The organism is Arthrobacter sp. Helios, from assembly GCF_023167125.1.
In the GTDB taxonomy this organism is placed as follows: Bacteria; Actinomycetota; Actinomycetes; order Actinomycetales; family Micrococcaceae; genus Arthrobacter_B; species Arthrobacter_B luteolus.
In genome coordinates, this window is the sequence record NZ_CP095402.1 from 2739349 (window position 1) to 2795373 (window position 56025).

The 56025-nt window shown below is 66.0% G+C and carries 51 protein-coding genes (1 of these 51 only partly in view); 18 read left to right on the forward strand and 33 right to left on the reverse strand.

Going from position 1 to position 56025, the window contains the following annotated elements; translation table 11 throughout:
* Window positions 1–6 carry the final stretch of a DUF2945 domain-containing protein gene (locus ArtHe_RS12405; RefSeq protein WP_248317219.1) on the forward strand. The gene continues 207 nt to the left of window position 1, outside the view, so 6 of the gene's 213 nt are visible here — the last part of the coding sequence; its start codon lies off the left edge, out of view; the stop codon is at window positions 4–6.
* A 108-nt stretch (window positions 7–114) separates the two neighbouring features.
* Here ArtHe_RS12405 and ArtHe_RS12410 read toward each other — a convergent pair whose 3' ends face one another.
* The 3 genes from ArtHe_RS12410 to ArtHe_RS12420 all read right to left on the reverse strand — a co-directional run bounded on the left by ArtHe_RS12410 (window position 115) and on the right by ArtHe_RS12420 (window position 3500).
* On the reverse strand, window positions 115–1554 hold the full coding sequence (locus ArtHe_RS12410; protein WP_255220883.1) for an amino acid permease: 1440 nt from the start codon (window positions 1552–1554) through the stop codon (window positions 115–117).
* A 229-nt stretch (window positions 1555–1783) separates the two neighbouring features.
* A complete protein-coding gene (locus ArtHe_RS12415; protein ID WP_248317220.1) occupies window positions 1784–2251 on the reverse strand; it encodes a DUF3237 domain-containing protein in 468 nt (155 codons plus the stop codon).
* A gap of 73 nt (window positions 2252–2324) precedes the next feature.
* Entirely contained in the window at window positions 2325–3500 is a 1176-nt protein-coding gene (locus ArtHe_RS12420; protein WP_248317221.1) for a M20 family metallopeptidase, read from the reverse strand.
* 232 nt (window positions 3501–3732) lie between these two features.
* Here ArtHe_RS12420 and ArtHe_RS12425 point away from each other — a divergent pair, with 232 nt between their 5' ends.
* From ArtHe_RS12425 to ArtHe_RS12440, 4 genes are all read left to right on the forward strand, one after another.
* Window positions 3733–5157, forward strand: coding sequence for a histidine kinase (locus ArtHe_RS12425; RefSeq protein WP_248317222.1), 1425 nt, complete (start codon window positions 3733–3735; stop codon window positions 5155–5157).
* 79 nt (window positions 5158–5236) lie between these two features.
* Window positions 5237–5956, forward strand: coding sequence for a response regulator transcription factor (locus ArtHe_RS12430; RefSeq protein ID WP_066296800.1), 720 nt, complete (start codon window positions 5237–5239; stop codon window positions 5954–5956).
* 110 nt (window positions 5957–6066) lie between these two features.
* On the forward strand, window positions 6067–6951 hold the full coding sequence (locus ArtHe_RS12435) for an ATP-binding cassette domain-containing protein (protein ID WP_248317223.1): 885 nt from the start codon (window positions 6067–6069) through the stop codon (window positions 6949–6951).
* Window positions 6948–8138: an ABC transporter permease gene (locus tag ArtHe_RS12440; RefSeq protein WP_248317224.1), complete on the forward strand. Its 1191-nt coding sequence runs from the start codon at window positions 6948–6950 to the stop codon at window positions 8136–8138. Before ArtHe_RS12435 ends, ArtHe_RS12440 begins: the two co-directional genes overlap by 4 nt.
* A gap of 67 nt (window positions 8139–8205) precedes the next feature.
* Here ArtHe_RS12440 and ArtHe_RS12445 read toward each other — a convergent pair whose 3' ends face one another.
* On the reverse strand, window positions 8206–9084 hold the full coding sequence (locus ArtHe_RS12445; protein WP_248317225.1) for an EamA family transporter: 879 nt from the start codon (window positions 9082–9084) through the stop codon (window positions 8206–8208).
* A gap of 408 nt (window positions 9085–9492) precedes the next feature.
* Here ArtHe_RS12445 and ArtHe_RS12450 point away from each other — a divergent pair, with 408 nt between their 5' ends.
* Complete coding sequence (locus tag ArtHe_RS12450; RefSeq protein WP_248317226.1) at window positions 9493–10461, forward strand: NAD(P)-dependent alcohol dehydrogenase; 969 nt, start codon at window positions 9493–9495, stop codon at window positions 10459–10461.
* A 76-nt stretch (window positions 10462–10537) separates the two neighbouring features.
* Here the strand turns inward: ArtHe_RS12450 and ArtHe_RS12455 are convergent, their stop codons facing one another.
* Together ArtHe_RS12455 and ArtHe_RS12460 are read right to left on the reverse strand one after the other, a co-directional pair.
* The gene (locus tag ArtHe_RS12455; RefSeq protein WP_248317227.1) at window positions 10538–11551 is read right to left on the reverse strand and encodes an intradiol ring-cleavage dioxygenase; all 1014 of its coding nucleotides are present in this window, start codon (window positions 11549–11551) and stop codon (window positions 10538–10540) included.
* 111 nt (window positions 11552–11662) lie between these two features.
* Window positions 11663–12244 (reverse strand): PadR family transcriptional regulator, encoded by a 582-nt coding sequence (locus tag ArtHe_RS12460; RefSeq protein WP_066296810.1) that lies wholly within the window; start codon window positions 12242–12244, stop codon window positions 11663–11665.
* 133 nt (window positions 12245–12377) lie between these two features.
* Between ArtHe_RS12460 and ArtHe_RS12465 the strand changes: the two genes are divergently transcribed.
* The 3 genes from ArtHe_RS12465 (at window position 12378) to aceE (ending at window position 17415) form a co-directional block, all read left to right on the forward strand.
* Window positions 12378–13493, forward strand: a complete 1116-nt coding sequence (locus tag ArtHe_RS12465) for an aromatic ring-hydroxylating dioxygenase subunit alpha (RefSeq protein WP_248317228.1) — start codon at window positions 12378–12380, stop codon at window positions 13491–13493.
* 4 nt (window positions 13494–13497) lie between these two features.
* Complete coding sequence (locus ArtHe_RS12470) at window positions 13498–14511, forward strand: PDR/VanB family oxidoreductase (protein ID WP_248317229.1); 1014 nt, start codon at window positions 13498–13500, stop codon at window positions 14509–14511.
* 162 nt (window positions 14512–14673) lie between these two features.
* Window positions 14674–17415, forward strand: a complete 2742-nt coding sequence (aceE, locus tag ArtHe_RS12475) for a pyruvate dehydrogenase (acetyl-transferring), homodimeric type (protein ID WP_248317230.1) — start codon at window positions 14674–14676, stop codon at window positions 17413–17415.
* A gap of 79 nt (window positions 17416–17494) precedes the next feature.
* On the opposite strand, the gene ArtHe_RS12480 is transcribed toward aceE, so the two are convergent.
* The gene (locus ArtHe_RS12480; RefSeq protein ID WP_066296818.1) at window positions 17495–18256 is read right to left on the reverse strand and encodes an IclR family transcriptional regulator; all 762 of its coding nucleotides are present in this window, start codon (window positions 18254–18256) and stop codon (window positions 17495–17497) included.
* Between the two features lie 358 nt (window positions 18257–18614).
* On the opposite strand from ArtHe_RS12480, the gene ArtHe_RS12485 reads away from it, so the two are divergent.
* The 4 genes from ArtHe_RS12485 to allB are packed head-to-tail and all read left to right on the forward strand — an operon-like array spanning window position 18615 to window position 22961.
* The gene (locus ArtHe_RS12485) at window positions 18615–19949 is read left to right on the forward strand and encodes an aldolase (RefSeq protein ID WP_248317231.1); all 1335 of its coding nucleotides are present in this window, start codon (window positions 18615–18617) and stop codon (window positions 19947–19949) included.
* Complete coding sequence (locus ArtHe_RS12490) at window positions 19946–20761, forward strand: bifunctional allantoicase/(S)-ureidoglycine aminohydrolase (RefSeq protein WP_066296824.1); 816 nt, start codon at window positions 19946–19948, stop codon at window positions 20759–20761. The genes ArtHe_RS12485 and ArtHe_RS12490 overlap by 4 nt, the downstream gene beginning before the upstream one ends.
* Window positions 20758–21627, forward strand: a complete 870-nt coding sequence (locus ArtHe_RS12495; protein ID WP_248317232.1) for a TIM barrel protein — start codon at window positions 20758–20760, stop codon at window positions 21625–21627. The genes ArtHe_RS12490 and ArtHe_RS12495 overlap by 4 nt, the downstream gene beginning before the upstream one ends.
* Window positions 21624–22961, forward strand: a complete 1338-nt coding sequence (gene allB, locus ArtHe_RS12500; RefSeq protein ID WP_248317233.1) for an allantoinase AllB — start codon at window positions 21624–21626, stop codon at window positions 22959–22961. The genes ArtHe_RS12495 and allB overlap by 4 nt, the downstream gene beginning before the upstream one ends.
* Before the next feature lie 31 nt (window positions 22962–22992).
* Here the strand turns inward: allB and ArtHe_RS12505 are convergent, their stop codons facing one another.
* The 6 genes from ArtHe_RS12505 to ArtHe_RS12530 form a co-directional block, all read right to left on the reverse strand.
* A complete protein-coding gene (locus ArtHe_RS12505) occupies window positions 22993–23757 on the reverse strand; it encodes an MgtC/SapB family protein (protein WP_248317234.1) in 765 nt (254 codons plus the stop codon).
* A gap of 17 nt (window positions 23758–23774) precedes the next feature.
* Complete coding sequence (locus ArtHe_RS12510) at window positions 23775–24638, reverse strand: HAD-IIA family hydrolase (protein WP_248317235.1); 864 nt, start codon at window positions 24636–24638, stop codon at window positions 23775–23777.
* Entirely contained in the window at window positions 24635–25549 is a 915-nt protein-coding gene (locus ArtHe_RS12515) for a carbohydrate ABC transporter permease (protein ID WP_248317236.1), read from the reverse strand. Before ArtHe_RS12515 ends, ArtHe_RS12510 begins: the two co-directional genes overlap by 4 nt.
* The gene (locus tag ArtHe_RS12520; RefSeq protein WP_248317237.1) at window positions 25546–26469 is read right to left on the reverse strand and encodes a sugar ABC transporter permease; all 924 of its coding nucleotides are present in this window, start codon (window positions 26467–26469) and stop codon (window positions 25546–25548) included. The genes ArtHe_RS12515 and ArtHe_RS12520 overlap by 4 nt, the downstream gene beginning before the upstream one ends.
* A 3-nt stretch (window positions 26470–26472) precedes the next feature.
* On the reverse strand, window positions 26473–27807 hold the full coding sequence (locus tag ArtHe_RS12525; protein WP_248317238.1) for an ABC transporter substrate-binding protein: 1335 nt from the start codon (window positions 27805–27807) through the stop codon (window positions 26473–26475).
* A 70-nt stretch (window positions 27808–27877) separates the two neighbouring features.
* Window positions 27878–28987, reverse strand: a complete 1110-nt coding sequence (locus ArtHe_RS12530) for an ABC transporter ATP-binding protein (protein WP_248317239.1) — start codon at window positions 28985–28987, stop codon at window positions 27878–27880.
* A 182-nt stretch (window positions 28988–29169) separates the two neighbouring features.
* Between ArtHe_RS12530 and ArtHe_RS12535 the strand changes: the two genes are divergently transcribed.
* The gene (locus tag ArtHe_RS12535; RefSeq protein WP_248317240.1) at window positions 29170–30165 is read left to right on the forward strand and encodes a LacI family DNA-binding transcriptional regulator; all 996 of its coding nucleotides are present in this window, start codon (window positions 29170–29172) and stop codon (window positions 30163–30165) included.
* A 1-nt stretch (window position 30166) separates the two neighbouring features.
* On the opposite strand, the gene ArtHe_RS12540 is transcribed toward ArtHe_RS12535, so the two are convergent.
* On the reverse strand, window positions 30167–31795 hold the full coding sequence (locus tag ArtHe_RS12540) for a TIGR03767 family metallophosphoesterase (RefSeq protein ID WP_248317241.1): 1629 nt from the start codon (window positions 31793–31795) through the stop codon (window positions 30167–30169).
* A gap of 231 nt (window positions 31796–32026) precedes the next feature.
* Between ArtHe_RS12540 and ArtHe_RS12545 the strand changes: the two genes are divergently transcribed.
* Entirely contained in the window at window positions 32027–33262 is a 1236-nt protein-coding gene (locus tag ArtHe_RS12545; protein WP_248317242.1) for a glycerophosphodiester phosphodiesterase family protein, read from the forward strand.
* A 44-nt stretch (window positions 33263–33306) separates the two neighbouring features.
* Here the strand turns inward: ArtHe_RS12545 and ArtHe_RS12550 are convergent, their stop codons facing one another.
* The gene (locus ArtHe_RS12550; protein WP_248317243.1) at window positions 33307–33831 is read right to left on the reverse strand and encodes a metallophosphoesterase; all 525 of its coding nucleotides are present in this window, start codon (window positions 33829–33831) and stop codon (window positions 33307–33309) included.
* A 170-nt stretch (window positions 33832–34001) separates the two neighbouring features.
* Here ArtHe_RS12550 and ArtHe_RS12555 point away from each other — a divergent pair, with 170 nt between their 5' ends.
* A complete protein-coding gene (locus tag ArtHe_RS12555) occupies window positions 34002–34514 on the forward strand; it encodes an N-acetyltransferase (protein WP_248317244.1) in 513 nt (170 codons plus the stop codon).
* Window positions 34515–34566: 52 nt separating this feature from the next.
* On the opposite strand, the gene ArtHe_RS12560 is transcribed toward ArtHe_RS12555, so the two are convergent.
* The 9 genes from ArtHe_RS12560 to ArtHe_RS12600 all read right to left on the reverse strand — a co-directional run bounded on the left by ArtHe_RS12560 (window position 34567) and on the right by ArtHe_RS12600 (window position 43586).
* Window positions 34567–35436, reverse strand: a complete 870-nt coding sequence (locus ArtHe_RS12560; protein WP_248317245.1) for a hypothetical protein — start codon at window positions 35434–35436, stop codon at window positions 34567–34569.
* Window positions 35433–35999 carry a sigma-70 family RNA polymerase sigma factor gene (locus tag ArtHe_RS12565; protein ID WP_248317246.1) on the reverse strand — a complete coding sequence of 189 codons (567 nt, stop codon included), beginning with the start codon at window positions 35997–35999 and terminating at the stop codon, window positions 35433–35435. The genes ArtHe_RS12560 and ArtHe_RS12565 overlap by 4 nt, the downstream gene beginning before the upstream one ends.
* 90 nt (window positions 36000–36089) lie before the next feature.
* Entirely contained in the window at window positions 36090–36563 is a 474-nt protein-coding gene (gene bcp, locus ArtHe_RS12570) for a thioredoxin-dependent thiol peroxidase (protein ID WP_248317247.1), read from the reverse strand.
* A 92-nt stretch (window positions 36564–36655) separates the two neighbouring features.
* Complete coding sequence (locus ArtHe_RS12575) at window positions 36656–38296, reverse strand: thiamine pyrophosphate-binding protein (protein ID WP_248317248.1); 1641 nt, start codon at window positions 38294–38296, stop codon at window positions 36656–36658.
* Between the two features lie 104 nt (window positions 38297–38400).
* Window positions 38401–39303 carry a LysR substrate-binding domain-containing protein gene (locus ArtHe_RS12580; RefSeq protein WP_248317249.1) on the reverse strand — a complete coding sequence of 301 codons (903 nt, stop codon included), beginning with the start codon at window positions 39301–39303 and terminating at the stop codon, window positions 38401–38403.
* A gap of 70 nt (window positions 39304–39373) precedes the next feature.
* Window positions 39374–40921 (reverse strand): long-chain fatty acid--CoA ligase, encoded by a 1548-nt coding sequence (locus tag ArtHe_RS12585; protein WP_248317250.1) that lies wholly within the window; start codon window positions 40919–40921, stop codon window positions 39374–39376.
* A gap of 110 nt (window positions 40922–41031) precedes the next feature.
* Entirely contained in the window at window positions 41032–42048 is a 1017-nt protein-coding gene (locus ArtHe_RS12590; RefSeq protein WP_248317251.1) for an ABC transporter substrate-binding protein, read from the reverse strand.
* 119 nt (window positions 42049–42167) lie between these two features.
* Window positions 42168–42623 (reverse strand): MaoC family dehydratase, encoded by a 456-nt coding sequence (locus ArtHe_RS12595; RefSeq protein WP_248317252.1) that lies wholly within the window; start codon window positions 42621–42623, stop codon window positions 42168–42170.
* Window positions 42624–42656: 33 nt separating this feature from the next.
* Complete coding sequence (locus ArtHe_RS12600; protein WP_248317253.1) at window positions 42657–43586, reverse strand: SDR family NAD(P)-dependent oxidoreductase; 930 nt, start codon at window positions 43584–43586, stop codon at window positions 42657–42659.
* A gap of 92 nt (window positions 43587–43678) precedes the next feature.
* On the opposite strand from ArtHe_RS12600, the gene ArtHe_RS12605 reads away from it, so the two are divergent.
* Entirely contained in the window at window positions 43679–44200 is a 522-nt protein-coding gene (locus ArtHe_RS12605) for a MarR family winged helix-turn-helix transcriptional regulator (RefSeq protein WP_248317254.1), read from the forward strand.
* Between the two features lie 19 nt (window positions 44201–44219).
* Here ArtHe_RS12605 and malQ read toward each other — a convergent pair whose 3' ends face one another.
* Entirely contained in the window at window positions 44220–46370 is a 2151-nt protein-coding gene (gene malQ, locus ArtHe_RS12610) for a 4-alpha-glucanotransferase (RefSeq protein WP_248317255.1), read from the reverse strand.
* A gap of 101 nt (window positions 46371–46471) precedes the next feature.
* Window positions 46472–46801 (reverse strand): DUF6221 family protein, encoded by a 330-nt coding sequence (locus ArtHe_RS12615; protein ID WP_066303479.1) that lies wholly within the window; start codon window positions 46799–46801, stop codon window positions 46472–46474.
* 118 nt (window positions 46802–46919) lie between these two features.
* On the opposite strand from ArtHe_RS12615, the gene ArtHe_RS12620 reads away from it, so the two are divergent.
* Window positions 46920–47159: a hypothetical protein gene (locus tag ArtHe_RS12620; RefSeq protein WP_248317256.1), complete on the forward strand. Its 240-nt coding sequence runs from the start codon at window positions 46920–46922 to the stop codon at window positions 47157–47159.
* Window positions 47160–47181: 22 nt separating this feature from the next.
* Here ArtHe_RS12620 and ArtHe_RS12625 read toward each other — a convergent pair whose 3' ends face one another.
* The 7 genes from ArtHe_RS12625 to ArtHe_RS12655 all read right to left on the reverse strand — a co-directional run bounded on the left by ArtHe_RS12625 (window position 47182) and on the right by ArtHe_RS12655 (window position 55909).
* Window positions 47182–47940: an SDR family oxidoreductase gene (locus tag ArtHe_RS12625; protein ID WP_066303476.1), complete on the reverse strand. Its 759-nt coding sequence runs from the start codon at window positions 47938–47940 to the stop codon at window positions 47182–47184.
* A gap of 50 nt (window positions 47941–47990) precedes the next feature.
* The gene (locus ArtHe_RS12630; RefSeq protein WP_248317257.1) at window positions 47991–49031 is read right to left on the reverse strand and encodes a 3-hydroxyisobutyryl-CoA hydrolase; all 1041 of its coding nucleotides are present in this window, start codon (window positions 49029–49031) and stop codon (window positions 47991–47993) included.
* Window positions 49032–49238: 207 nt separating this feature from the next.
* The gene (locus ArtHe_RS12635) at window positions 49239–49514 is read right to left on the reverse strand and encodes a hypothetical protein (RefSeq protein WP_248317258.1); all 276 of its coding nucleotides are present in this window, start codon (window positions 49512–49514) and stop codon (window positions 49239–49241) included.
* A gap of 328 nt (window positions 49515–49842) precedes the next feature.
* Entirely contained in the window at window positions 49843–50652 is an 810-nt protein-coding gene (locus ArtHe_RS12640) for an SDR family oxidoreductase (RefSeq protein WP_248317259.1), read from the reverse strand.
* A 45-nt stretch (window positions 50653–50697) separates the two neighbouring features.
* Window positions 50698–54180, reverse strand: a complete 3483-nt coding sequence (locus ArtHe_RS12645) for a bifunctional proline dehydrogenase/L-glutamate gamma-semialdehyde dehydrogenase (protein WP_248317260.1) — start codon at window positions 54178–54180, stop codon at window positions 50698–50700.
* Between the two features lie 84 nt (window positions 54181–54264).
* The gene (locus ArtHe_RS12650; protein WP_248317261.1) at window positions 54265–54765 is read right to left on the reverse strand and encodes a DUF805 domain-containing protein; all 501 of its coding nucleotides are present in this window, start codon (window positions 54763–54765) and stop codon (window positions 54265–54267) included.
* A gap of 247 nt (window positions 54766–55012) precedes the next feature.
* Window positions 55013–55909: a YsnF/AvaK domain-containing protein gene (locus ArtHe_RS12655; RefSeq protein WP_349238354.1), complete on the reverse strand. Its 897-nt coding sequence runs from the start codon at window positions 55907–55909 to the stop codon at window positions 55013–55015.
* Window positions 55910–56025 lie beyond the last annotated feature (116 nt).

Sequence of the window (56025 nt, forward strand, 5' to 3'; positions counted from 1 at the left end):
TCCTAAGGGCGGGTTTAGCGTCCCGGGTGATCTGCAGCCGATGGGCATCCTTCCGAACACGGCGACGGCGGCTCCCCCGTGAGGAAACCGCCGTCGTTGTCCCGCTGCCTGGTGCTAAGCCCGCACCTTGGCGCGCAGCTTGGCGAGAAGGTGCTCCTCGGCGTCGGGGCCCGCCTTAATTCCGCCGGGAACCCGGAGGAAGAAGATCAGGCCGATGACCCACCAGGCACCGAACAGCAGCCAGGGCTGAATCCCCAGGGCCGCCGGCATACCCGGCATGTAGAGGCTGAACAGTGCGGCACCGAAGATCGTGGCCGCGATGCCGATGGCGATGCCGCCCTTGCCCTTGCCTCCGACGCGCAGGGGACGGTCCATCTCCGGTTCCCGGCGGCGCAGGATCAGGAAGGAAATGGCCACCAGCGTGTAGGCGAGCACGATGCTCGGTGCGCCGGAGTCGACCAGCCAGCCGAGCATCTCCGCTCCGCCGAACGGGGCCAGGAAGCTCAGTGCACCGATGAACAGGAGTGCGTTGTGCGGCGTACCGTACTTCGGGTGCAGGCGGCCGAACCACGCGGGGAGCATGCCGGAACGGGCCAGCGAGTACATCAGGCGTGACGCCCCCATCAGCAGCGAGTTCCAGGAGGTCAGGATGCCCGCAATACCGCCGGCGATGAGGATTTTGGCCATCAAATCCGAGTTGAACATGGCGCCGACGGCGTCCGCAGTGGCAATGTCGGTGCCGACGAGGGCTGCTGCCGGCATGGCCGAGGAGGTGGTCAGAACCACCATGATGTACCAAATGGTTGCCATGACCACGGCAACCACAACCAGCTTGCCGATCTGCTTCGCCGGGATGTTGACTTCCTCGGCGGACTGCGGAATGACGTCAAACCCGATGAACAGGAACGGCACCACAACCAGCACTGCGAAGAAGCCGTTCATGCCGCCGTGGAACCACGGCTCCATGTTCGAGGTGCTGCCGCCGGTGAACGCTCCGGCGATCATCACCAGTCCGATGGCCAGCAGGAAAATCACCACGAAGGTCTGCACAACGCCGGCTTCCTTGACGCCGCGGATGTTAATCGCGGTAATCACGACGGCGGCGACGGCTCCGACGAGGGCCCACGTGAGGTGGACCTCGAAGCCGGCAACGGTCCAGAGCGGTATGTGGCTCAGGTCCGGGAAGATGTACTGCACGGTTTTGGGCAAAGCAACGGCTTCGAACGCCACGATGGTCACGTAGCCGCCGATGATCGCCCAGGAGCCGATGAAAGACGGACGCGGCCCCATGGCCCGCATGATGTAGTTGTGCTCGCCGCCGGCCTTGGGCATGGCGGCACACAGTTCGGCGTAGGTCAGTCCGACGATTGCCATGATGACGCCGCCGGTAACGATGGCAAGCACTGCGCCCATGGTGCCGGCTGAGGACAGCCAGTCGCCGGTGAGGACAACCCAGCCAAAGCCGATCATGGCGCCGAAACCGAGGGCCAGGACGTCGATGCGTCCGAGGACCTTTTTGAGCGAGGGTTCGGTTTCTGTCTGAACTGCGGACACGCCGACACCCCCTTTCTGTCTAATCTGCCCGAAAGGGCTGCCCGGATACGGACATGTTTGGGCCCCGCACAGGCTTGTGAATCCGCACACGGGGAAGATAGCCCGTTTACGCTACACGCCGCAGGCCGCCGCAGCCTAGTTGGGCCGGCATGTGGTCAGGCCACGTTACGGCGTTGGGGCAAGTGACCGGGTGCGGGTTAGCTTCAGGGATCCTGCTGGGCCAACAGGTCTACTCAACGACGCTGATCTCCAGGCGCACCTCGTCCGGAAGCCGGATACCGGTGCCGATGAGGATCCGGCTGGACAGCCAAGCCCAGGCACCGCCCTCGGGCGCTTCGATGCGGGGCGTGCAGCGGAAGTAGATCCGCTCCGGATCCACCGGCTCGCCGCGCAGCAGCGCAGCGATGTCCGCCTCGCTGCCCGAGCGAAGGCCGAAGTTGTTCACGTAGAGCCGCTCGCCGTCGTCAGTTTCGATCGCATATTTAGCCTCCAGCTCCGTGAGGGTGGCAGTGCGCAGGAGCTGGAAGTCGGCACCTGCCGGCAGCACAGTTCCGCGCAGTCCGGGACCTTCGACCTTGCCGCCCAGGATCGGAATGATCCGGCGGACACCGGCGGAGGTGCGGCCGATTTCGATCGGCTCGCCCACCTGGACGGAGATGGTGGCCAGGAACGTCAGCGAAGGCGCGGAGAAGGTCATAGAGACGACAGTAGCGGCCCTCCTGCTCCACGGCGACGCAGTCCCGGACGGCGGCTAAGGAGAAACGGCCGGGCTACGTCAGCCGGTTGAACGCCAGCTGGGCCAGCGCCGCAGCCTGGTCCGCCAGCACCGAATCGTCGAAGAGCACCCGCGGAGAGTGGTTCCACGCAGCGGTGGCCGGATCCATATCCGGCGGGGTGGCCCCCAGGAACAGGAACGCGCCGGGGATCTTCTGCAGCACCAGGGAGAAGTCCTCCGATCCCATCAGCGGGTCCCGCGACTGGATAACGCGGTCCTCGCCGAAGAGCTCGCGTAGTTCGCGCATGGCTTCGAAGGTCCGCGACGGATCGTTCTCCGTCATCGGATAGAGGATCTCAAAGCTGACCTCGGCGGTGCAGCCGTGTGCCGCGGCGATTCCGTCGGCGAGCGCCTTCGTCTCCACGATCAGCCGGTCGACTGATTCGGCTGACAGGGTGCGGACGCTGGCCCCGAGCCGGGCGGAATCCGGAATGACGTTGATCGCACGGCCCGCCTCAAGCTGCGTGACGGTCAGGACGATCGGATCAAACACCGAGAACTTCCGGGTGGCCATCACCTGCAGCGCCGCAGCGATCTCCACCAGCGCCGGAACCGGGTCCAGCGCATTGTGCGGCTGGGACCCATGCCCGCCGGAGCCGTGGACGGTGATGCGAAGTTCGTTGGCGCCGGCCATCAGCGTGCCGGGTTTGGTGCGGAAGACACCGAGCGGACCCGGGCGCACATGGATGCCGTACGCAGCCACCGGCCGTTCTCCCGCCGCTTCCAGCACGCCTTCGTTGATCATCAGGCCGGCACCGCCGTCGCCCTCTTCCCCCGGCTGGAACATAAAAACGACGCTGCCGGAAATGTCCCGCTGCTGTGCTGCGAGGAGGCGGGCCGCGCCAACCAGGCCCGCTACGTGCATGTCATGGCCGCAGGCGTGCATCGCGCCGTTTGTCGAGGCATATTCCAGGTCCGTGAGTTCCTCAACGGGCAATGCATCCATGTCTCCGCGCAGCAGCACCGCCGGACCGTCCTCGCCCCCGCGCAGCACGGCGGTTACCGAGCTGAGGGAGCTGCCGGTGGTGATTTCCAGGCCCAGCCCGTCCAGGGCATCCAGGATGCGTTCCTGGGTTTTGGGCAGATGCAGCCCGACTTCCGGTTCACGGTGCAGCGCACGGCGCAGCGCTACCAGCCCCGGCAGCAAAGCCTGTCCTTCGGAAGCAAACATGTCCATCCTCACGGTCATTCGAGCAGCATTCGGCACATGATGCCCCGGTGGAAGTAAACCACCCCGGCGCTCCGAAGGGCACCGGGCGCGGCGGGGGCTGACCGGGGTGTACCCATTCCGTAACCTAAGCAACACGGAAGGCCAGGGTTCCCTCAAGCCCCGGTATCTCCCCCGCAGGGTCTCAGTCGGACGGCGGATCCGCAGCGCGGACGCCGGCCATAAACTTGGGGCCATGATCGATTCCCCCGTGGCCGGCCCAGCGGCCGAACGAACCGCCGGCCCGCAGACACCGCGGATCCGCCGGAATCTGGCCGCGAGGCTCAGCAGCCTGCGCGGAACCCTGCCGTGGCACGCCGAGGACGAGTGGGAACGACCCGGCCCGGGGCCGGAAGGCCTGCGCAGAGACGTCATTGGCGTGGCGATCGCACTGCTGCTCAGTGCACTGATGCTCGAACTTATTCGCGGGTTCGCGTTCGGCAGCGAGGAAACCGGAAATCTGTGGCAGCAGCATCTGGCCCAGGCCCTGATGTTCCTGCCCATTGTCCTGCGGCGCCGCTATCCCGTAGCTGTGATGGTCCTCAGTTCCTCTACCTTCCTGGTGGTGGGACTGACCATCCCGGCGATCTTCGGGCAGCTGGGATTCCAGGCCGCTTACTTCGCCACCCTCTACAGTGCCGTGGCCTGGGCGAAGAACCGCCGCGTCCTGTGGCTGGGTGTCACCGTGGTGGTCGCCGCGATGTTCCTGTGGATCATCCTCAATCTGGCGCTTTCGAGCGGCTACGACGAAATGACGGCGGCATTCGGCCTCGAAAACGGCGAAGCCCCGGGGCTCCTGCCGCCCATGACGTCCTATGCGCTGTATTCCTTCATGGTTAACGCCGCCTATTTCGGCGGGGCCATCATGTTCGGCATGAATTCCTGGCGCAGCGCCCACCAACGGGAGCAGCTGGCCGAACAGGCAGCGCAGCTGGAAACCCAGAGCGCGGACTTGGCGCGCAAGGCCGTGGTGGAGGAACGCCTGCGCATCGCCCGGGAACTGCACGACGTCGTCGCACACCATATTGCCGTGATCGGCGTGCAGGCCGGTGCTGCCCGCCGGGTCATGGAGAAGAAGCCTGCCGCCGCTGCCGGGGCACTCCAGACCATTGAAGCTTCCTCCCGCGACGCTGTCGCTGAAATGCGTTCCCTGCTGGGAGTCCTGCGGTCGACGGACACCGAAAACCCGGAGCCGGATGCTGACGCCCAGCGCCGTCCCGAACCGGGTCTAGAGGACCTTCCCGCGCTCGTCGAGGAATACCGCAGCAACGGATTGGCCGTTACCTTCAACCAGGTGGAGGACCGCCCGGGAGCACTTGCCGAACTCTCCGCCCCGCTGGCCCTGTCCGTCTACCGGACGGTGCAGGAATCGCTGGCCAACGTCCGCCGGCACTCAACCGCCGGTTCCGCCGTCGTCGCCCTGCGTACGGGGGAGACCGGCGGGCAGCGCTGGGTGGAAGTGGAAACGGTCGACGGCGGCCACCCCCGCCCCGGCACCGCCGGCACCGGCTACGGGCTCCGGGGGGTCCGCGAGCGGGCTGCCCTGCACGGCGGCACCACGGAAATCGGCCCGCGCGACGGCGGCGGATGGCGGGTTCGGGTCCGCGTCCCACTGCGTTAGACCGGTTACCTTCCCGGCACGCCCTGCCGCTAGGTTTAAGTGGGGGTGGCACCGGGCTGCCAAAAACTGAAGGACTCAAATGCAACCGATCCGTCTGCTGCTGGCCGATGACCAGGCGCTGGTACGCGCAGGATTCGCCATGATGCTCTCCGTCGAAGAGGACATTGAGGTGGTGGGGCAGGTGACCAACGGCCAGGAAGCCGTGGACTTCGCCGCCGCGAACCCGGTGGACGTGATCCTGATGGATGTCCAGATGCCGGTGCTGGACGGGATCCGGGCCACCGAACAGATTGTGGATGCCGGCTGGGCGAAAGTCATCATTCTGACCACCTTCGAACGCGACGACTACCTGTTCGACGCCATCCGCGCCGGAGCCAGCGGTTTCCTGCTGAAGAACGCCGATCCGGACGACCTGGTCAGTGCGGTGCATGCCGTCGCCGGCGGCCACGCCCTGCTGGCACCCGAAGTGACCGTGCGGGTGATCGAACGCTTCGCCCGCCAGCTGGACGCCGAGAAGGCCTCCGCGGGTGCCCCGGCCCCGGCCGGGCCACAGCCCGATCCGGCGCAGCAGAAGCTCCTGCACTCCCTGACCACCCGCGAGCGCGAAGTCCTGGAGCTCGTGGCCACCGGCCTGAGCAACGCGGAAATCGCGGCGCGGATGTTCGTCGCCGAGGCGACCGTCAAAACCCATGTGTCCAACCTGCTGGCCAAGGTCCAGGTGCGGGACAGGGTCCAGGCTGTGGTGTTCGCCTACGAATCCGGACTCATTCTTCCGGGTGAGGGCGGCCGCGAAGCCTAACCGGCGGGATTCACCCGGACGGCCGATCCGCTGATCCAGGCTTGTTCCTAAGGTTGAGGCAGTAGTACGTCCACAACCTCCCGGAATCCCCGGGGAAGGAGCAGTCCCCCATGCTGCAGGTCCAAAACCTCACCCGCCGGTTCGGTGAGAAAACCGCCGTCGATGCGGTGAGCTTCGATGTTCCATCCGGCCAGATGACCGGGTTTGTCGGCGCCAACGGTGCCGGCAAAACCACCACCATGCGCATGATCATGGGGGTGCTCACGGCCAGTTCCGGTGAGGTCCTGCTGGACGGCGCCCCGCTCACCGCCGATGCCCGCTCCAGCTTCGGCTACATGCCCGAAGAACGCGGTCTCTACCCCAAGCAGCCGATCCTGGACCAGCTGGTCTACCTGGGCCAGCTGCACCGGATGAGCCAGTCCGCGGCCCGCAAGGGAGCCCTGGACCTGCTGGACCGCTTCGGCCTGGCCGGGCGCACCAAAGACAAGCTGGAATCCCTCTCCCTGGGCAACCAGCAGCGGGTCCAGATCGCGGCAGCACTGCTGCACCGTCCCAGCGTGCTGATCCTGGACGAGCCCTTCTCCGGCCTGGATCCGGTGGCCGTGGATTCCATGGTGGAACTGCTGCGCGAACGCACCGCGGCCGGGGTGCCGGTGCTCTTCTCCAGCCACCAGCTGGACCTGGTCGACCGGCTCTGCGACAACATGGTGGTCCTGCAGCAGGGCCGCGTCATTGCCTCCGGCACCGGTGACGACCTGCGGGCCAAGGCCGTGAACCGGCACCGCATCACGGTGTCCCCGGACGCCGGCTGGGTCCGCGACGAGCCCGGGGTGCTCGTCCTCGACGTCGCCGGCCCCACTGCGATCCTGCAGTTCGACGACGCCGCCGCCAGCCAGCGGCTTCTGGCAACGGCACTCACCCGCGGCTCTGTGGAGGAGTTCGCGCCGATCCGGCCGTCCCTGAGCGAAATCTACCGTGAGGTCACCGCAGCATGAGCACCAGCACAGCCCGCCCCACCCCGCCGTGGGCCATCGTTACCCTGCGCGAAGTCATGGTTAAAGCCCGCGACCGCAGCTACCTCATCTCCACCCTCGTCACCCTGGTGCTGATTGTCGGCGTGGTGGTTTTCAACGCCTACATGAGCACCCGGGCAGATGAATACACCGTGGCCGTTTCGGACACCGCAGGCACCGCCGTCGTCGATATTGCCCACGCCACCGGGCAGGCCGACGGCGGGAACTCCACCTTTGAGGCGGTGAACGCCGGGTCCGCCGACGAAGCCCTGGAACTGGTCCGTTCGGATGATGCGGACGCAGCCCTCACCCAGGACGCCGACGGGACATGGACCCTGACCGGCAACGAAGAGCTGTCCGGCGGCCTGCAGCAGGGCCTGGCAGAGGCCTTGCGTGCCTACGCCCTGGAGGTCAACGCCGCCGATGCGGGAACCACGCCGGAAGCGCTGCTGGAAGGCAGTGAGTTCGGCACAGCGCTGCTGGATGGCAATGCCGAGAACCAGTTCATGGCCCAGTTCGCCGGGTTCGTGTTTGCCTTCCTCTTCTACATGGCGGCAATTGTGTTCGGCATGGCGATCGCCACCTCCGTGCTCGAGGAGAAACAGAACCGGGTGGTGGAGATCCTGGCTACCGCCATTCCGATCCGGCAGCTGCTCTACGGAAAGGTCGCCGGCAACACGATCCTGGCGATGGTCCAGCTGGCCCTCTACGCCAGTGCCGCCCTGCTGGCACTCACCTTCACCGGCACTGCGGACAGCGTTGGAACGCTGATTCCGGCGTCGGGCTGGTTCCTGGTGTTCTTCCTGGCCGGCTTCCTCATCCTGGCTTCGGCCTGGGCCATGATCGGCTCCATGGCTTCCCGCACCGAGGACCTGAACAACAGCTCCGGTCCGGTGCTGACGGTGATCATCGTGGCCCTGTTCGGCGGCCTGTTCGCCAAGGGCCAGCTGCTGGTGATCGCGTCCTTCGTCCCGGTGGTTTCCTCCGTGGCGATGCCGGTGCGGATGCTCAACGGCGAGGTTCCGCTGTGGGAAACGTTCGTTTCCCTGGCGCTCGCCCTGGCCGCCGCGTACGCCCTGCTGCGCTTCGGTGAGAAGATCTACCGCCGGGCCGTGATGCAGAGCGGCGGCGCGCTGACCCTTCGCAAGGCGATGAAGCTGGAGCAGTAACCCCTTCTGGCAGGTCAAAAAAATACAGCCGGTGCCGGTTCGAATTCCGAACCGGCACCGGCTGCATTTATGCCTGGGCTGCGGCGAAGTCCCGGCCCGGGGTCCCGCTCCGCCAGATGATAGCCGCACCCGACGCGATGACCAGGCCGATGCCTGCGGCCGCGGTCAGGCTCAGCGGCTGGCCCAGCGCCAGGGCGCCGACGACGGCTGCTGCCGCCGGATCAATGGCGAACAGCGTCCCAACAATCCGCGGGGAGGTGAGTTTGGTGGCCAGGAAGTCCAAGGTGTAGGCGAGGGCGACTCCCAGCAGGGCAGAGACCAGCACCGTCGTCCAGTCTGAGGCGCCCAGCCGCGGCGCCGCCGTGCCGGCAAACGGCAAGAGCAGGACGGCTGCAACGGCGACCGAGAGGGCCAGGCCCTGAATGCCCGGGCTGTCCTCGCCCACCCGCCCTGCCATCAGCGTGTACGTGCCGAACGCGGCCGCGGCGCCCAGGCCGAACAGGACTCCAGCCGCGTCGAATCCGGAATGGACCCCCGCGGCGGCAGCCACCCCCACCAGCGTCAGGACGGGCAGAAACCGTTCAATACGCCCCTTGGCTCCGAGGCCGGCGACCGCGAGCGGGCCAAGGAATTCAAGGGTGACCGCCAGGCCAAGCGGAATCCGCTCAATAGCGCTGTACAGCAGCACATTCATGGCGGCCATCGCCGCTCCGTACAACACAATGCCCACCCAGGCCCGTGAGCTCAGCTCCCGGATTCCGGGACGGGCAATGCAGAGCAGCACGACGGCGGCAAGGAACATCCGCAGGCCGCTGGTGCCGAGCGAGCCGGCGACGGGGAAAACACTGCTCGCCAGCACGGACGATACCTGGATGCTGATGGAGCCGATCAGGACAAATACTGCGCCCAGCAGGGCGCGCAGACGGGGAGAGGAATTCTGGAACATGAGAGACCATTTCTGGGCAGACCGAAGGACCGGTCGTTGACGGGGACGTCAGACGACAGGCAGCCGCTCAGGAAATGAAAAGGGGGAGAATCCGCGGTGCCCGTCAGGGGCGGGCGGACGGTCCTCTGCGGGCACTGCAGCCCAGGTTGCTCATCGGGTCCATACGGGAAGCATATTTACGGAGCCGGAGGGGCTGCAAATGTGTCTTTGCAGACGAAAGTGAACGGCAGACTGCCGGTTTGGGATATTGCTGGCGCCGCGGACCGGAGCGATGTCCCAAACCGGCAGCAGGGCCCCCAAGTCTCGTTGGAGTTCACTCGCTACTGATGGCTAAGACCCTCCGCCGTCTGTAGCATCCAGTTCCGGATGCCGGCCGGGTCCGCGGGAGAAGTTACGAGAGGGCACAGAATGCGGGCAATCGTCCAGGAACGTTACGGTTCCGCTGAGGTTCTGCACCTGGGGAATGTCCCCGTCCCCGAACCCAAGGAGAATGAAGTTCTGGTCCAGGTCGGGGCGGCCGGCGTGGACCGGGGAGTCTGGCACATCATGACCGGGCTGCCCTACCTGGGCCGGCTGGCGTTCGGTCTCCGGAAGCCGAGAAACCCCGTTCCCGGCATGGATCTGGCCGGAACGGTCTCAGCAGTGGGCTCCTCGGTGACACGTTTCGCCGTGGGCGACCAGGTGTACGGCAGCGGCCGAAGCACCTATGCCGAATATGCCGTGGCCCCGGAGGCACGGCTGGCGGCCAAACCGGAAAGACTGAGTTTTGCCCAGGCCGCCGCGGTTCCTGTCTCAGCCGTCACGGCGCTGCAGGGACTGGGCAAAACCGGGCGCGTTCAACCGGGACAGAGGGTGCTGGTCATCGGCGCCGCAGGCGGAGTCGGGAGTTACGCCGTCCAGCTGGCCAAAGCCTTCGGCGCCGAAGTCACCGGGGTGTGCAGCACGGGCAAGATGGATTTTGTCCGCTCGCTGGGAGCGGACGAGGTCATCGACTACACCGTTCAGGACTACGCGGACGGCCGGTCCCATTGGAACCTCATCCTGGATATTGCCGGCAACCCGTCGATTGCCCGCCTGCGCGGTGCCCTCACGCCCAAGGGAACAGCCGTGATCACCGGAGGCGAAGCGGGCGGGAACCTCACGGGCGGCATGAACCGGCAGCTGGGGGCCCTGGCGCTCTCCCCCTTCGTCCCGCAGCGGCTGACGATGTTCATCGGCGCGGTCCGCACGGCGGAGCTCGAGGACCTGACCCGGCTCATTGAAGCCGGTAGCATCATGCCGCCTTTGGAACGGACCTTTCCGCTGGATCAGGCAGCGGAGGCCCTCCGCCGGCTGGCCGCCGGGAAGGTCCGCGGCAAGCTCGCCATCACGGTCTGACCGCCCCCTTCCCCCCGGCCGAGGAAGGCTGCCCGGCCGAGGAATGGCGCCGGGCCCTTACGGCTTCACTGGCTTTCTACGGCTTCGCCGGCGGTTCGCCCGTTCCACCTGTTCCACCGGCCGGAGGCTCACCGGCCGGAGGCTCACCGCCAGGCTCGCCGCCCGCGTCCGGCCCGCCGCCGCCCGGACCCCCACCGGAGCCGCCGTCCGGAGCGCTGCCTCCGGTCGGCTCGGTCCGGGTATCAACGCCTGCGGTCAGGGACACGGAGTATCCCTTCGCCACGCTGCCGGTGACGGAGGCAAGCTGGCTGGCGCCGCCGTCGTCACCGAAGACGTTGTCGCTGTCCAGCGTGATCTGAGCGAGGTTCCGGACTGACGCCTCGTAGCCGGCGGTGGCATACACCGTGTCGCACACGTCCTGCGGCAGGGCGACCTGGGAGGTGGCAACCGCGTTTGTGGAGTCCGTGATGGAGGCCTCGTCCGGGTAGACCTCAAAGTGGATGTGCGGCCAGCGCCCGCTGTAGCAGGCCGGGAAGATGCTGGTGAAGCGGACCTTGCCGTCTGCATCGGCGATCTGGACGCCCCGCAGGTAGTTCTGGTCCTCGACCCCCTCGGAATACATCGAGTAGAGGCCCTCGCGGGTGCAGTGCCAGACGTAGACTGCGACGCCGGCGAAAGGCGCCCCGCCGTTGGCCAGATCGGTGATGGTCAGCTCCAGGTCCATGGGGATGCCCTCCGCCGTGCCTTCGGACTCACCGAAACTCGACCGGATGTCACTGCGGACGATTCCGCTTTCTTCCAGGACGTCCGGCCCGTTGGACCCGTCGCCGGGATACGGTCCGGCTGTTTCATCGGGGATCTCGCCATCACTGGTTCCGGTTCCCGGCTCGGATGCACCGCAGGCGGCCAGGCCCAGGGTGACGGCGCCGATTCCGAACGCCTTCAGCACACCGCGGCGCTGCAGCAGGGTCCCGACGTCGAACCCCAGCCCCTGGTCCTCAAGGTCTTCGTCCGGACGGGGCAGCGCACGGCCCTGATAAACGTGGGTCTGTTCGGTAGTCGGACTCTGTTCAGCTTCGCGGTGACGCATGTTTTCTCCTTGGCTTGGCAGCGTTTCGCCAAGTCGAGGGTAGGCCCGCTTTCTATGCCGAAGCTGTGCCAACCGTGGAGGTTTGCCCGTCCGGCAGGCGCCTGGGGGCGGCTACGGATAGAGCGAATCAACCAGCGCCAGTCCGCGCTTGGCCCAGGCGATTTCCTGCTCCGCCCGGGCAGTGAGGCCCTCATAGGTGAACCGTTTGAAGGCGGCAACGCGCTGATGGTCCGTGGACGGGACGGTGGACAGGCGCCGGTTGAGCATGTCCGAGGTGCCGCCGTCGATCTCCTCGATCTTTTGCTGCCACTGCAGCAGCCGGGCACCGTAATGCTCAATGTGGGCGTGGAGCTGGCTCCGGGCGGCGTCCGGGTCGGCCCATTCAAGGTACGCCGCTTTCAGGTGCATGGGATCCCGCTCGCGGGGATAGTCCAGCTGGGTGTTGACCCAGGTGCGGAAGGCTTCGCGGCCGGAATCCGTGACGTGGTACTGGCGTTTGCGTCCCTTGGTTCCCCACGGGACTTCCTCACCTTCGAGCAGGCCGTCCCGTTCCATCCGCCGCAGCTCCGGGTAAATCTGGGAGTCCGGGGCGTGCCAGACGTAGCCCACGGAGGACTCGAACTGCTTGTACAGGTCGTACCCGGTCATGGGTTCGACGTTCAGCAGTGCCAGCAGCGCGTAACGAAGGCTCACTGTGGCCTTTCTGGAGAAGCGGACCCTTGCCTAACCACTATAGGCATAGGTAATGTGCCTTACGTCACTAACTATCTATGGAGATAGTTAGTTTGGAGCGGCACCGAGGATGATGCCGCGAGGAAGGAAAGCCATGACCGCCGTCTCCACCACCAGTTCCACCACCAATAAGGTGCTGGGCTATCCGCTCAATGCCTGGTACGTGGCAGCCTGGGACCACGAGGTGACCCGCAAGCCGATGGCCCGGCGCATCGCCGACCGCCCACTGGCGCTCTACCGGACGGAGGACGGCAAGGCCGTAGCCCTCGCGGATGCCTGCTGGCACCGCCTGGCGCCGCTGTCCATGGGTAAAACCATGGGCCGGGACGGCATTCAGTGCCCGTACCACGGGATCGTCTACAACTCCGCGGGACGCTGCGTTTCGATGCCCGCCCAGGAAACAATCAACCCCAGCGCCACGGTACCGTCCTTCCCTGTCGTTGAGCGCTACCGCTATGTGTGGGTCTGGCTCGGCGACCCCACGCTCGCCGATCCGGACCTTGTCCCGGACATGCACCAGCTGTCCTCGCCCGAGTGGGCCGGCGACGGGCAGACCATCTTCGCCCCGTGCAACTACCAGCTGGTGCTCGATAACCTGATGGACCTCACCCATGAGGAGTTCGTCCATTCCTCCTCGATCGGCCAGGAGGAACTCAGCGAATCCGAATTTGTCGTTTCACATGACGATGACACGGTGACGGTCTCGCGCTGGATCCTGAACATCGATCCGCCGCCCTTCTGGCTGAAGAACATGCGGGACAAGTTCCCCGATTTCGAGGGCAAGGTGGACCGCTGGCAGATCATCACCTTCCGCGCGCCGTCGACCATCAATATTGACGTCGGTGTCGCCAAAGCCGGCACCGGCGCTCCGGAGGGTGACCGCAGCCAGGGAGTGAACGGCTTCGTGATGAACACCATTTCTCCGGAAACCGCCAAGACCTGCCACTATTTCTGGGCCTTTATGCGCAATTACCGGCTGGACAGCCAGCTCATCACCACCCAGCTGCGGGACGGCGTCCACGGGGTCTTCGGCGAGGATGAGGAGATGCTCTCCGCCCAGCAGGCCGCGATCGACGCCAACCCGGACTACGAGTTCTACAACCTGAACATCGATGCCGGCGGCATGTGGGTCCGGCGGCTGATCGAGCGCCGCCTGGCCGCCGAGGGCCGCCTGCCTTCAGCGGACACCCCCGCTCCGGCGGAACGCTAAGGCCATGGCAGCTACGAACACCGAGGTTTGGCAGCGCGCCGTCGTTACCGAAACCCGTGACGCAGCGGACGGGATCCGCCGCGTGGTCCTTGCCCCGTCCCTGCCCCGCCGGGCGGAGCCGGGTTCCCATATTGACCTGATGGTCACCATCGACGGAGAGCGCCAGCGGCGCTCCTATTCGGTGGTGGAGTCCGGCGACGACGGCGCGTCCCTGGCCATCTCTGTCTTCCGCACCCCCACCTCCCGGGGAGGTTCCGTGTTTATGCACGGGCTCGTCCCGGGAGATGAACTTGAAATCACCCAGCCGCTGCAGAATTTTCCGCTGCGGGTCGGGGCGCCAAGCTATCTCCTGCTGGCCGGCGGCGTCGGCATCACGGCCATCCTGAACATGGCTCGGACCCTGAGAAACGTGAAGGCGGACTACCGCCTGGTCTACGCCGGACGCCAACGCAGTGCCATGGCCTACCTCGCGGAACTGCAGGCCGAGCACGGCGACGCGCTGCAGGTCCATGTCGACTCCGAGGGCACAGCACTCTCCGTGCCGGACCTGGTTGGGGGTATCGGGGACGGCACGGAACTCTACATGTGCGGGCCCATCCGGCTGATGGACGCGGTGCGCCGCAGCTGGCGGGAACGGGAACTGGATCCCTCCAGCCTCCGGTACGAAACCTTCGGCAACTCGGGCTGGTACGACCCCGAAGAATTCATTGTCCGGGTGCCGCGGCTGGGCCTGGAAACCCGGGTGGGGCAGGGCCGGTCCATGCTGGAGGCTCTCGAGGAAGCCGGCGCGGACATGATGTTCGACTGCCGGAAAGGCGAGTGCGGGCTGTGCGAGGTCCGGATCCTGGGTCTCGACGGCGCAGTGGACCACCGGGACGTTTTCTACAGCGAACGCCAGCAGCGGGCCCGGGAGAAGATGTGCTGCTGCGTCTCCCGCGCAGTGACAGCGCCGACGGGGAAGCACGGGGATGCAGACCCGCGCCGGGGCCCCGCCGTCGTTACCATCGACCTCTCCTGAGCAGCTGTGAGAACCCTTACGATGTTCGCAATAATGGTTAGCCGAAGCGGCACGAAATCTCGCTGTCGTATAGATTGAAATGAGCATTCCGCATAACGGAATGGTCGGTGAGTCACCGAATTACCTTGAGGGGACCCCGCCCTCAACTGAGAGGCTGCATATATGAGCGTCAGTGAAGACCGAACGGATATCCTCAGCGGGCTGACAAGCCAGCTGCCGGACCGTGACCCGGAAGAAACTGCAGAATGGATTGAATCCCTGGATGAGCTGATCCGCTCGCAGGGTACGGAGCGGGCGCAGTTCATCATGCGTTCCCTGCTCCAGCGGGCAGGCTCCCGCTCCGTCGGCGTCCCCATGGTGACCACCACCGACTACGTCAACACCATCCCGGTGGACCAGGAACCCGAGTTCCCCGGCGATGAGGAAGTTGAACGCCGCTACCGTGCCTGGCTGCGCTGGAACGCTGCGATCATGGTCCACCGCGCCCAGCGCCCCGGCATCGGCGTCGGCGGCCACATCTCCACCTACGCCGGAGCCGCGACCCTGTACGAAGTGGGCATGAACCACTTCTTCCGCGGCAAGGACCACCCCGGCGGCGGCGACCAGGTCTACTTCCAGGGCCACGCCTCCCCCGGCGTCTACGCCCGGGCCTTCCTCGAAGGCCGGCTGTCCGAAGAGGACATGGACGGGTTCCGGCAGGAGAAGTCCCGCGAGGGACACGCCCTGTCCTCCTACCCGCACCCGCGGAACATGCCCGATTTCTGGGAATTCCCCACCGTGTCCATGGGCATCGGCCCGATGAACGCGATCTACCAGGCGCAGTCCAACCGCTACCTGCAGAACCGCGGGCTCAAGGACACCTCCGACCAGCATGTCTGGGCGTTCCTGGGCGACGGCGAAATGGACGAGCCGGAATCGCGCGGCCTGCTCCAGCTCGCGGCGAATGACAAGCTCGATAACCTCACGTTCGTGGTGAACTGCAACCTGCAGCGCCTGGACGGTCCGGTGCGCGGCAACGGCAAGATCATGCAGGAACTCGAAGCGTTCTTCCGCGGTGCCGGCTGGAATGTCATCAAGGTTGTCTGGGGCCGGGAGTGGGACTCCCTGCTGGAGAAGGACAACGACGGCGCGCTGGTGGACATCATGAACTCCACCCTCGACGGCGATTACCAGACGTACAAGGCCGAGTCCGGCGGGTTCGTGCGGGAGCACTTCTTCGGCAAGACCCCGCAGACCAAGGACATGGTCGCTGACCTCTCGGACCAGGACATCTGGAACCTCAAGCGCGGCGGGCACGATTACCGCAAGGTCTACGCCGCGTACAAGGCTGCCACCGAGTTCAAGGGCAAGCCCACGGTGATCCTGGCGCACACGGTCAAGGGCTACGGCCTGGGCACGCATTTCGAGGGCCGTAACGCGACGCACCAGATGAAGAAGCTGACCCTGGATGACCTCAAGGCCTTCCGGGACCACCTGCGGATCCCGATCAGCGATGAGCAGCTCGAAGCCGATCCGTACCAGCCCCCGTACTTCCACCCCGGTGCTGATTCCCCCGAGATCAAGTACCTGCTCGAGCGCCGCCGCGAGCTCGGCGGCAACGTCCCCGAACGCCGTGAGCAGCACGCCCCGGTGAAGCTGCCGGATGCCTCCGCCTACGAGGTAGCCAACCGCGGCTCCGGCAAGCAGATGGCGGCCACCACCATGGCCTTCGTCCGGCTGCTCAAGGACCTGATGCGGGACAAGGAATTCGGCAAGCGCATTGTGCCGATCATTCCCGATGAGGCCCGGACCTTCGGCATGGACTCCTTCTTCCCCACCGCGAAGATCTACAACCCCAAGGGACAGAACTACCTCTCCGTGGACCGGGACCTCGTCCTGGCCTACAAGGAGTCCCCGCAGGGCCAGATTGTGCACGTGGGCATCAACGAAGCCGGTTCCATCGCGGCGTTCACCGCTGCCGGCAGTGCGTACGCCACCCACGGTGAACCGCTTATTCCGGTCTACGTGTTCTACTCGATGTTCGGCTTCCAGCGCACCGGCGACGCCATCTGGGCAGCAGCTGACCAGATGGCCCGCGGCTTCCTGATCTCCGCGACCGCAGGCCGCACTACCCTGACCGGTGAGGGCCTGCAGCACGCCGACGGCCACTCTCCGATCCTGGCCTCCACCAACCCCGCGGTGAAGACCTACGATCCGGCCTACGGCTACGAGATCGGGCACATCATGCGCCACGGCCTCGAAGAGATGTATGGACCGGATTCCAAGGATCCGAACCTGATTTACAACATCATGGTCTACAACGAGCCGATCCTTCAGCCCAAGGCACCGGAGAACCTGGACGTGGAAGGTGTCATCAAGGGCATCTACCGGGTTTCAGCTTCCGAGGCGCAGGGCCCCAAGGCCCAGCTTCTGGCCTCCGGTGTGGCTGTTCCCTGGGCCGTGGAAGCCCAGAAGCTGCTCGCCGAGGACTGGGGAGTTTCCGCCGATGTCTGGTCCGTGACCTCCTGGAACGAGCTGCGCCGGGACGGCCTGGCCGCCGAGGAAGAAGCCTTCCTCAACCCGGATGCCGAGCCGCGCGTGCCGTTCGTGACCCAGCAGCTCGCCGGCGCTGAAGGGCCGATCGTGGCATCGACCGATTACATGAAGGCTGTTCCGGACCAGATCCGGCAGTTCGTGCCGAACGAGTTTGCGACCCTGGGTGCCGATGACTTCGGTTTTGCCGACACCCGTGCCGCGGCCCGCCGGTACTTCAAGATCGACAGCCACTCCATGGTGGTCCGCACCCTGCAGCTGCTCGCAGCCCGCGGCGATGTGGATGCCGAGGCTCCCCGCCTGGCCATGAAGAAGTACGATCTGCTGAACGTCAATGCAGGCACCAGCGGCAACACCGGCGGCGACGCCTAGCATTACCTGTAAACGAGAGAAGGGCCGGACACCGCGAGGCGTCCGGCCCTTCTGCCGTAGGTGCCCTGCTGTGAAAATCTCAGCGGGCCGCAGCCAGGTCCTCGGAAATGGTCCGCGCTGCAGCTTTGAGCAGCGGCACCGCCCGCCGCCCGAAGGCGTCGTCCACGCGGGAGATGGGTCCGGAGACGGAGACGGCCGTCGGAGTAGGCGCACCGGGAACGGCCACGGCGAAGCAGCGGACGCCCAGTTCCTGCTCCTCTTCATCGATCGAGAAGCCGCGGCTGCGGATGGCGGCCAGGTCCGCGAGGAGCTCCTCAATGGTGCCCAGGCTCGCCGGTGTAGCCGGGGGAAGCCCCGAGCGGGCAGCGATTCCGCGGACCTGATCGTCCGGCAGCTGGGCCAGGATGGCCTTTCCGACGCCGGTGGCATGGCTGTGCGCCCGGCGTCCGACTTCCGTGAAAGTGCGCATGGAATGCCTGGACGGCGCCTGGGCAATGTAGAGGACCCGGTCTGAATCCAGGACCGCCATGTTTGCGGTCTCGCCGAGCTCATCCACCAACTGTTTAAGGACCGGTGTCGCCAGGGCACCGAGCTGCTTGCTTGCTCCCTCGCCGAGCCGGATCAGGCGTGGTCCCAGGGCGTAGCGGCGGTTGGGCAGCTGCCGGGCATACCCCAGTCCCACCAGCGTGCGCAGCAGCCGGTGGATGGTGGGAAGCGGCAGTTCGGCACTTCCCGCCAGTTCACTGAGCGTCGCCGATCCCCCGGCGTCGGTAATGAGTTCCAACAACTCGAAAACACGCTCGACGGATTGGACGCCGCTTCCGGCAGTTCGCTCGGCCATCAATTGGCCCTCCCGCAGTAGTTCAACAGTGGAATATCGCTGGAATATCGCATCGCGGAAGCCTGCTTCCGGTATCCACACCGTAGCGCCACCCGGGATCGGATGGCCAGCCTTTTAGGACTGAATCGGAGAATTGGGCTCAACCCTTGCCATTCCACATTGCAAACAATAATATCCATAATACGGAATACAAGCGGTGCCGGATGTGATACCGGAAGTGATACTGCCAGGAAATCATCTGGCGGCGGGAAGGGAACGATATGAAGGTTGAGCATACCCGCATCTCCCCCGCTGCCGATTCCGCCACGCACATCGGCGCAGCCCTGGAGGCTACCGCCAATCAGGAGGAACCGGCAGCATGAGCCAGCCCAAAACAGGAACCCGGTCAGCTTTCCAAGCTGAGGACTACACCCGGATCGCCGAGTCGCTGCGGTCCACGGATGAGCTGCTGGCTGCCGGTTACCCCGGGGACGACGGATCCCGCCAGCCGGTACACACGGTCTACGTCCCCGCGGACACGTTCACGCCGGATCTGGGCGCCGAATGGGGCCGGCTGGCACTGGCAGCGGCAGCAGCCCAGGGCGGGCTGGAGCACCTGGCCGAACGCCTTGGCCTGGATAACCCGGCGACCCTCGCCGCGCTGGTGGCAGCCAAACTTTCCGCAGAACCGATCGAAGACCTGCGCCTCGATTTCGAGGACGGTTACGGCGCCCGTCCGGACGCCGAAGAGGACGCTCACGCCATCGCAGCCGGCCGGAACATCGCCCAGGCTATCGCAGCCGGAACCACTCCCCCTTTTATCGGAATCCGGTTCAAATCCCTCGAAGCAGCCACGCGGGACCGCGGGCTGCGGACCCTGGACCTCTTTCTTTCCTCCCTGTTGGAAGGCGCCGCTGCCGGTTCCAGCCCGCACGCTTCCGCCCTGCCGGGCCCGGTCCTGCCGGACGGCTTGATCCTCACTCTGCCTAAGGTCAGCACCGTGGCGCAGGTCGAGGCCATGGCGTATGCCTGCGGCCGGTTGGAGGAAGCCCACGGACTGCCGGGCGGACGCCTGCGCTTTGAGGTCCAGATGGAAACCCCGCAGCTGATCCTGGGCGCGGACGGCACGGTTCCGGTGGCCCAGCTGCTTCATGCCGGCGGCGGCCGCGTCAGCGCCCTGCACTATGGCACGTATGACTACAGTGCGGCCCTCGGCATCGCCGCTGCGCACCAGTCCATGGAGCACCCAGCGGCGGACTATGCCAAGGCCGTAATGCTGGTGGCCGCTGCGGGCACCGGTGTACGTCTCTCCGATGGTTCCACGAACGTCCTTCCGATCGGTGACCCGGAAAACATCCACCGCGCCTGGGCGCTGCACGCGAGGCTGGTTGCCCGGTCCTTGGCGTCCGGCTACTACCAGGGCTGGGACCTGCACGCTGCGCAGCTGCCCACCCGGTTCCTGGCCACCTACGGCTTCTACCGAAGCGGCTTCGATGCGGCCGCCCTGCGCTTAAAGAACTATGTGCACAAGCTCGAGAGCACCATCCTCGATGAGCCCGCGACCGCCCGGGCCCTGGCCCGGTTCATCCACCGCGGGCTAGCCTGCGGCGCCCTCACCGAAGCCGAAGTCACGGATGCCGCCGGAGTCACCCCAGAGGAGCTGGCCCGGCTTGCCCACCCCCAGGCCCCCAACAGAAGCGGAAGCAATCAGTGAACCCCAGGTACTACTCGCCCGAAGCGGGGCTGCCGCCCCAGACCGCCCTGCTCTCAGACCGCGCAGTGGTGACCGAGGCGTACACCGTGATTCCCCGCGGTGTGCTGCGGGACATCGTCACGAGCGTCCTGCCGGACTGGAGCGGCACCCGCGCCTGGATCCTGAACCGGCCGGTCGCCGGAGGAGCCACAACATTCGCGCAGTACCTGATGGAGGTGGCTCCCGGCGGCGGATCCCGGAATCCGGAACCGCAGTCCACGGTGGAGTCCTTCGTGTTTGTGCTCGACGGCGGTTCCCTGGCCGTGACCATCGACGGCGAACGGCATGAGCTCGCTCCCGGGGGCTTCGCCTATCTGCCTCCGGCTATTGTCTGGGAAGCCGCCAACAACGGCACCGAGCCTGCCCGCTTCCAGTGGATCCGGAAGGCCTACGAACCGTTGGCCGGGCACCTGCCGAAGGTCGTCGTCGGCCATGAAAGTGACATTGAGCCGGCGGGCATGGCCGGTACGGACAACAAGTGGCGGACCACCCGGATGCTGCCTGTGGACGATCTGGCCTATGACATGCACATCAATGTGGTCACGTTCGAGCCCGGAGCCTCCATTCCCTTCGCCGAAACGCATGTGATGGAACACGGCCTGTACGTCCTGGAGGGGAAGGCCGTCTACCGCCTGAACGAGGACTGGGTGGAGGTCCAGGAGGGGGACTACATGTCCCTGCGGGCCTTCTGTCCGCAGGCCTGTTATGCCGGAGGTCCGTCCAACTTCAGATACCTGCTGTACAAGGACGTCAACCGCCAGATCCTGCTGTGACCAGCCAGCCTGCAGCTCCGGCGGCTTCCCCTGTTCCAGCGGAAGACGGCTGGAGCGTGAACTGCTCGATCCTGCTGACTGATCTGCCTCTGCTGGAGCGGCCTGCCGCCGCGGCGGAAGCCGGTTTTGGGGCGGTGGAGTTCTGGTGGCCGTTCGATTCGGCGGTACCGGATGATGTGGCAGTGGATGCCTTCCTGCGGTCCATCTCAGATGCCGGGGTGAAGCTGACCGCGCTTAATTTCTATGCCGGAGACATGTCCGCGGGCGAGCGCGGGGTGCTGTCTTCGCCGTCGCGCACCAAGGAATTCCGGGCCAGTCTGGATACCGCCGTGGGCATCGCGCGTCTGACCGGCTGCACTGGATTCAACGCGCTCTACGGGATCCGCCAGACCGGCATTTCCGAGGCTGAACAGGATTCCACGGCCGTGGAAAACCTGATGATAGCGGCCGACGCCGTTGCCCACCTGGGCGGAACGGTGCTGGTGGAACCGCTCAGCGGGATTCCGGACTATCCGCTGCGGACAGCGGCGGACGCCTTCGCCGTCGTCGACCGGGTGCGGGAGGGTGGTATGCCGAACATCGCGCTCCTAGCCGACTTCTATCATCTGGCGGTCAACGGTGAGGACGTTCCGGCGCTGATCGCCGAACATGCCACCGCCTTCGGCCATATCCAGGTTGCCGATGCCCCGGGACGCGGCGTGCCCGGAACCGGCGGACTGCCGATCGCCCGCTGGATCCTTGCCGCCCGGATGGCCGGCTATACCGGCCACATCGGACTCGAATACCAAAGTCCCAGTGCGGAGGCCTTTGCCTGGCTGCAGCTGCCTGCCTCCGACTGGACCGATTTAAAGGAGCACATCGCATGACTGATTCCGATTTTGACCTGGTTCTGCGTGGGAATCGGGTTTACGCCGGCGCCGGAACGGGAGCCTGGGAAGTGGGGGTCCGCGGCGGCAGTGTTGCCGCCGTCGTGCCCCTGGGCACCGGCCTGACCGGGGACCGCGTAGTTGAACTCGCCGACGACGAGGCACTGATCCCGGGTCTGGTGGACTCGCACGTCCACGTCAACGAGCCCGGCCGCACAGAGTGGGAGGGTTTCGCCTCAGCCACCCGTGCGGCTGCTGCCGGCGGCGTCACGACGATTATCGATATGCCCCTGAACTCGATCCCGCCGACTGTGTCCGTGGAGGCCCTCGAGGTTAAGCAGCAAGCTGCTGCGGGCCAGGCGTTTGTGGACGTCGGGTTCTGGGGTGGAGCGGTGCCCGGCAACACCGGAGACCTTCGCCCGCTGCATGAGGCCGGAGTTTTTGGCTTCAAGTGCTTTCTGCTGCATTCGGGGGTTGATGAGTTTCCTCAGCTGGAGCCGGAGGAGATGGAAAAGGACCTGGCCGAGCTGGCCTCCTTTGATTCGCTGCTGATTGTTCATGCCGAGGATTCGCAGGTGATTGCTGACGCACCGGAGCCCACGGGTCCGGAATACGCCGGCTTCCTGGCATCGCGGCCGCGATCAGCGGAGAACAAAGCCATTGCCCAGGTGATTGATGCTGCCCGGCGGACCCGGGGGCGGGCACACATCCTGCACCTCTCCTCTGCCGATGCGCTGCCGCTGATTTCTGCTGCCAAACGGGAAGGGATCCGGCTGACGGTGGAGACCTGCCCGCACTATCTGACACTGCTGGCGGAGGAAATCCCCGACGGAGCGACGGCGTTCAAGTGCTGCCCGCCGATCCGGGAAGCCTCCAACCGCGAGCTTCTCTGGCAGGGACTGCAGGACGGGACGATCGACTTCATCGTTTCGGACCACTCCCCCAGCACCCTGGACCTGAAGGACCTGGAAAACGGCGACTTCGGCGTCGCCTGGGGCGGGGTCTCTTCCCTGCAGCTGGGACTGTCCCTGATCTGGACCGAGGCCCGCCGCCGGGGGATCCCCCTGGAAACGGTGCTGGACTGGATGTCCCGCCGGCCTGCCGAACTGGCCGGGCTGGGGCAGAAGGGCCGGCTGGAGGTGGGTGCGGACGCTGACTTCTCCGTGTTCGCTCCCGAGGACACGTTTGTGGTCGAAACAGCCAAGCTGCACCACAAAAACCCCATCACTCCGTACGCGGGCAAGGAACTGACCGGATCCGTCCGGCGGACCTTCCTGCGGGGCGCTGAAGTGGCTGGGGTCGAGCCGACCGGCAGGCTGCTGCGGCAGGGGTGACCGGTTCGGGGTGGGGGCTGGACTAATCAACTCAACGCCGGGTGCGCAGCAGCCGGCGCCGCGGCCCAGCGGCGTCGTCGTCCTCGAGCACGCTGTCTTCGTCGACGTCGTCCCGCAGGGAAATCCGCCGGACGCCTGGCAGTTCGCTGAGCTGAGTCAACAGCTCGCGCAGCGGAGGTTTGCCGCGAAAGCGCATCTCGACGGCGACCTGCGCGGCTTCATCGTCGTCGGCACCGATCTGCCGCGTATCCAAAATGGAGGAGTCGAACCCCATCCCCGTGGCTGTGGCAAGGATGTCCCGGAGCACACCCCTGCCGTCCTGGTACCGGATGCGGACGGTCCGCTTGCCGTCCGGCGTGGGCAGCAGCCGGGTCAGCGGCGCCAGAACACCGACGGCAACGAAGTGCAGCATGGTCGCTACGATCGCCAGCGGAACCATGCCTGCCCCGCAGGCCATCCCAATGGCTGCGGACATCCAAACAGTTGCCGCTGTGGTCAGGCCGCGGACGACGTCGCGGTTCACGAAGATCACCCCGGCCCCCAGGAAGCCGATACCGGAAACGATCTGGGCCGCGATCCGGGAGGGATCAAGGGTCACATCATCCCCCAGCACGGTGGAGAAACCGAAGGCGGAAACCAGGGTAAAGATGGCCGACCCCGTGCCAACGAGCGCGTGGGTGCGCAGACCGGCGCTCTTTTGCCGAATCTGCCGCTCCAGTCCGATCAGGCAGGAAAGCCCGAAGGCGCAGGATGCGAGCACTACTTCGGTAAGGAACGTGTCCGTGAAGAATTCCATGTCGCTTCCAATCCCTGTCAGGATGCAGGCTGATTCCACGAGCTGAGCAGAGCGGGCAGCTCGCGGACAGAAGGCAGGACGGCAGTTGCCGCACCGCTATCCGCTGCGTCTGGGCCGCTGATTCCGGTCTGCACCAGGACCGTGCGGATACCCGCAACCCGGCCCAGTTCGATGTCGGTTTCCAGCCGGTCGCCGATCAACAGGACGTCACCGGCGCTCAGGCCCAGCCGCTCCAGTGCCGCGTCGGCCATGATCCGGGAGGGCTTTCCGATGATGGTGTCGACCTGTCTGCCAGCGGTTGCCTCCAAGGCGGCGGTAATTCCGCCGCAGTCCGGAATCAGGCCGCCGTTTTCGACCGGACAGGTGGTGTCCGGATTCGTGGCCGCGAAGACCGCGCCGCGCCGCAGCGCCTGAAAAGCGGTATTCCACTTCCGGTAGCTGAAGGTCCGGTCAAAAGCTGCCAGTACGACGCCGGCTTCCCCGGACGCCGTGACCCGGACACCGGCTGTTTCCAGCTCCCGAATCAGCGATTCTTCCCCAACCACAAAGACTGATTCGCCCGGATGGGTTCGCAGCAGCCACTGGGCAGCCACTCCACCGCTGGTCAGCACTTCCGATGCGTCCACGGGAATCCCCATCCCGGTGAGGCGGCGGGCATAGTCATGGGCTGTGGACGTGGGATTGTTCGAGGCGAAGAGGCACCGGATCCCCGCCGTCCGGAGGGACTCTACTGTCTCGCGCGCGCCGGGGATGGGTTCCCCACCACGGTAGATGGTCCCGTCCAGGTCAAAAATCACCCCGCGGACCGGACCGGAGCCGGCGCCTTCGGCCCCCGGTTCCACCGGAACCTGGAAGTCAACTGCGGCGGCTCCGTTCGTCACCGGATCCCCGCCCGCATGAAGCTCTGGACGAACTGCCGCTGGAAGATCAGGAAGGCGATCAGCAGCGGGGCGACCACCAGGATGGTGGCCGCAGACAGGAGGGTCCAGTCGATACCGGATTCCGTGCCGTTGTAGACCATGAGGCCGACGGTCAGCGGCCGGGCCTCGACACTGTTGGTGATGATGAGAGGCCACAGGAAGTTGTTCCAGTGGGTGCTGACGGACACCAGGCCCCAAGCCACCAGGGTGGGCTTGGCCAGCGGGACGTAGACTTTCCAGAGCCTGCCCCAGCGGGAGCAGCCTTCAATCTCGGCGGCCTCATCCAGCTCGATGGGAATGCTCTTGAATGTCTGCCGCAGCAGGAAGATCCCAAAACCGCTGGCAATATAGGGAAGCCCGATGCCGGTGATGCTGTCCACCAGGCCCAGCTGGGCCATCGTGGAGTAGTTTTCCGAGATGAGGATGTCCGGCGTGATCATCAGCTGCACCAGGACCAGTGCGAAGGCAATGTTCTTGCCCCGGAACTCAAAGCGGGCAAAAGCGTAGGCCGCCAGCACCCCGAGCAGGATCTGCCCGGCCAGGATCCCACAGACCAGCAGGATGGTGTTGAGGTAGTACCGGTCGAAAGGCGCACCGTTCCAGACCGTCACGAAGTTCTCAAACGTCAGCGGCGCGGTGAGGTCGAAGCTCGTGGCGCTGTCCCGGGCGTGGACCGATGCCCACAGCGCGTACACCAGGGGCAGCAGCCATAAGACCCCCAGCAGCCAAGCGCCAGCGGTTTCCAGCGTGCGGCTCATCGAGAACGGACGACGGCGGGGTGCCGGCGGGACTGCCGTGGACCCGGCGGCTGGAGCAGTAGATCCGGCTGCCGGGAGGGTGGGACCGGCCGCGGGGGCGGTGGAATGGCTCACTGGTAATGCACCCGCTTTCCGAGGAAGGTGAACTGCAGGACGGCGAAGGCACCTAGGATCAGCACCAGCGCCACAGTCAGGGCCCCTGCATACGGCATGTCGAAGAAGCTGAAGGCCGTGTCGTAGATGTAGTAGAGCAGGAGGTTGGAGGAGTTATTCGGTCCGCCGCCGGTCATGATGAACAGGTGGTCGATGATCTTGAAGGCGTCGGTGACCGCTACGACGAACACGAACAGCGTGGTCGGCATCAGCAGTGGGAACGTGACCCGGCGGAAGTGGTACCAGCGGGAGGCTCCCTCAAGGCTTGAGGCCTCTTCCAGCTCGGGTGCCATGTTCTGCAGTCCGGCCAAATAGAAGATCATGAAGAAGCCCGCTTGCTTCCAGATCATCATCACGACCAGCGCCCACATCACGGTGTCCGGATTGCCCAGCCAGTTCTCCGCCGGGAGCCCGAAGAACTCGGCCAGCTTAGTCACCGGGCCGAGTCCGGGCGAGTAGAAGAACAGCCAGATGCTGGCCACTGCCACCATGGGCAAAATGGTCGGGGTGAAATAAGCCAGCCGGACAAAACCCTTGCCCTTGAGTTTGCCGTTCACCCAGACCGCCATGAGGATGGCGAGGGCCATGCTGGTGGGCACCACTCCGAGGGCGAAGAGCAGGTTGTTCTTGACCACCTGCCAGAACACGTCGTCGGCGATGAGCCGCTCGTAGTTGGCGAGGCTGATGTCGCCGCGCCGATCTTCGAAGCTGCGCAGGACGGCCCGGATGATCGGATAGTGGGTGAACGCCACGAGCACGATGAATGCCGGTGCCAGCATTGCCCAGGCAAAAGCCTGGTCCCCCAGCGGCTTGCGGGCCCGGGGCCGACGGCGGGGGGCGCCGTCGGCCTCTTTGGCGGCCTCTTCCAGGACCTGGGTCATTGGTTAGTCCCGGTAGGTTTCCAGGACGCCGTCAATCTGCTTCTGCAGCCCGCGCATTCCGGCTTCCGGTTCCTGCTGTCCGGTCAGCACGGAGGCGATGGCGTCATTGACCATCTGCACGACCCTGCCGTTCTCATGCGTGGATAGTTCGATCACCGCGTTGTCCAGCTGTTCGCGGGCCACCTCAGCCTGCGGGAACTCGGCGGTGTAGTCCTTCATCTCCGGGGTCTCCCAGGCTTCGGCCCCGGTGGCGACGTACCCGGTTTCGATGCTCCACTTGGAGGTGCGCTCGGGCTGGGTGAGGCAGTCCGCGATCGTGAGAGCTGCTTCGCGCTGGGCGTCGTCAGCCTGTTCGAAGACATACAGGTTGCCGCCGCCGGTGGGGGAACCGGGCTGTTCGTGGGCCGGGAGCTGGCTGACGCCGAACTCGAAGCCGGCGTTGGTGCGCACGTTCGTGAGATTGCCCGTCGTCGTCCACATCATCGCGGTGCGGCCCTGCAGGAAGTCCTCCGGGGTCGAGGCCCATTCGGTGGTTCCCGACGGCATCAGCCCTTCGTCGGCGAGCTGCTTCCAGTACTCCATCGCCTCAATGGCGGCGGGGTCGTCGAAGCGGGTCTGGGCGCCGGAGCCATCAGTGATTTCGGTGCCTGCCTGCACCGCCAGGGCTTGGAACATCCAGTAACCGAACTGGGTGGAGGGGATTTCGATGCCGTACTCGGCCGCGCCGGAATCCTTGATGGTCTTGGCCGCCGCGGTGAGTTCTTCCCAGGTGGCCGGCGGGGCCTCGGGATCCAGCCCGGCCTGCGCGAAGAGGTCCTTGTTGTGGTACTGGACAATCGTCGAGCGCTGGAATGGAATGCTCCAGAGGGTGCCCTCGGCATCCTTGCCGCTCTTCAGGAACGGTTCGTAGAACCGGTCTTCGGCCCAGCCGAGGTCATCCGAGATGTCGTTCAGGGGGACGATGAGGTTCTGGTCCTGAAGGGTAAACAGCTCCGTGGTGAGCAGCACCGCCAGGTCCGGACCGTCCCCGGAACGTGCCGCCGTCTGCGCCTTGGTCATGGTGTCGGCGTAGCTGCCGGCATAAACCGCTTCCACAGCGATGCCGGGGTTGGCATCTTCGCATTCGCCGATCAGGCCGTCCACAACTGAGGTCAGCGGGCCGCCGACCGCAACCGGGTAGTACATGGTGATGGCGACATCGCCGTCGGCATTGGTGCTGCCGCTGCCCGCGCCGCAGGCGGTGAGCATCAGGGAGCCGACTGCCAGCACGGACAGGGCTTTGGCTGCGGAAGTGAACGTACGGCGGGTGGGACGCGGCATCTCAGGATGGGTGGACATAATCGGGCCTCTCTGCTCGATTAGACGGAAAGGAAAGGTGGGGCCGGCGGAAGGCCGGCGGCCGAAGGGGTCAGGCGGAGGCAGGCTGCGGAACTGCCGCTACCCGCTGGCGTGATTCGGCGTCGAAGAACCGCAGGCTCTCCGGATCGGTTTTCAGCAGCACCTGCTCGCCTTCGCTGGCGCGGACGATGCCGGGGAGCCTGGCGATCAGTGAATGTCCGGCCGCCAGGCCCACCGTGAGCAGGGTTTCCGCACCCAGCATTTCCGTGGCCTTGACCGTCCCGGAGATGGTCGCATCCCCGGACTCGTGCGTGATAGCCAGGTTTTCCGGGCGGATGCCCAGCAGCAAGTCATGTCCTGCGCCTGCCGGCAGGGCGGTCCGCCAGGGAACGCCGTCGCCGGGCAGGAGGATCTGGCCCGCGGTTCCCCGCGTGACCGGAAGGAGGTTCATGGGCGGAGAGCCGATGAAGGCAGCGACGTCCGCGTCGACGGGATTCACGTACAGTTCCTCCGGGGACGCGGCCTGCGCCACGTGGCCGTCCCGCATGGTCACCACGTGATCGGCCATGGTCATGGCCTCCACCTGGTCGTGCGTTACATAGAGCACCGTGAGTCCGAGTTCCTTTTGCAGGCTGCGGAGTTCAATCCGCATCTGCTGGCGCAGTTTGGCGTCAAGGTTGGAGAGCGGCTCGTCCATCAGGACAACCTTGGCGTCACTGACCAGGGCCCGGGCAAGTGCCGCGCGCTGGCGCTGGCCGCCGGAGAGCTGGCTGGGCCGGCGGTCCAGGTACGGCACGAGGCCGACCTTTTCTGCAGCTTCCGTGGCCCGCTTTTCCCGTTCTGCCTTGGGCACCTTCCGGACCCGGAGGCCGAAGACGATGTTCTCCAGCACCGACAGATGCGGGTACAGCGCGTAGTTCTGGAAGACCATGGCGATGTGCCGCTTGGCGGCCGGTACATCGTTGACCCTGCGGCCATCGATCAGGACCTCACCTGCGGTTGCCTGTTCCAGGCCGGCGATGATGCGAAGTGAAGTCGACTTTCCACATCCGGACGGACCGAGCAGGACCACGAACTGCCCGGACGGTGCGACGATGTCCACCCCGTGCAATACGCGGGTAGTGCCGCCTTTGCCGTCCGTGAATGTCTTCTCCACGCCGCGGAGCTCAACATCGGACATTTATCCCCCACTCCGTCGTAGACAGGATCTAGCTCACATTTGGTAGTTGGGGAAAGCTAACTAAATCGTTTAAGGTTTGTCAACAGTTGGTTCTAGACTGAGACGGCCGGGAGGTTTCAGCCGGTGGACGGCCCTGCACTTCCGGGGGCCGCGCAGACACTGCAGGCAGCGAGGGGAATCGCATGAAAGGCCGTCCAAGCATCCGTGACGTCGCCCGGGAGGCCGGTGTCTCAGCGACCCTGGCCAGCTTCGCGCTTAACGACCGTGCGGGCGTCTCCGCGGCGACCCGGGAACGAATCCTCGAGGCGGCCGACCGCCTGGGGTACAGGGCCGACCCTTTCGCCCGGGCACTGCGCACGGGAACGGCCAATGCCTACGGCCTGATGATCCGGAATATGGCGAATCCGTTCTTCCTTGACGTGCTGCGCGGAGCGCAGGACGCCGCGACTGAGCAGGGCGCCACCATCCTGGCCGTGGACTCGGAGTACTCTCCGGAGCGCGAACGCGAGCACGTCGATCTACTGCTGGGACAGCGGGTGCGGGGCCTTGCCATCGCCCCCGTAGGACCTGGCGAGGCCGTGAGCCAGTGGCTCAGCGGAGCACCGGGACGCGCGACCGTGGTGATTAACGCCGTCCGGCCCCCGGATCTGCCGGTCACCTGCGTTTCCCCGGACAACAAGGCGGCCGTCCGCCTGGCCGTCGACCACTTGGCTGACCTCGGGCACCGCAGAATCAGCTTCCTGACCGCACCCGCGGGGCTGATGGCGGACAATGACCGGCTGGTGGCGTTTGAGCAGCGCTGCAGCGAACTGGGGATCGAACCGGACCCCATCCATACCCGCCTCAGCTTGGAGCACGTGCATTCCGCGGTATCGGAGCGGCTGGCCAAGGCCTCCAGGCCCACTGCCGTGATAACGAACTCCGATTTCACTGCCCACGCCGTGTACCGGGCCGCCCGGGAAGCGGGTATCGCCGTCGGGGAGGAATTGTCCGTCGTCGGGCACGATGACCTGCCGACCTCCGAACTGCTGGCTCCAGGCCTGACCACCATCCGGCTCGACCGGCTGGCCATTGGCCGCGCCATCTTCGCCCGGCTCGCGGACACTGAACTGGTGACCGACCATGTGGAGCCGGTGGAGCTCATCCGCCGGAGCTCCACCGGACCCGCACCCCGGTAGCTCAGCGGCGGCCGACCCGGGGATCCGACAGCAGCAGTTCCACGTTCCGGTCCGCCGGCTCCCCGTGCGCGTTGAAGCCGCCCACACCCATGGGATCGTTCGCAGCCAGTTCGCGGTGCCACGCAGCCAGGTCCTGGGTGCCGGCTGTCCCGTCCGGCCGGACCGGTGCCTCATGGTCCAGCGCCGTGGAGAGGATCGACAGCGTGCCGTCGTTATTGTCCACGATCTCCAGGAGCCGGACCTGGCAGGGCCAGTCCATCACCGAGGATGTGCTGATCTCCCAGAACCCGCCACTGCGGGACACCAGCGGGCGGACGGAGTTGCGGTGGATGTGCCCGCTGACCCAGGCGATCACATTCGGGAACCGGTGCAGAACGGCTGCCACCTCCTCGCCGAGTGCCCGGCCTCCGGCGTCTGCCGTGCCGGCCGGCACGGCGCGGTCATTCGTCATGCTGGTGCGGGGGTGGTGGGACGTGACAATGACCAGCCGCTCGTCGCCCCCGCCCGCTGCCTCCCGCCCGTCGGCGTCGGTGAAGCGCACATGCACCTCGGCAAGGCTCTTCTCCAGCCAGGCCAGCTGGCGGCGGTCGATGCTGCCCTCAAAGATGCCGGCGGGATTCGTGGTGTCCAGGACGATCACCCGGATTCCCGGCAGCCCGTCATAGGCGTAGTAGGCCGTTCCGTCCAGGAGGTTCCGCTCCGCCAGGCCGTGGCCGGAAGGACGGGCCGCGGGCTGGAAATGCGCTTCGATGAACTCTTCGCGGGTAACCGGCCTGCGCCCTTCGTCCGGAGTGACCTGGTGCGAGGGGCCGGACAGGGTCTGCATCGGGTGCTCCGTGAAGTCCGCTACCGGACCCGGGGGAAGGGCATGCACCTTTCGGTGCCCGGTCATCACGGCACCGAGCTGCGGCGTCAACGGTGCCCGCCCCTGCACCAGGCCGTCGTGGTTGCCGTAACAGGTAAGCCAGGGGACATCCAGGCCCGCGGCCATGAACGGTTCCAGCCCTGCCTTCAGCAGGCCGGGAACGTGCGGAAAGCCGTGCGCGCGGCCCCAGAGGTTTTCTGGGTCTTCCGGCGCCCACGCCCAGGGGAACCGGCCGTCCTGGACTCCTTCAAAGTCAGGTCCTCCCGAATCCATGCAGACCTCGCCGCCGTCGAGCAGGCTGAGGAAGGACTGCACCTCGTTCCACTGCATGTTGTCCACGTTGTCGCCGGTGGTGATCGCCAGCTGGAGCGGGGCGCCGGTGTCAGGGCTCTTCGCCACCTTGTTGAGCGCACGAACCAGCGCGTCCGTGGCGTGCGCGGCCAGCAGTTCCTGCGGGCGCATCATGGGCAGCAGCAGCGCCGTATCCGGGCGCCGCCCAAGCTGGTGCATGGCTTCCAACCGGGCGGGGGACTGGACGTCGGTGAGCTGGATGTCGGTGAGGTGAGCCAGATAGGCAATGCTCCGGCGCTCGCCGCTGCGGGATGCTTCGGCGGCCGGCGCATCCGGGGCCAGCTCAGACCGGGTCTGGTGCACTTCTCCCGGTCCGGCTTCGAGGGCGTAATACGGCTGTTCAGAGCCCTGGCGTACGGCCTCACCCCTGCGGATCGTCTGTTGCACCGTAGTGGGGGCAGCGGGCTCATGCACGATTCTGGTCTCCTTCTGGTTCAGCTGCCCGGCATCCTTGCCGGGCAGCTTACGGGTGCGGCGAACCGCCACAAGCTGAGCCGAGCGTACCTAAAACGATTAAGGCAGGCAATGGCGACGCCGGAGGGGAGCTCTTGACGGTCTTACTAAAACGATTCAGACTGTGTGGATTCAAGGGCTTTTCCAAGGGCGTGGGGGTGCAGTGACGCACCACCCGGCAAAGGAGCACCAATGAGGAACATCAGGAAACCAGCCACAGGTATTGCAGCTGCCTTCGGCATCTGTCTAACCGCCGCCCTCGCCGTGGGAGCCGCGGCCCCCGTCTACGGGGCTGAGAAAGCCGGGCCTCCCGGAAAGCAGGACCATCCCGCTATCGTCGGCCACCGCGGGAGCGCCGGCCTCTCCCCGGAAAACACCGTCGCGGGATTTGAGCAGGCCCGGAACCATGGAGCCGATCTGTTCGAGGTCGATGTGCAGCTGAGCAGCGACGGCGAGATCTTCCTCTTCCATGACGCCACCGGCACCCGCACCAGCAATGTGGCGGATGTCTTCCCCGAACGCGCCGGTGATCCGATTACGTCTTTCTCTGCGGCAGAACTCGACCAGCTCGACGCCGGTTCGTACTTCGGCGGCAGTTTTGCGGGTGAGCCGATTCCGGATCTTCGGGATGCCGCGCTGGTGACCAACCCGCGGACAGGAATCAACATCGAACTAAAGTCACCGGAGAACTCGCCAGGTGTCGAAGCGAAGCTGGCTGAGGCGCTGGGCGAAAAGCGGTACTGGCAGCGGCTGATTGCCCGAAACCAGATTGTGGTTAGTTCGTTCGATGAAACTTCGCTGCGGACCTTCCATGACCTGATGCCGCAGATTCCCGTCCTGCTGATTGGTGCGGTTCCCGACGACGCCGGGCTGGCTGCTCTGGCTGGGTGGGCAGACGGCCTGGTGACCAACTACCGTGTCCTGGACCCTGCCGACGTCGCCCGGGTACAGGCAGCGGGCCTGACCCTGGATGTCTACACAGTCAACAGCCTGGATGCCATGCTGCAGATGACCGCGCTGGGAGTCGACTCGATCATCACGGACTTCCCCGGCGTTCTCTCCGCCCTCCAGGCGGGGCGGAATCCGCTGCCCGATGCCAACGGCATCGAGGTTTCCACGGTGGTCGCCGATCCTCCGGGCAACGACGTCCAGCCGGAGAACGGCGAGTATGTTGTGCTGACCAACACCAGCAGCGTACCGGTGGACGTGAGCGGCTACGTGCTTCAGGACGCCGTCATCAACCGCCTCGCCGTGGGCAGCGGCTATGTGCTGAACCCGGGAGATGAGCTGCGGGTATACACCGGGCCGGGCACCAACACAGCGGGGCGGTACTACAACAACCGAACAACTGCCGTTCTGAACAACACCGGCGACAGTCTGGCCATCTTCACGCCCGGCGGCGCTTTCGTGGATCTCTACGCCTACTAGGTCAGCGGGAATCGGAGCGCCCGGCATTCGGTCCGGGCGCTCCGTCAGTTTGACGATCGAGACCGGGTCCGCAGCGGAAGCCGCCGCAGCTCGACGTCGACGTTTTGTCCCGAAATCTCCGCGGTCATGTAGGTACAGAACGGCTGGCGGCGGCGGTCCGTGGGTGAGCCCGGATTCAGCAGCCGCAGCCCGCCGGAGGAAGTACTGTCCCAGGGGATGTGGCTGTGGCCAAAGACCAGCAGATCGGTCTCCGGAAAGGCTTGTTCCATCCGGGCTTCCCGGCCTTTGGCCGCGCCGGTTTCATGCACGACGGCGAGACGCACCTGCTCGACCGTGGCCCGCGCAATCTCCGGCAGCCTGGCCCGCAGCGCCGGTCCGTCGTTGTTGCCCCAGCAGGCCAGCAGCGATTCGGAGCGCGCCTGCAGTTCATCGAGCAGTCCTTCGCTGACCCAGTCGCCGGCATGGACCACCAGGTCGGCGGCCTCGACGGCGTCCCAGACTTCCTGCGGCAGGGCCTTCGCCCGCAGCGGCAGATGGGTATCAGCCAGCAGCACCAGGCGCGTCGTCATCGGGGTCCCTTCATCCGGTTCCTACTTATTCTGGTGCGTCCCTCTGCACCCTCTCCCCCGAGGCTAGCCCGTGCCGCAGCTCCCGTGCGGTACGCCAAGCCTCCGCAGACCTCGGCGGGATACGGTATTTCAGGAAGCAACGCCGATTCAGAGCGCACAGGGAGAACCTCATGACCACCACCTGGACGGCCCGTCCCGAGATCCCAGCCGACACCGCTGCCGTCCGCACCGTCAACGAAGCAGCTTTCCCCACCTCGGCGGAAGCCGACCTGGTCGACGCCCTGCGCGCCGATCCCAATGCGTGGATCGACGGGCTCTCCTACGTAGCAGCTGCGCCGGACGGGACCGTGGTTGCCCACGCGCTGCTCACCCGCTGCCGGGTCGGCGGCAAACCCGCGCTTGCGCTGGCCCCCTGTGCGGTCCTCCCGGATTACCAGCAGCAGGGGGCCGGAGGCGCCGCAATCCGGGGAGCGCTGGATGCCGCCCGGGAACTGGGCGAGAACCTGGTGGTGGTCCTCGGTCATGCCGGGTATTACCCGCGGTTCGGGTTTACGCCGGCGTCCCGGCTGGGCATCGAAGCCCCGTTCGGGGTCCCGGACGAGGCCCTGATGGCCCTGCAGCTAAACCCCGGCGGGCCGCTCCCCTCCGGAGTGATCGAGTACCCGGCAGCCTTCGGGGTCTAGGTGCCGCAGTGAGTATGCAGCCTCGATGATGCTCTCGCTCATCCGTCCCGCCTCAGAGTCCCACCCGGACCGGAGCGGACGATCCGTCGGCGTAGGTCACCATCAATTCGACGCCTTCACCATCATGGTCAGTGTCGTAGTCCTGCAGCTCATCTCCGGGGAACCAGAGCACAAACTGCCCCTTGGAGACGCTCCCGATGACTTCTCCCTCGGCCTGGCTCAGGTAGGAAACGCCGACGACGTCGGAGCCTGCAGCACCGGCCACCATGGAGAGGCTGCCCGCAGGGGTCGTCCCCGTTCCCATCCCCATTGCCAGCAGACCGCGTGGATCCAAGGCAGCAGCTCCTAATGCTCTTCCGGAATATCCGAAAGCGCCGCCATAGAGCCACCCGTCAGTGACGCACATGGCCGAGAATCCGTCGTCGCCAGTCAGCATCACTGTGGTCCAGTCGCCGCGCCGCTCGGCAATGGCCACTTCAGGCTTTGCGGCTCCGGACGTCTCTCCGTGCCCCTCCCAGGACCGGCAGTCATCCCCGGCCTTCGCGCTGGCGGCCGGGGAGAGGGTCGTCGGAACAGCGGTCCAGGTGGCGTACGCCGGGTCGCCGCCGCTGAGAGCGGGAAGCGCGATCAGGCCTGCGGTGACTGCCGCAGCCGCACCGGCCAGTACACCGAGGCGGACTTTCCGGTGTACCTTCCGCGGGGGCAGTGGGTGGACGTTCTGCGCGTCCCCCGGTGCCGGAGCAGCAGCTGAGCCAGCCAGCAACGCCTGGCCAGCCGATCCAGCCGGATCAGCCGGATTAGCCGGATTAGCCGCAAGAATGCGCTCGAGGTCGGTGCGGGCCCGCGGGGAATCGCCGGAGGCAGCTGCGTCCGCCGGATCAAGGGTCCGCAGCAGCATGTCGGTCTGTTCGTCTCGAATCATGATGTTTGTGTCCTTCCAGAAACGGGCTGCGGCGCACCTGACGACGCCGGGAGGTGGTCGAGCAGGAGCCTCAGTGCCCGGCGGGCGCGGGTGAGCCGGATTCGGTAGGCGACCGGGGAAATCCCAAGAATGGCTGCGGCCTGCGGGCCGGTGAGGACTTCGAAAACGGTTAGGCCCAGTGCCTCCTGGTGCACTTCGGACAGGCGGCGCCAGGCCCGCGTCAGATCGATCCGGTTCGTCGCCAGATCGATGTCCACGCTGGAGGCAGGCACATCAAAAGCGTCGACGAGGCGCAGGCCGAGCGCTTCCCGGCGCTGCTCCCCGCGCCGGGTGTTCAGCAGGATGTTGCGGCTGATGCCGAAGATCCATGCCCGTGCGTCTCCTGCGGCAGAGGGAAGGTCATCCAGCCGGCGCCACACAACAAGGAAGGTGTCGGCAGCAATGTCCTCCGCCCGGTCGGGAGAGGTACGGCGCTGCACAAACCGGATCAGATCCGGATACACCGACGCGTACAGCGCCCTGAAGGTCTGCTCCCGGTCGGGAGGGCCTGAAAAGTAGGTCATACCCTGTACCTGTCCGGAAGCGGGTGCAGTGTTTCACGGCAGCACCAAGAATTGTCCGGCCCCCAGGAAAAGCAGCCGGAAACCGGATGGTCAGCCCTGCAGTGCAGCCAGCTCCCCGCGCAGCCGGGCCACGTGGCCGGAGGGACTCACACCGTATTCGGCCGTGAGAACCTTCCCATCCCGGTCCACGGTCACGGTGGAGCGGAGGATGCCCATGGACTTGTTGCCGCCGAAGTTCCGCTCCCCATAGGCACCATATGCCTGGACCACGGCAAGGTCCGGATCCGAAAGCAGCGGGAAAGTCAGCGCCTGATCCCGGATGAACTCCTGGATCGCCTCGGGACCGTCAGGCGAGATGCCGACGACGTCGTACCCGTCCTGCTGCAGCGCAGCCAGGTTGTCGCGGAAGTCGCAGGCCTCGGTGGTGCAGCCGGGCGTTCCGGCCTGCGGATAGAAGTAGACCACTACCCGGCGGCCGGCATAGTCCGAGAGGGACACCTGCTTGCCGCTGGCATCGGGAAGGGAGAAGGCGGGGGCGGTGTCGCCCGGGGAAAGCTGGGTCATGGCTGTCCTCAGAATGGATGGGTGTGGCGTCTGCTGCTGCCAGTCTAGGTACATCTCCAGACTGGGCGGCAGCAGACGCCGATCCCGAAACCCTATTCGTCGTCGAAGGTATGCGCGAGCACCCAGGACGGGAAGGAGCTGATCTTCGCGTCAATGACCAGCGGAGTGCTGCGGTCCCCGTCGAGCCAGCCCTGCACACCGGCCAGGTCAGCCTCGTTCCGGACCGTGACTCCGGTGCAGCCGAAACCGCGGGCGATGGCTGCGATGTCGGTGTCCGGGAACTCCACGATGTCCAGCTGGTCGGTCTCGTGCACAAAGTGGTGTACCTCGGCTCCGTACGCGTTGTCGTTGTAGACCACCACGATCATCGGCAGCTTCAGCCGGACTGCGGTGTCCAGCTCGGCTAGGCTCATCATAAAACCGCCGTCGCCCACCCCTGCGATGGCAATCCGGTCCGGATTGGCAATTCCGGCGCCAATCGCGGAGGACAGCGCCAGCCCGATCGACTGGAAGGCCAGCGGCAGGCAGTAGGCGCGGGCGTCCGGAACCTGGAAGAACATGGCCGGGTAGCCGTTGAAGTTACCGCCGTCGGTCACCACCACGCGTTCCATCGGCACCAGGTCATTCAGCGCGATGGTCAGGGTGCGCGGATCGATCGTGTCCGCGGAGTCGATCGGGCCGAAGTCCACGTTGACCCATTCGCTGCCGGACTTGATCTGCTCCAGCACCGCGTCGCTGCGGTATCCGGCCGAAGCCGCACCCCGCGAAGCCAGCTCGCCGGTCACGGCCTGCGCCACCAGCGCAGAGTCGCCCAGGACACCGAACTCGACGGGACGGTGGAAGCCGATCGCCTCCGGACTCAGGTCCACCTGCACTACCCGGCTGCCGGCCAGCAGCGAGCCGCTGCGCGAGGTCCAGCGGTTGAGGCTGGCACCAAAAGCCACCACGACGTCGGCGCCCTGGATCAGTTCGGCGGTCACCGGTGTGGAGAAGCCGCCCATCACGTCCAGATACCAGGCGTTGCCCGCGAAAATGCCGCGCCCGACGGCGGAAGTCGTCAGCAGCGCGCCGGTCTGCTCTGCCAGTGCCTCGATTTCGGCGCGGGCGGCCAGGGCTCCGCGGCCGGCCACCAGCACGGGACGCTCGGCCGAAGCGAGCAGGTCCGCCAGCTGCTGAACGCTTTCGGGTGAGGGGCCGGGAACCAGGGTGGGTGCGACCGCCGGGACGTCCGCCAGGGAGAACTCGAGTTCCTCCTCCTGCACGTCCAGGGCAATGCTCAGCAGGACGGTGCGCCGTTCGTCGCGGGCCAGCCGGAAGGCGCGGACGACGTCGGCGACGGCGGTTTCGGCTGAGTGGACGCGCTCGGCGACTGCACCGACGGACTCGGCCGCGGCGTCCTGGTCGATCCAGAAGTTCGAGGTCTTCTGGGTGGGCGGTGTGTCGCCGGAGAGCACGATCACCGGGGTGCGGCTCTTGGCAGCTTCACCGATGCCGGTCATGGCGTTGGTCAGGCCGCAGCCCTGGTGCACGCTGACCACGGAGACTTCTCCCGTGGCACGTGAGTATGCATCCGCCATACAGGCCGCCCCCATCTCATGCCGGGTGGCGGTGAAGCTGGCGCCGCCGTTGACCAGGGCGTTGGTGAAGTGGAAGTTTCCGCTGCCGGTCACTCCGAATACCTGCCGCACGCCCAGTTCTGCCAGGGTTCGTCCTACTGCTTCAGCTACCTTCATGGGTTTTCCTTCATTCGCTCTGTGTCCTGCGTCTCACTAGCGAGTGTAGGAGGGTGCTGAACATAAAACGACTGAATTTTATGACTAGATACTATAGATAGTGTCTATAGTTTGCCGAGCGGCTCCGTAATCAGGGCGTTCCGGAGCATCGACCCGAACCAGTCCAGGGCCGGCGTGCGGCGTCCCTGCTGCGGCAGGTGCAGCCGCACCTCGATGGGTTCGACGTCGAAGGGAAGGTCAACCAGCTGCAGCGGCCAGCTGCCGATCCAGCCTGCAGCCATGCTTTCCGGCACGATCGCCATCAGCCCGGATTCAGAGATGATCTGCGGCAGCACGGAAAAGTGCCGGACCCGGACCCGGGTGCGCCGCGTGATGCCCAGCTCTTCCATCCGTTCCTCGGCGGCCTGGTGTCCTGTGCTGCGGGCCACCTCCACATGGCCGGCAGCCAGGAACTCCTCCATGGACAGCGTGCCGGTACCAGCCAGCGGAAAGTCCCGGTGCAGCAGGCCAACGTAGCGTTCGCGCTTCAGCAGCAGGCTCTCGAATCCGCCGGCCAGCGGCCAGGACGCGATCGCGGCATCCACTGTGCCGCGTTCCAGCCATTCAGCCACCTCGGCAATGTCCATCGGAACGACGTCGAGGTCCACTCCCGGCGCTGCCTCCGCCAGGTGCCGGAGCACCTCGGGCAGGAAGCCCAGCTCCCCCAGGTCGGAGAGGCAGAGCCGGAACCGGCGGGTGGACGTGGCCGGGTCGAAGCTGCGGGAGCGTTCGGTCAGCGATTCGAGGCGCCCCAGCGCCTCCCGGCAGTCGGGGAAGATCTCATCGGCCAGCGCCGTGGGCCGCATCCGCCCGCCGGACCGGACGAATAGTTCGTCCGCAAACTCCGCGCGCAGCCGTGCCAGGGAATGGCTGACCGAAGGCTGCGTGACGAACAGGGCACGCGCCGTCGATGTCAGGCTGCCCGTCTCATATACGGAGACGAAGGTGCGCAGCAGGTTCAGGTCCATCCGCTCATCTTTGCATCTGCGGGGCTGGCACCGGGCCAGGCCGCCGGCCGGGGGGCCGGGCCCGGCCGGATCAGGCGGTGTAGTCCCGGCGCAGGTCCTTCTTGCGGATCTTGCCGCTGGCCGTGCGGGGCAGGTCCTCCACCACCACTACCGACTTCGGAATCTTGTAGCGTGCCAGGCGCCCGTCGAGGTGCGCGTGCACCTCCGCCGGGTCAAGGGTGAAGCCCCCGCGCAGGGTGATGACCGCCTTGGGAACCTCGCCCCATTTCTCGTCGGGCACCCCGATCACCGCGACACCGCTGACGGCGTCGAGTTCACTGATAATCTGCTCCACTTCGGCGGGGTAGATGTTCTCGCCGCCGGAAATGATCATGTCCTTCAACCGGTCGGAAATGAACAGGAAACCCTCGCCGTCGAAATAGCCCATGTCCCCGGACCGGAACCAGGTCCCGTCGGTAAAGGAGGATTCGGTGGCGTCCGGCCGGTTCCAATAGGACTTGATGACGTTGGGTCCGCTGATCTGAACCTCGCCCACTTCTCCCGGAGCGGCGGGTGACCCGTCCGGGTTCGCCACGCGGACGGAGGTGAAGAAGTGCGGAAGTCCGGCCGAACCGGCCTTCTCCCGGGACCACTTGGGCGGCAGCGCAGTGGCGCCGGGCGCGGTTTCGGTCATGCCGTAGCCGTTGGAGAAGCCGAGGCCGCGTTCCTCGTACGCATCAATGACCCGCAGCGGAACGGCCGAGCCGCCGCAGGTGAGCTTGCGCAGCGAACTGATGTCCCGCTTGGCCCAGTCGGGGTGCTCGCAGAGCAGCTGGTAGGTGGTGGGGACCCCGCTGATAAACGTTGCCTGGTACTTTTCGATCAGTTCCAGCGTCCGTCCCGGTTCAAAACGGGTTTCCAGGATGACGGCGGCGCCCTTGAGCAGGTTGGGCAGCACTCCCATATCCAGGGAGGCCACGTGGAACAACGGGGAGATCATCAGGGCGACGTCATCTCCCGCGACGTCGTAGTCCACCAGCACGTTGAAACAGTTCCAGGCCAGGTTGGCGTGGGTGAGCAGCGCGCCCTTGGGCCGCCCGGTGGTGCCGGAGGTGTACAGGATGATCGCCCCGTCCTCCATCGTGACCGCTGCGTCCGGAAAGCCACCGGAGCCCGCTGCAAGGAAGGCCTCGTACGGCTGAACCGGCAAGGCGCCGGCGTTGGCAGGAGCAGCTGCGGTTCCATCGTCAACCAGCAGGCGGAGTTCGACGGCGGTCCCCTGCGAACCTCGGACAGCCAGTTCATCCAGGACCAGGGTGTTCACCAGGATGAGGCTGCCCGAATCCTGCAGGGCAAACTGGATTTCCGGCGGGGCCAGCCGGGTGTTGAGCGGAACAAAAACTGCGCCGAGCGATCCGGCGGCGAAGAAGGTCTCCAGGAAGGCGGGGTGGTTATCCCCGAGGAAGGCCACCCGTGTACCGTGCTCCACCCCGTTGGCGCGCAGCACGGCCGCCAGCCGGTTGATCCGCTCGTCGAGTTCGGCATAGCTGATCCGTTCGTCCCGGAAGATCAGTGCGGTCTTCGAACCGGATTTGACGCGCTGACGGTGGATCCATGAACCCAGGCCCTGGTTCTGCATTTCTTCAGACATCCTTCTTTGTCATACCTAAAGTCATTGCTGGGCCGGTGGCCCGCCTGCCTGCATACGGAAGGGCCGGCGGGCCACCGGAGGTGTTACCGGGGGTGCTGCTACTGGACCGTCATGGCAGCCAGGTCGGGAGCCTTCTCCACGAACTTGTACTTGAGCATCAGCTCGCCGAGGCTGGTGAGCTGCTCGGTGCGCAGTTCGGCGTCGTACTGCTCCATCTTGAGCTTCGCCGCGACCTCGGCCGGCATCGTCATGAAGTCCGGCAGGGTTGCCTTGACGTCGTCGATGTTTGCTTCGGCCTCCACGAGGAGCTCTTCCATGGCGTCCTTGAACTTCTGGACGGTTTCCGGGTTCTGCTCGGCGTAGTTGCCGGAGGTGAAGGAGACCATGGTGGGCATGCCCGGGATGACTTCCTGGTTGGAATAGCCCACCAGAACGTTGTCCGGGTTGGCGAGGGCCTTGCTGAGGAAGGGCTCCGGAATCCAGACGGCATCCGTGTTGCCCAGCTCCAGCTGTGCCTCCATGTCCGGGAACGGCATCTCGGAGAAGTTGATCGCACTGGGATCCGCTCCGGCGATGGATGCTGCTTCCATGATGGTCAGGTCGCCCTGGGTGTTGATGGCGTTGACGCTGGCCGTCTTGCCTTCCAGATCCGCAAAGCTGGTGATGCCGGAGTCCGCGCGGGCGACCACACCGTTGATATCCTCGCCGTCCGCGTAGGAGTTGGAATAACCCGTGACAATCTTCATGTCCAGGCCCTTATCCTTGGCCACCATCACGGTCAGCGGGTTGCCCACGGCGAAGTTCATGTCTCCGGTGGAAACGGCCGGAAGCATGGCGGCGCCGCCCTGCCCGGTCTGGAGTTCGACGTCGAGTCCGTGCTTCTCGAAGATGCCTTCCTCAATGCCGTAGTGCATGGCTGCGGAGGGAGCGATCGCCAGAACGCCGACCACGATCTTCTCGAGCTCGCCGCTGGATGCAGATTCCGATGGCGATGCAGCGGGAGAGCTTGAAGCGCTGCCGGACAGGCTGCCGCCGCCACAGCCGGCCAGCGCCAGTGACGCCACAGCGCCGAGTGCGAAGGCCTTGGCGACCTTGCTGGTAATGAAGTGCCTCATGACTTTCCTCTTCCTTGAGGGGAGAAATGGATACTGCAGGTGTGGTGCTGGTACTGCTTTACCGCCCGGTCCCCGGTCCGCGGAGGGGGCCGGGGCCAGGAGCCTTGATACGCCGGAGACTAGGCGTAGAACCTGGCGAGGAACTCGGCGATCACGGCGGGCCGCTCTTCACCTTCGATTTCGATTTTGTTGGAGGTCTTGATCTGCACCCCGCCCTTGACCTCAGTGACCTCGGCGATCACCGAGTGCAGGCGGACCTTGGCACCAACCTTGACGGGGTTGGTGAAACGCACCCGGTCCAGGCCGTAGTTGACCTTTGTCTTGACGCCTTCCACGTCGAAGAGTGAGCTCCAGAGGGGAATGATCAGGGACAGGGTCAGGAACCCGTGCGCGATCGGCGCGCCGAACGGCCCGTCCTTGGCCTTCTCGGGATCGGTGTGGATCCACTGGTGGTCATCGGTGGCATCCGCGAAGGTATTGATCTGGTCCTGGGTGATTTCGATGTAGTCGGTGTAGCCCAGGTCCTTGCCAACAAGTCCGGCGAGTTCTTCAAAAGTGACAACGGTAGCGCTCATGTGGTTTTCCTGTGTTCTCTCAGTTTTCAGCTATTACTTTGATTCCGCGGTCTGGGGCTGGAGTTCGGCCGGCAGCGGCGGGAACTTCTCCCCCACACCCTGCAGGTTCCCCGCGAACGGGAACGCCGCCGCAAGATCCGCATACGACCAGCCACCGTCCCGGTACTCAGAAGCCACAGCCTCCGGATGGGACCACAGCTGCAGCCGGTCCCCGCCCACCCCAATGGCCTGTCCGGTGATCCCGGCAGCGTCCTCCGACGCCAGGAACGCGATCAAACCGGCCACGTCCTCCGCCGTACCGAAACCCAGCTCCTTGCGGAAGAAGTCCGGCATCACCTCACCACGCTCCTCAGCCTCCACAGCGGCAGCGAAGTACGGGACAGTCTTCGTCATTGCGGTCGCGGCCACGGGAATGACGGCGTTCGCCGTGACGCCGGCCTTCTTCATCTCCAGTGCCCAGGTCCGGACCATGCCCACGATCCCGGCCTTCGCCGCGGCGTAGTTGGTCTGTCCGAAGTTTCCGCGCTGACCGGTCGGGGAACCGATCGTGATGATCCGGCCCGCCACGTTGTTTTCCTTGAAGTACGCGTACGCCTCCCGGACGCAGGTGAAGGTGCCGCGCAGGTGCACGTTGATGACCAGGTCAAAGTCCTCGTCCGTCATCTTCAGCAGGCTCTTATCCCGCAGCACCCCGGCGTTGGTCACCAGGATGTCCAGGCCGCCGAAGTTCTCAACCGCAGCAGCCACCAGGGTCTTCGCCGTTTCCGTGGAACCCACCGGAGCGACCACCGCAACCGCGCGGCCGCCGTCGGCCTGGATCACGGCAACCGCTTCCTCAGCGACAGCCTGATCGACGTCGTTCACCACCACCGCCGCGCCCTGCCGGGCCAGTTCCCGGGCGTAGGCCAGGCCCAGCCCCCGCCCGCTGCCGGTAACAATCGCGGTTTTGCCGTCCAGCGCCATACGTAACTCCTCATTCGTGTGTCATGCCTCACACCATGACATCCGAGATAGTTGAGAAAGTCAACAGTTGTAATTACGCGTACTCTTAGTCCATGACCGAGACCGGCAGCAACACCTCACGCAACGGCGCGGCAGGTACCGCGCAACAGGCGGGACCTCAGGCGGGTATCGAGCGGCTCTACGATTCAGAGCTCGCCGGTGAAACCGAGTTCCTCGCCGCCCGGGCCCGCTCAGTTGGCTCACGCCGCGCCAACGAAGACCTGGCAGCCCTCGACCTTAAAGTGCGCTCCTACTCAGTGCTGTCCCTGGCCTGCAGCGGATTGAACCCGTCCCAGCGGGAACTCGCGGAATTCCTGTCCCTGGATCCAAGCCAGATCGTGGCACTGGTGGATCAGCTGGAGAAGCGGGGCGCCGTGAAGCGGTTGGCTGACCCGCGCGACCGCCGCTCCAACATCATTACTCCGACGGCGGCGGGCAAGCGGCTCTATGCGGAGGCGGCCGCCGTGGTCGCAGCCGCGAGCGACACGTCATTGGGGGCTCTCTCACCGGCCGAGCGGGATCAGCTGAGGGCTCTCCTGCGCCGTGTTGCCTTTGCCGACCAGACCGCCGATTAGGCACGTCCCGGGCACCTGACTAGCGCAGTGATTCGTTCATGATGCGCGCCAGTGATTGGAACCGCTCATTCGTGGCAAGGTCCTCCACCAGGATCGGGGTTCCGTCCGGACCGGCCAGCGGGATCCGCCAGTTCGGGTACTCCGTGGAGGTGCCGGGCTGATTCTGGGTGCGCCGCTCTCCCACCGCGTCCACCAGTCCGACGCCAATCAGCACAGACGGGGTCCGGGAAATATAACGGTGCAGAGCCTCAACGGTTTCTGCTTCGGAGGCCTGTCCTGCGGCCAGCAGACCCTGGCTGCGGACCAGCTCCAGGATGGCGGCCCTGGCAGCCTCATCAAGTTCCCGCTCTTCCTCCACAGGCCGGTTCAGCAGACCCAGCGAGCCGCGCAGCGTCACGTGCTCCCCGGCGAGATACCCCGCTGCCGGGGGAAGGTCGTGCGTGCCGATCGTGGTGAGGGCGCCGGGGCGGTATTCCTCCGGCGGCCGCGGCCCCTGGCCTGTGTTCTCGAACCACAGGATGGCCGTGCCGAGGATGCCGCGTTCGGCCAGGTAGTCCTGTACCCAGGGCTCAAAGACCCCCAGGTCTTCGCCGACGACTACGGCGCCCGCCCGCTGGGCTTCCAACGCCAGGATTCCCACCAGCGCCTCATGGTCGTAGTACACGTAGGCACCCTTGTCCGGTGCTTCACCGCGGGGTATCCACCAGAGTCGGAACAAGCCGAGAATGTGATCTACGCGCACACCGCCCGCATGCCGAAGGATGGTCCGCAGCATGTCACGGTAAGCGCCGTACCCGGTCTCCGCCAAATGGTCCGGATCCCAGGGCGGCTGGCTCCAGTCCTGGCCACGCTGGTTGAACATGTCCGGTGGCGCGCCGACCGAAACTTCGGAAACCAGGACGTCCCTCAGCGTCCAGGCGTCTGCTCCGCCGGGATGGACGCCGACGGCGAGGTCGTGCACGATTCCGATGCCCATTCCCGCCTTCCGTGCTGCGCGCTGTGCTGTTTCGAGCTGTTCATCGCAGATCCATTGCAGCCATTTGTAGAAGCTGATTTCTCCGGCCAGCTCCACGGCCTTGCTCCGGGCAAAATCGCTGTCCAGGCCCTCTGCCCACTGCGGTGCATCCGCCGGCAGGCTGACGGCCAGGGCCGACCAGAGGGCGAAACTCTCCAGCCCCTCGCCTTCTCCTTCGACAAAGGCTTGGTACTGCTGTTCCCGGGAGGGGCTGCGCGGCACCTGGAAAACGGGCCGCAGGGCCTGAAGCTTGGCCGCGAAGGCAGTGTTCCGGTCCAGCAGGCCGGCGTCCCGGTTTACCGTCTGCTGCCCGGCGGCCAGGTTTTCGACCCGGGCCCGCTGTTCCGGCGGGAGGTAGCCGTATTCGGGGATGGCTTCCACGCGGATGTACAGGGGGTTGAAGAAGCGGCGGGTTGCGGGCAGATACGGCGAATCCTCCACTGGAGGGGCTGATTCGGCAGCATGGAGGGGGTTGATGAGCATAAAATCTGATCCGGCTTCACCGCAGACCGCGGAGAGGTCCGCAAGGTCGGTCAGGTCCCCGATTCCCCAGGACCGTGCCGAGCGCGTGGAATACAGCTGGGCCATCATTCCCCAGGTACGGGCGCGGCCTAGCTTGCCAACCGGGTCCAGCCGGTCCGGAGTTACCGCCAGCACGGCCTGTGCCCGGATCCCGCTGTCCCCGGCGCCACCGGCCTCGACGTGCAGCTGGTGCCAGCCCAGGGGCAGGTCAGGAGGCAGGACCAGCTGGCTGCGCTGGTGATCCACACCGTCGACGACGGCGGACTCCTCCAGCTGGGGGACCCAGGGCACATCGATGGTTCCACCCCGCTCCAGCTCAACCCAGGCGTGGGCGGACATCCCGGCGGGAAAGCGCACGGGTACCGAGGCGGAGGGGAAGCCTTCCCGGGCGACGACGGTCGGCGGCAGGACCCGGCGCCAGGGCTCCGTCAGCGCCTGCTCCAGCGATGCTTCCAGTTCAGAGCGGCTGCCGGCCGGGGCGCCCCGTGAAGCGAGGATGATCCGCAGGGTTTCATCGGAGACCTGCTGCGGGCTCCCATCCCATCCGGTGAAAGTGGTTGCGATGTGTTTGGCTGCCGCGAGCCGTTCCAGGAGCTCCCGTTCGCTGGCGGTAGCGGCACTGTCCCCTGTCATGGAGTCTCCAAAGTCATGGAAGCCAATCTAGGCGGTTCGGACGCCGCAGGACAGGGCCACTGGATTGACCGGGTCCCGGGAGGGTGGCCACCGGGCAGGCTTCAGGGCCGTTTTTCCACCAGCCGCCAGACATCCTGGTAATCGTTGTGATCTGCGTACGGGGCGGCCAGAGCGGCAAGGGCGAGGGTGGTCCACTCGAGTTCATCCGCGTAGCTGCGCGGGTCGCTCTCAGTGTCCTGCAGCATCCGGGACAGCGCATTGCGGCGGGCACCGCCGATGATGTCGATCAGCATGAGTTTGGCTTCGCATTCCCGCAAAAGCCGCTCTTCATACCAGCGGTCCGAGAGCGAAATTTCGGACCCGCCCAGAAGCTTGCGGGACTCCGCGGCGTCTTCATGAAAGCGCGTCAGCAGGAAATCCACGATATCCATGCCCAGACTTTACGCTCCCGACCGAGCCGGCGTCAGGGGATGATACAGCTTTGGGAATATTTTCGCCCAGTTCGCTGGTTGACATAACTAGGCCCCCTCACGATCCAGGAGTAAGAGTTTGCCCTCAGCCAGCACGTCCCCCGTTTCCTCCAATCCGTCCGCCCGCCGCATCCGTAATATCCGTTCCGTTCACCGTGGCGACCACGTTGAAGCCCGCAGCGGCGGTCACGTCTACTATCGGGGAGAAGTTCGGGATACCGCACCAGGGCTGGCGACGCTGTGGCTCCGCGACGAGGAGACCGGCGCCCACACCGCGGTGAGCACAGAGGACTTCACGATCTGGCGGTCTGAAGCCTAGGTCCGGCCACCAGCCGGGCAACTCACCAGTCGATCAACGCTCCGGCGCTGATGTTGATGGTTGCCGCCGTGACGCTGGCGGCCAGATCCGACGCGGCGAAGACTGCCGCGTTGCCAACATCCTCCAGCGTGGCAGCACGCTTCAGCATGGTGGCCGCCTGGATCGCTCCGGCGATTTCCTCGCGGCCGTCCATGTCCGGCGGCAGCGACTCGGGTATCCCTCCGCTGCGCAGCGTCACCACCCGGATTCCGTACGGACCAAGTTCCACCGCCAGCTGCCGGCGCATCGCCTCGATGGCTTCGAACGCGGTGATCAGCCCGCCCAGATACTGTCCCGGTTCCTGGGTTCCGGATCCGCCGAAAGCCAGGATCACCCCGGATTTCTGTTCCATCATGTGCCGGGCAGCTGCCTGCGCGGTAATGAAAGTGGTCTGCACCGCCGTCGACACCGGACGGAGATAGTCCTCCAGGTACATGGCGGACATCGGCAGGCCCTGGACATCGCCGTGCTGGATGACGTTCAGGGAGATGTCCAGACTGCCGGCCGAAGCTGCGACGTGGTCCGCATGCTCGTTGACGGCCTGCTGGTTCAGCGCGTCCAGCAGCGCTGTTTCCGCCAGGCCGCCCGCCGTCCGGATCTGCTCCGCCACAGCCTGCAGCGGTTCAGGATGCCGTCCGGCCAGGAAAACCCTGGCACCTTCCCGGGCGAAGGCCCGGGCAGCGGCCCCGCCAATGGCCCCGCCGCCTCCGTAAATGACTGCGTTCCTGCCGTTCAGCAGCATGCCTGTGCCCTTCTGCCGGAGTATGGGGCACCATCATGGCACCGGCCCGGTCAGAGGGCCAGCGTCCAGGCGACGTCCGCTGCTGCCACGTCCTGGAGGCTGGCCGGATTCCAGCGGGGTGCATCCCGGTCCAGGAGGCGGGCGCGGACCCCTTCGCGGAAGTCCGGGCGGGCGATCATCCGCTCAGCCATGACCAGATCCCGGGCCAGCACCCTGTCCAGTGATGGTTCTGCTGCGGCGGCCCGGAGCGAGGACAGGGCCACCGCCAGGGAAAACGGTGCCATCTCCCGGATGCTTCGGGCTGCCTCCGCAGTCTCGGGGGCGGCGTGGGAATCCAGCCGGGCAAGGATCTCCTGAACATCGGGACCGGCGTAGCATTCGTCGATCCACTCCCGCCGGCGGGCGAGCGGAGCCTGTGGTGGTTCGACGGCGAACGCCGCGGTCACCTCTGCGGGGTCAGCCGTTTCCAGCGCCGCACACAGCGCAGGAAGGGCGGCGGAGGGAACGTAGTAATCAGCGAATCCGCACAGCACGGCGTCGGCGCCGGTCATGGTGCCCGCTGTCAACGCCAGATGGGTGCCCAGCTCACCCGGTGCGTTGGCCAGCAGCAGGGACCCGGCGCAGTCTGGGCTGAAGCCGATGCGCACCTCCGGCATGGCCGCCTGGGTCCGCTCGGTCGCGATCCGGATGCTGGCATGGCCTGACACGCCAACTCCGCCTCCCATCACCACCCCGTCCATCAGGGCAACGTAGGGCTTCGGAAAACTGGCCACCCGGGCGTTGAGGGCATACTCGGCGGTCCAGAACTCCATCGCCTCAGCATCCGTCCCCGCGGCGATCGCCCGGATGTCTCCGCCGGCGCACAGCCCGCGGTTCCCGGCACCGAGGAGCAGGACTGAGCCAACGGCGTCGTCCACTGCCCAGTCCTGGAGCACCCGGTCCATGGACCGGACCATATCCAGGGTCATGGCGTTGAGCGCCTGCGGCCGGTTCAGCCGGATCACACCGAGGTTCCCGGCAGTCCAGGCCTGGAGTGCGTCGGTGGCGTGGATGGAACTGCGGGTGAGGGTGCCGGAGGCGGGAGATTCCATGCCGCCAGCATTTCAAGAATTCGGCGCAGCGCCAATCCGGCGGCGCAGGCAGGGCGGCACCTCCCGAAATGCCGGCGGGCGGGGCGGGTTCGGAAGCAGCCGGGTGGGAACGGAAAGCACCCAGCCGGAGATTTATCGGCAGACCGGCTGCAGACGGCGGGGTCTGCAGCCGGTCCGGTGTGGAGCGGGTGTGGCCAGGGCAGCCGGTTACCAGCGCACCTTGCGTTCGCGTGGGCCCTGCCTGCCGTTGGCGTGGTTCGGTTTGGCCCCCTTGCCCAGGCTCTGCCAGCCGGGGAGGTTCGCTTCGGCCGGCTGAGCGGCGGCCAGGCGCCGCAGCCCGTCTTCGCTCAGGCGGCGGGCAGCAGCCGGAGAGACGTTAATCAGCAGGTCCGGGGCGGTTGCGTCGGTGACCGGGACGGCCTCAGCAGCTGCCGGCGGCTGGCCTGCCGCAGTGGATGGGTGTTTTTTGGCGGATTTCGTCATGGGAGTGCTCCAGTTTCTACTCTGGGCTGCTGATGCCAGATCATTGCCCTTCCGGGCTGCCCGCGCAGGTTCGCGCTCAGGCGTTTCGAGCTTGCAGACGGAAGGACTCGGAGGCCTTGGCCTCAACAAGCGGTTTGATGTGGTCTGCGTAGAGCGGGGCGCCTTCAGCGCGCGCACCGCTACTCGAAAATGAGTGTTCCCATGCCGAGGACCCTAACATCCCGGTCTGCTGTCCGCTAGGCCCCTGCATGAACCTGGCCCAGTGCTGACCGGGCTACTGAGCGAACCTGCTGCCCCCTCCCCGCATCATCTCAATCCCTGCGGCAACTCAGCGGAAGCCGCCGTCGCTGCTCAGCACCTGGCCAACCATCCAGCGTCCCTCATCGCTGACCAGCCAGGCGATGAGCCGGGCCGGATCCTCAGGTTCGCCGTAGCGCCCGGCGGGAAAGCGGGAAAGTACCTCCTCGAGGATTTCCGGGGACCGGTCGGCGGTTGCGGGATCCAGATAACCGGTATTGACCGGTCCCGGATTGACGGTGTTGAGGAGGATCCCCCGGCGGGCCAGGCCGGCGGAAACGGACGGAGTGATCCCGGCCAGGGCAGCCTTGGACGTTGCGTAGGCAATCTCGTCCTCCATGACTCCGCCGTCCACCTGTCCGGAGGTTATCCAGATGACCCGGCCGCCGGCCCGCCCGTCATGCTGGGCGGCAAAAGCACGGGTGGCCAGCAGTGTGGACCGAGTATTCACCGCCCAGTGTGCATCCAGTTTTTCTGCGGTCAGGTCCCTCAACGGTCCGTCACCGCCGCTGCGGGCATGATTGCAGATCAGAATGTCCAGATGTCCCAGCGCAGACCCTGCCTGGTCGATCAGTTGTTCGGCCGCACCAGCATCCGCCAGGTTGATGCTCACATCAGCCAGCCGGGCGCCGCCGGCAAGCTGCGCGCGCACTCCCCTGACGACGCCGTCGATCGAATCCGCGCCCCAGGGCTGATCCCGGTCATGCGGGACGTAGTGGGCCAGGAAGAGGCTGGCACCCATTTGTGCCAGCCGGGAGGCGACGGCGTAGCCGATTCCCTGTTCTCTGCTGACACCTGTGATCAAGGCTGTCCGTCCGGCGAGCGGGAGGTGGGAGACCATCTGTTCCTTCGAAGGTGCGGGACATGGAATGCCGCCAGCCTAGCTTCATCCCAGTGGGACGTCCGCCAGGGGGCTTGGTGTCCCAAACCTGTGGGCCGTGATGCTGATGGCCTGTTCATGCAGGAACGGGAGCAGTTCCACCCGCCCGGCTTCAGTCACCGGCTGGTCATGGACGGCGACGTCGGGGCGTCCACCGGTGGCAGCCGCGGCAGCCCGGCGGTCCCCGCCGATCAGCCGGATCCGGGAGGGCAGATTGGTTCCAGCTCCTAGCCTGGCGAGCCAGCCGGCGTCGTCCTCGATACTGAGGACCAGCCCGTGACCGGCCAGCAGGGCCGTGATTCCTGACGGCAGGGCCGCGGGCAGGGAGACCCGTACCGGAGCGCCGGCCCGCAGGGCGGCGGCCAGCACGCGCAGCAGGAGCGCCTGAGGCTGACCTTCGGCGAGGCGCACTTCCCCGGGCACCGGGAGATAGCGGAACAGGTTCCGTTCTGCCAGCAGGCCGGAGACATCCCGGACCTGTCCGAACTCAGCGGCCCATTCGGCGGCGTCGCTGCCTGCCGATCGGGTGAGGTAGGCCAGGTCGCGGGCGGAAAGGCACCCCGAAGCTTCGACTTCAGCCAGCAGTGCCGCAGCAGCGCCGTCCACTGGTGCGGACACGGCGGCGGGGCTGGAAGTCCAATTGCCCAGGCCCAGCAGGTAGTTCGGCCCGCCCGCTTTCGTGCCGGTTCCAACCGACGATTTCTTCCAGCCGCCAAACGGCTGCCGGCGCACGACAGCACCGGTGATACCGCGGTTGACGTAGAGGTTTCCAGCCTGCACGGCACCGGTCCAATACGTGATTTCCTCCGGGTCCAGGGAGTGCAGCCCGGCAGTGAGCCCGTAGTCGACCTGGTTCTGCAGCCGGACGGCTTCCTCCAGGGTCTGCGCCCGCATCACTCCCAGCACGGGCCCGAAGTATTCAGTCAGATGGAACTCGGAGCCCGGCTGGACCCCGGCCCGGATCCCTGGTGTCCACAGCCTGCCCTCACCGTCGAGCTTCTGCGGCTGCAGCACCCAGGCTTCCCCGTCCCCGAGCTGTGTGAGGCCGCGCAGCAGCTTGCCCGCTGCCGGTTCCACCACGGGACCCATCTGCGTTTCCGGATCCTCCGGCCTGCCCACCTCCAGTGACTGCACGGCGTCCAGCAGCTGGTTGTGGAAGCGGTGGGATTGCGCCGCCGATCCCACCAGGATGACCAGGGAGGCCGCCGAGCACTTCTGCCCGGCGTGGCCAAACGCCGAGGCCGCCACGTCCCGCGCCGCGAGATCGAAGTCGGCGCTGGGCGTCACCACGATGGCGTTTTTTCCCGAGGTCTCCGCCAGCAGCGGCAGGTCCGGGCGGAAAGAGCGGAAGAGTTCAGCTGTTTCGTAACCGCCGGTGAGGATCACCCGGTCCACGGCGGGGTGCGAAATCAGCTGCTGCCCGAGCTCCGATTCCCCCAGCTGCACGAACTGCAGGACACCGCGCGGCACACCGGCGTTCCAGAGGGCCGCGGCCAGCACGGCCCCGCACCGGCTGGCCGGCCCGGCGGGTTTGAGCACGACGGCGGACCCGGCGGCCAGTGCGGCGAGCGTCGACCCGGCGGGGATGGCCACCGGAAAATTCCAGGGCGGAGTCACAACTGTCAGCCGGACCGGGTGGAACTCCGCTCCGTCCAGGTGGTCCAATTCCGCGGCACGGTCGGCGTAGTAGCGGGCGAAGTCCACCGCTTCGGAGACCTCCGGATCCCCCTGATCCAGGGTCTTGCCTGCCTCGGCGGCCATCACTTCCAGCAGCTGTGCGCGGAGCGTTTCCAGGCTGTTGGCAGCACGGCGCAGGATTCCGGCGCGGCCGGCGCCGGAAAGGGCGGCCCACCCAGCCTGCGCCCGGACAGCCTCGGCCATTACGTCCTCGAGCTCTTCGCTGGAATTGATCCAGGCAGCTTCGACGTCCAGCAGCCCAAGCTCCGAACCGGGAACCCGTGCCAGAATCTCCCGGCCCCAGCCCCGGTTGGCCGGCAGCGAAGGGTCAGTGTCCTGGGTGTTGGCGAATTCCGTCCCGGCCGGTTCCGGCGGTGCCGTGCGGTCCTGCCTGCGGCGGGGTTCGGGGACGCCGGGGTCCATTGCCTCCAGGGAAGCGGTGAACCGCCGGCGCTCACGTTCAAACAGGGCTTCATTGGTGCTGAGGTCAAAAACGGCGGACATAAAGTTCTCGCTGCTGGCTCCCTCCTCCAGCCGCCGCACCAGATAGGCGATCGCGACGTCGAACTCCTCCGGGTGGACCACGGGGGTATAAAGCAGCAGCTGCCCGACGTCCTGCTTGACCACCTGCGCCTGGGCTGTGGCCATCCCCAGCAGCATTTCGACGTCGACCGCATCCCGGACACCGCGCCGCCCGGCGAGCAGCCACGCATAAGCGATGTCGAAGAGGTTGTGGCCGGCGACCCCGAGGCGGATGTTTGCGGTCCGGTCCGGCTGCAGGGCATAGTCAAGGACCCGCTTGTAGTTGGTGTCCGTCTCCTGCTTGGTCCCCCATGTGGCCAGCGGCCAGCCGTGGAGCGAGGCCTCCACCTGTTCCATGGGAAGGTTCGCACCCTTGACCAGCCGCACCTTGATGCCTGCTCCTCCGCTGGCGCGCCGCCCGGCCGCGAAGGACTGCAGCCGCTGCATGGCGGCCAGCGCGTCCGGCAGGTAGGCCTGCAGCACCAGGCCGGCCTCCAGCCGGTGAAACTCCGGCTTCGAGAGGAGCTCCATGAAAACTCTCAGCGTCAGGTCGAGGTCCTTGTACTCCTCCATGTCCAGGTTGATGAACTTGTGCCGGGGCCCCTGGGCGGCAAGCCGGTACAGCGGAGTGAGGGTTTCGACGATGCCGGCCACCGCCTCCTCAAACGCCCAGGGCGCGTGCGGGGCAACCGTGGAGGAGACCTTGACCGAGACATAGTCGACGTCGTCCCTGGCCAGCAGACGGCGGGTGCCCTCGAGCCGGCGGGCCGCCTCCCGCTGCCCCAGTACCGCTTCGCCCAGCAGGTTCATGTTGAGGCTGACGCCGTCCCGGCGGATCCGGCGGATGGCCCGGCCCAGGCGGGCGTCGGTCGCGTCAATGATCAGGTGCCCGACCATGCGCCGCAGTACCCGGCGTGCTGCCGGAACCACCACACCGGGCAGGAACGGTCCCACCACTCCCCCGGCCCGGACCGCTGCCCGCATGTACCAGGGCAGGAATCCGGGGACTTTGGGGGCCAGCTCCGCGAGATTCCGGGCGGCTACGGAGAGGTCTTCGGGCCGGATGACGCCGTCAACAAAACCCACCGTGAATTCGAGTCCGCTGGGGTCCTTCAGGATCCCAGCCAGCTGGGCGGCGGAGGCGTCCACGGCAATGCTGGATGCCTCCGCCAGCCAGCGCCGGACCAGTTGGACGGACTCCTCGGCCAGCTCCGCCGCTGCGGGCGGCGGACCGTCCCCGGCGGGATCAGACGAGGTGCCGCCGGGATCTGACGAGGTGAGGTGGGTCATGCCTCCAGTATCGAAGCCTGAGCGCCGTTCGGGAAGGGCTTACGGTCCGGACCTGCGGTTATACCCTGGCGGTGGGCCCTTAGCCTAGGCCTGGGGTGAAGCCGGCGGGTAGGGTGCGTACTGCTGCTGGGCCCCGGCGTCGAAGCGCGCTCCTTCGGGCTTGCTGGGCATGAGGCCGAACACCGGAAACGCCAGCCAACCCACAAGTGGGACAAACGCGAGCAGGGCGAGCCAGCCACTAAATCCGCCGTCGTGCAGGCGCCGAACAAACAGTGCCAGCGCCGGGAGAAACGCACCCAGAATGTACACCAGAAGCAACAGCGTCGTTACGATGCCGAGCCCGGTGGGGTCTCCGCTGGAATCCACGTTCATTGCGGTGAGAACTGACAGGACCAGCACGACCGCATTCTGGAACAGGAACACCCACCAGTACTCGCTGCGGCTCGCGCGGCCGGAGAACGTGGCGTACTTCTTGAAAAAGCGTTTGACGGCCTCGCCGAAGCTGGCACCGTAGAACGGCTGCGAGAGCGGTACGGGTCCGGACTGTGTGGGTGAGTACGGGTTCTGGGCATACTGCTGAGACATAATTTCCCCCTGAAGAATCCTAAAAACAAAGTGCACTTAGTGATTGAGTGCCGAACGGATACTAACCCAAACCGGACTCCCCGTCGACAAACAGCAGGCCCGACGCCGGCCCTGGTTAGCTTTCGGACAGCCGAACCCCGCCGGCCCGTGAAGGCGGCGGGGTTCAGGCGCTCGTGCCGGGGCGAAACCGGCCGAAGGCCGGGGGCGGGAGCCCGGATTCAAGAGTCAGGAGTCAGGAGACTAAAGCTCAGCGGGAGCTTCCCGTACCGTCTTCCGGCTTCTTCTCCGTGCCCGCGGAGGTGTTCCGCGGCGCGGCCTCGTCCACTTCGGTATCGATCTTCTCCTTCCGGATATCCCCGGAGACGGTTTCCGAGCCGGTCACCGTTTCTGTTTCCAGCCGGACCCGCTCCACCGGCTCGGTGTGCTTCCGGACCACCGGCTCCTCGCTGTGCAGCGTGACCTCGTATTCATCCTCACGCAGCTCCGGTCCCCGCATCGCAGCGTCACGGTTCGCATCCGTGACCGGCTCACGCTCAATCCGGACCTCTTCGTGACTGACCGGCACCTCGGTGGTCACCGTTTCCGTCACGGTGTATTTGCGCAGCCGGGCCTTGCCCGTCTCACGTGCTTCGGTGCCAACATCGAGGCGTTCCTCCGAGCGGGTCATCGCGTCGTCGATGTTCGATCCAGACGCTGCGGACCTGCCGGTGCCTGAGGCAGCGCCGCCGGCCAGACCAGCTGCGGCGTCCCGGTCCGTGTCCGAGACGGTGTCTGTTTCGGTGACGGTTTCGGATTCGGATTCGATGAGCGTGTCTGTGCCGGCGTCGGAATCCACCATCCCCGAAGTGCCGTCGTCATACGTAAAGCCGTAATACCGGTAGAGGGTGACCTCCTCCTCTGCACTGATGGAGCCGTCGCTCTCAATCTGCGGAGCGTTCTTGACCTCCTCCTTGGAGTAGGGCACCAGCACATCGATGCCCTCCACGGTGGCTTCGCTGAGGGGGACAAAGGTCTCATTGGTTCCAAACAGCCCGGTATTCACCGTGACCCAGGCCGGCTCGTTGGTCTGGTCGTCGAGATAGAAGGTCCCTACTGATCCGATTTTGTCGCCGTTCGGTCCCAGGACGTTTCCCGAGGCGGACATGAGTCCTTCGACTTGCTGATTGCTGATCATCGTGTGTGTTCTCCTTCGGCAGCGAATCTCCGCCAGGGGTTCCCGGCGTGTCAGTTCCGATCAGTCAGAGCCAGCGGCTGCTCCTG

Excerpts from the sequence above, each read along its gene's own strand:
- ArtHe_RS12605 (WP_248317254.1), top strand. The coding sequence starts at position 43,679 with ATGACCGAGACCGGCAGCAACACCTCACGCAACGGCGCGGCAGGTACC.
- ArtHe_RS12590 (WP_248317251.1), bottom strand. The coding sequence starts at position 42,048 with ATGAGGCACTTCATTACCAGCAAGGTCGCCAAGGCCTTCGCACTCGGC.
- ArtHe_RS12435 (WP_248317223.1), top strand. The coding sequence starts at position 6,067 with ATGCTGCAGGTCCAAAACCTCACCCGCCGGTTCGGTGAGAAAACCGCC.
- ArtHe_RS12485 (WP_248317231.1), top strand. The coding sequence starts at position 18,615 with ATGAGCCAGCCCAAAACAGGAACCCGGTCAGCTTTCCAAGCTGAGGAC.
- ArtHe_RS12480 (WP_066296818.1), bottom strand. The coding sequence starts at position 18,256 with ATGGCCGAGCGAACTGCCGGAAGCGGCGTCCAATCCGTCGAGCGTGTT.
- ArtHe_RS12525 (WP_248317238.1), bottom strand. The coding sequence starts at position 27,807 with ATGTCCACCCATCCTGAGATGCCGCGTCCCACCCGCCGTACGTTCACT.
- ArtHe_RS12430 (WP_066296800.1), top strand. The coding sequence starts at position 5,237 with ATGCAACCGATCCGTCTGCTGCTGGCCGATGACCAGGCGCTGGTACGC.
- ArtHe_RS12650 (WP_248317261.1), bottom strand. The coding sequence starts at position 54,765 with ATGTCTCAGCAGTATGCCCAGAACCCGTACTCACCCACACAGTCCGGA.
- malQ (WP_248317255.1), bottom strand. The coding sequence starts at position 46,370 with ATGACAGGGGACAGTGCCGCTACCGCCAGCGAACGGGAGCTCCTGGAA.
- ArtHe_RS12575 (WP_248317248.1), bottom strand. The coding sequence starts at position 38,296 with ATGAAGGTAGCTGAAGCAGTAGGACGAACCCTGGCAGAACTGGGCGTG.
- ArtHe_RS12600 (WP_248317253.1), bottom strand. The coding sequence starts at position 43,586 with ATGGCGCTGGACGGCAAAACCGCGATTGTTACCGGCAGCGGGCGGGGG.
- ArtHe_RS12635 (WP_248317258.1), bottom strand. The coding sequence starts at position 49,514 with ATGACGAAATCCGCCAAAAAACACCCATCCACTGCGGCAGGCCAGCCG.
- ArtHe_RS12615 (WP_066303479.1), bottom strand. The coding sequence starts at position 46,801 with ATGGATATCGTGGATTTCCTGCTGACGCGCTTTCATGAAGACGCCGCG.
- ArtHe_RS12655 (WP_349238354.1), bottom strand. The coding sequence starts at position 55,909 with ATGTCCGCCTCGGGAAACGTCCTGGGACCGAACGGCGACAAAATCGGA.
- aceE (WP_248317230.1), top strand. The coding sequence starts at position 14,674 with ATGAGCGTCAGTGAAGACCGAACGGATATCCTCAGCGGGCTGACAAGC.
- ArtHe_RS12520 (WP_248317237.1), bottom strand. The coding sequence starts at position 26,469 with ATGACCCAGGTCCTGGAAGAGGCCGCCAAAGAGGCCGACGGCGCCCCC.
- ArtHe_RS12565 (WP_248317246.1), bottom strand. The coding sequence starts at position 35,999 with ATGACCTACTTTTCAGGCCCTCCCGACCGGGAGCAGACCTTCAGGGCG.
- ArtHe_RS12545 (WP_248317242.1), top strand. The coding sequence starts at position 32,027 with ATGAGGAACATCAGGAAACCAGCCACAGGTATTGCAGCTGCCTTCGGC.
- ArtHe_RS12580 (WP_248317249.1), bottom strand. The coding sequence starts at position 39,303 with ATGGACCTGAACCTGCTGCGCACCTTCGTCTCCGTATATGAGACGGGC.
- ArtHe_RS12625 (WP_066303476.1), bottom strand. The coding sequence starts at position 47,940 with ATGCTGCTGAACGGCAGGAACGCAGTCATTTACGGAGGCGGCGGGGCC.
- ArtHe_RS12425 (WP_248317222.1), top strand. The coding sequence starts at position 3,733 with ATGATCGATTCCCCCGTGGCCGGCCCAGCGGCCGAACGAACCGCCGGC.
- ArtHe_RS12640 (WP_248317259.1), bottom strand. The coding sequence starts at position 50,652 with ATGGTCTCCCACCTCCCGCTCGCCGGACGGACAGCCTTGATCACAGGT.
- ArtHe_RS12470 (WP_248317229.1), top strand. The coding sequence starts at position 13,498 with ATGGCAGCTACGAACACCGAGGTTTGGCAGCGCGCCGTCGTTACCGAA.
- ArtHe_RS12550 (WP_248317243.1), bottom strand. The coding sequence starts at position 33,831 with ATGACGACGCGCCTGGTGCTGCTGGCTGATACCCATCTGCCGCTGCGG.
- ArtHe_RS12530 (WP_248317239.1), bottom strand. The coding sequence starts at position 28,987 with ATGTCCGATGTTGAGCTCCGCGGCGTGGAGAAGACATTCACGGACGGC.
- ArtHe_RS12420 (WP_248317221.1), bottom strand. The coding sequence starts at position 3,500 with ATGTTTGCTTCCGAAGGACAGGCTTTGCTGCCGGGGCTGGTAGCGCTG.
- ArtHe_RS12595 (WP_248317252.1), bottom strand. The coding sequence starts at position 42,623 with ATGAGCGCTACCGTTGTCACTTTTGAAGAACTCGCCGGACTTGTTGGC.
- ArtHe_RS12560 (WP_248317245.1), bottom strand. The coding sequence starts at position 35,436 with ATGATTCGAGACGAACAGACCGACATGCTGCTGCGGACCCTTGATCCG.
- ArtHe_RS12415 (WP_248317220.1), bottom strand. The coding sequence starts at position 2,251 with ATGACCTTCTCCGCGCCTTCGCTGACGTTCCTGGCCACCATCTCCGTC.
- ArtHe_RS12555 (WP_248317244.1), top strand. The coding sequence starts at position 34,002 with ATGACCACCACCTGGACGGCCCGTCCCGAGATCCCAGCCGACACCGCT.
- ArtHe_RS12535 (WP_248317240.1), top strand. The coding sequence starts at position 29,170 with ATGAAAGGCCGTCCAAGCATCCGTGACGTCGCCCGGGAGGCCGGTGTC.
- ArtHe_RS12585 (WP_248317250.1), bottom strand. The coding sequence starts at position 40,921 with ATGCAGAACCAGGGCCTGGGTTCATGGATCCACCGTCAGCGCGTCAAA.
- ArtHe_RS12455 (WP_248317227.1), bottom strand. The coding sequence starts at position 11,551 with ATGCGTCACCGCGAAGCTGAACAGAGTCCGACTACCGAACAGACCCAC.
- ArtHe_RS12465 (WP_248317228.1), top strand. The coding sequence starts at position 12,378 with ATGACCGCCGTCTCCACCACCAGTTCCACCACCAATAAGGTGCTGGGC.
- bcp (WP_248317247.1), bottom strand. The coding sequence starts at position 36,563 with ATGACCCAGCTTTCCCCGGGCGACACCGCCCCCGCCTTCTCCCTTCCC.
- ArtHe_RS12440 (WP_248317224.1), top strand. The coding sequence starts at position 6,948 with ATGAGCACCAGCACAGCCCGCCCCACCCCGCCGTGGGCCATCGTTACC.
- ArtHe_RS12645 (WP_248317260.1), bottom strand. The coding sequence starts at position 54,180 with ATGACCCACCTCACCTCGTCAGATCCCGGCGGCACCTCGTCTGATCCC.
- ArtHe_RS12505 (WP_248317234.1), bottom strand. The coding sequence starts at position 23,757 with ATGGAATTCTTCACGGACACGTTCCTTACCGAAGTAGTGCTCGCATCC.
- ArtHe_RS12630 (WP_248317257.1), bottom strand. The coding sequence starts at position 49,031 with ATGGAATCTCCCGCCTCCGGCACCCTCACCCGCAGTTCCATCCACGCC.
- allB (WP_248317233.1), top strand. The coding sequence starts at position 21,624 with ATGACTGATTCCGATTTTGACCTGGTTCTGCGTGGGAATCGGGTTTAC.
- ArtHe_RS12450 (WP_248317226.1), top strand. The coding sequence starts at position 9,493 with ATGCGGGCAATCGTCCAGGAACGTTACGGTTCCGCTGAGGTTCTGCAC.
- ArtHe_RS12445 (WP_248317225.1), bottom strand. The coding sequence starts at position 9,084 with ATGTTCCAGAATTCCTCTCCCCGTCTGCGCGCCCTGCTGGGCGCAGTA.